Source organism: Dermabacter sp. HMSC06F07 (genome assembly GCF_001807345.1).
Classification (GTDB): Bacteria; Actinomycetota; Actinomycetes; order Actinomycetales; family Dermabacteraceae; genus Dermabacter; species Dermabacter hominis.
The window spans coordinates 1-54396 of the sequence record NZ_KV788570.1 but is presented as its reverse complement, the minus strand read 5'-3'; the positions used below and the strand labels follow the sequence as shown (position 1 = coordinate 54396).

Annotated in this window: 59 protein-coding genes and 1 pseudogene (1 of these 60 only partly in view); 27 read left to right on the top strand and 33 right to left on the bottom strand. The window is 63.0% G+C overall.

Annotated features, from left to right (window positions below; translation table 11 throughout):
* The 3 genes from HMPREF3157_RS00915 to HMPREF3157_RS00905 all read left to right on the top strand — a co-directional run.
* Nucleotides 1-486 carry the final stretch of a 6-phosphofructokinase gene (locus HMPREF3157_RS00915; RefSeq protein WP_016664171.1) on the top strand. The gene continues 549 nt to the left of window position 1, outside the view, so only the last 486 of its 1035 coding nucleotides appear in the window; the start codon falls outside the window, past its left edge; its stop codon occupies nucleotides 484-486.
* A 50-nt stretch (nucleotides 487-536) separates the two neighbouring features.
* On the top strand, nucleotides 537-1310 hold the full coding sequence (locus HMPREF3157_RS00910) for a ZIP family metal transporter (protein WP_065247494.1): 774 nt from the start codon (nucleotides 537-539) through the stop codon (nucleotides 1308-1310).
* 72 nt (nucleotides 1311-1382) lie between these two features.
* Nucleotides 1383-3617: an NADP-dependent isocitrate dehydrogenase gene (locus HMPREF3157_RS00905; RefSeq protein WP_070435250.1), complete on the top strand. Its 2235-nt coding sequence runs from the start codon at nucleotides 1383-1385 to the stop codon at nucleotides 3615-3617.
* Between the two features lie 20 nt (nucleotides 3618-3637).
* On the opposite strand, the gene HMPREF3157_RS00900 is transcribed toward HMPREF3157_RS00905, so the two are convergent.
* The 4 genes from HMPREF3157_RS00900 to HMPREF3157_RS00885 all read right to left on the bottom strand — a co-directional run bounded on the left by HMPREF3157_RS00900 (nucleotide 3638) and on the right by HMPREF3157_RS00885 (nucleotide 8617).
* Nucleotides 3638-5548: a potassium transporter Kup gene (locus HMPREF3157_RS00900; RefSeq protein ID WP_070435249.1), complete on the bottom strand. Its 1911-nt coding sequence runs from the start codon at nucleotides 5546-5548 to the stop codon at nucleotides 3638-3640.
* Between the two features lie 151 nt (nucleotides 5549-5699).
* Nucleotides 5700-6194: a thiol peroxidase gene (gene tpx, locus HMPREF3157_RS00895; RefSeq protein ID WP_034372490.1), complete on the bottom strand. Its 495-nt coding sequence runs from the start codon at nucleotides 6192-6194 to the stop codon at nucleotides 5700-5702.
* Nucleotides 6195-6305: 111 nt separating this feature from the next.
* Nucleotides 6306-7313 carry a PPK2 family polyphosphate kinase gene (locus tag HMPREF3157_RS00890; RefSeq protein ID WP_070435248.1) on the bottom strand — a complete coding sequence of 336 codons (1008 nt, stop codon included), beginning with the start codon at nucleotides 7311-7313 and terminating at the stop codon, nucleotides 6306-6308.
* 44 nt (nucleotides 7314-7357) lie between these two features.
* Nucleotides 7358-8617 carry an MFS transporter gene (locus HMPREF3157_RS00885; protein ID WP_016664165.1) on the bottom strand — a complete coding sequence of 420 codons (1260 nt, stop codon included), beginning with the start codon at nucleotides 8615-8617 and terminating at the stop codon, nucleotides 7358-7360.
* Nucleotides 8618-8803: 186 nt separating this feature from the next.
* On the opposite strand from HMPREF3157_RS00885, the gene HMPREF3157_RS00880 reads away from it, so the two are divergent.
* Nucleotides 8804-9739, top strand: coding sequence for a DUF808 domain-containing protein (locus tag HMPREF3157_RS00880; protein WP_016664164.1), 936 nt, complete (start codon nucleotides 8804-8806; stop codon nucleotides 9737-9739).
* A 19-nt stretch (nucleotides 9740-9758) separates the two neighbouring features.
* On the opposite strand, the gene HMPREF3157_RS00875 is transcribed toward HMPREF3157_RS00880, so the two are convergent.
* The gene (locus HMPREF3157_RS00875) at nucleotides 9759-10271 is read right to left on the bottom strand and encodes a phosphoribosyltransferase (protein WP_016664163.1); all 513 of its coding nucleotides are present in this window, start codon (nucleotides 10269-10271) and stop codon (nucleotides 9759-9761) included.
* 229 nt (nucleotides 10272-10500) lie between these two features.
* Here HMPREF3157_RS00875 and HMPREF3157_RS00870 point away from each other — a divergent pair, with 229 nt between their 5' ends.
* Together HMPREF3157_RS00870 and HMPREF3157_RS00865 are read left to right on the top strand one after the other, a co-directional pair.
* Nucleotides 10501-13128, top strand: coding sequence for an MMPL family transporter (locus HMPREF3157_RS00870; protein WP_070435247.1), 2628 nt, complete (start codon nucleotides 10501-10503; stop codon nucleotides 13126-13128).
* Nucleotides 13129-13187: 59 nt separating this feature from the next.
* Nucleotides 13188-13802, top strand: a complete 615-nt coding sequence (locus HMPREF3157_RS00865; protein WP_168161668.1) for a hypothetical protein — start codon at nucleotides 13188-13190, stop codon at nucleotides 13800-13802.
* Nucleotides 13803-13811: 9 nt separating this feature from the next.
* Here HMPREF3157_RS00865 and HMPREF3157_RS00860 read toward each other — a convergent pair whose 3' ends face one another.
* Nucleotides 13812-15047, bottom strand: coding sequence for a threonine/serine exporter family protein (locus HMPREF3157_RS00860; protein WP_016664160.1), 1236 nt, complete (start codon nucleotides 15045-15047; stop codon nucleotides 13812-13814).
* A 380-nt stretch (nucleotides 15048-15427) separates the two neighbouring features.
* Here HMPREF3157_RS00860 and HMPREF3157_RS00855 point away from each other — a divergent pair, with 380 nt between their 5' ends.
* Nucleotides 15428-17026 (top strand): inorganic phosphate transporter, encoded by a 1599-nt coding sequence (locus tag HMPREF3157_RS00855; protein ID WP_070435245.1) that lies wholly within the window; start codon nucleotides 15428-15430, stop codon nucleotides 17024-17026.
* Here the strand turns inward: HMPREF3157_RS00855 and HMPREF3157_RS00850 are convergent.
* On the bottom strand, nucleotides 17023-17568 hold the full coding sequence (locus tag HMPREF3157_RS00850) for a GNAT family N-acetyltransferase (protein WP_070435244.1): 546 nt from the start codon (nucleotides 17566-17568) through the stop codon (nucleotides 17023-17025). The genes HMPREF3157_RS00855 and HMPREF3157_RS00850 overlap by 4 nt on opposite strands.
* Nucleotides 17569-17823: 255 nt before the next feature.
* Here HMPREF3157_RS00850 and HMPREF3157_RS00845 point away from each other — a divergent pair, with 255 nt between their 5' ends.
* The gene (locus HMPREF3157_RS00845) at nucleotides 17824-18756 is read left to right on the top strand and encodes a DUF2382 domain-containing protein (RefSeq protein WP_070435243.1); all 933 of its coding nucleotides are present in this window, start codon (nucleotides 17824-17826) and stop codon (nucleotides 18754-18756) included.
* A 97-nt stretch (nucleotides 18757-18853) separates the two neighbouring features.
* The gene (locus HMPREF3157_RS00840) at nucleotides 18854-19282 is read left to right on the top strand and encodes a GNAT family N-acetyltransferase (protein WP_070435242.1); all 429 of its coding nucleotides are present in this window, start codon (nucleotides 18854-18856) and stop codon (nucleotides 19280-19282) included.
* Here HMPREF3157_RS00840 and HMPREF3157_RS00835 read toward each other — a convergent pair.
* Nucleotides 19275-19703: a tetratricopeptide repeat protein gene (locus HMPREF3157_RS00835; RefSeq protein WP_070435365.1), complete on the bottom strand. Its 429-nt coding sequence runs from the start codon at nucleotides 19701-19703 to the stop codon at nucleotides 19275-19277. The genes HMPREF3157_RS00840 and HMPREF3157_RS00835 overlap by 8 nt on opposite strands.
* A gap of 342 nt (nucleotides 19704-20045) precedes the next feature.
* On the opposite strand from HMPREF3157_RS00835, the gene HMPREF3157_RS00830 reads away from it, so the two are divergent.
* The 4 genes from HMPREF3157_RS00830 to HMPREF3157_RS00815 all read left to right on the top strand — a co-directional run bounded on the left by HMPREF3157_RS00830 (nucleotide 20046) and on the right by HMPREF3157_RS00815 (nucleotide 22975).
* Nucleotides 20046-20579 (top strand): hypothetical protein, encoded by a 534-nt coding sequence (locus HMPREF3157_RS00830; RefSeq protein ID WP_070435241.1) that lies wholly within the window; start codon nucleotides 20046-20048, stop codon nucleotides 20577-20579.
* A gap of 381 nt (nucleotides 20580-20960) precedes the next feature.
* Nucleotides 20961-21671: an ASCH domain-containing protein gene (locus HMPREF3157_RS00825; RefSeq protein WP_070435240.1), complete on the top strand. Its 711-nt coding sequence runs from the start codon at nucleotides 20961-20963 to the stop codon at nucleotides 21669-21671.
* A 61-nt stretch (nucleotides 21672-21732) separates the two neighbouring features.
* Nucleotides 21733-22521: a class I SAM-dependent methyltransferase gene (locus HMPREF3157_RS00820; RefSeq protein ID WP_070435239.1), complete on the top strand. Its 789-nt coding sequence runs from the start codon at nucleotides 21733-21735 to the stop codon at nucleotides 22519-22521.
* A gap of 100 nt (nucleotides 22522-22621) precedes the next feature.
* The gene (locus HMPREF3157_RS00815; protein WP_070435238.1) at nucleotides 22622-22975 is read left to right on the top strand and encodes a VOC family protein; all 354 of its coding nucleotides are present in this window, start codon (nucleotides 22622-22624) and stop codon (nucleotides 22973-22975) included.
* Nucleotides 22976-23107: 132 nt separating this feature from the next.
* Here HMPREF3157_RS00815 and HMPREF3157_RS00810 read toward each other — a convergent pair whose 3' ends face one another.
* The 6 genes from HMPREF3157_RS00810 to HMPREF3157_RS00785 all read right to left on the bottom strand — a co-directional run bounded on the left by HMPREF3157_RS00810 (nucleotide 23108) and on the right by HMPREF3157_RS00785 (nucleotide 29101).
* On the bottom strand, nucleotides 23108-23899 hold the full coding sequence (locus tag HMPREF3157_RS00810) for an ABC transporter ATP-binding protein (RefSeq protein ID WP_070435237.1): 792 nt from the start codon (nucleotides 23897-23899) through the stop codon (nucleotides 23108-23110).
* Nucleotides 23896-24930, bottom strand: coding sequence for a FecCD family ABC transporter permease (locus HMPREF3157_RS00805; RefSeq protein WP_070435236.1), 1035 nt, complete (start codon nucleotides 24928-24930; stop codon nucleotides 23896-23898). Before HMPREF3157_RS00805 ends, HMPREF3157_RS00810 begins: the two co-directional genes overlap by 4 nt.
* A complete protein-coding gene (locus HMPREF3157_RS00800; RefSeq protein ID WP_371440674.1) occupies nucleotides 24927-25865 on the bottom strand; it encodes a FecCD family ABC transporter permease in 939 nt (312 codons plus the stop codon). The genes HMPREF3157_RS00805 and HMPREF3157_RS00800 overlap by 4 nt, the downstream gene beginning before the upstream one ends.
* A 51-nt stretch (nucleotides 25866-25916) precedes the next feature.
* A complete protein-coding gene (locus HMPREF3157_RS00795) occupies nucleotides 25917-26969 on the bottom strand; it encodes an iron-siderophore ABC transporter substrate-binding protein (protein ID WP_083287993.1) in 1053 nt (350 codons plus the stop codon).
* Nucleotides 26970-27022: 53 nt separating this feature from the next.
* On the bottom strand, nucleotides 27023-27910 hold the full coding sequence (locus tag HMPREF3157_RS00790; protein WP_070435234.1) for a siderophore-interacting protein: 888 nt from the start codon (nucleotides 27908-27910) through the stop codon (nucleotides 27023-27025).
* A gap of 408 nt (nucleotides 27911-28318) precedes the next feature.
* Nucleotides 28319-29101, bottom strand: a complete 783-nt coding sequence (locus HMPREF3157_RS00785) for a GAP family protein (protein ID WP_016664145.1) — start codon at nucleotides 29099-29101, stop codon at nucleotides 28319-28321.
* A gap of 196 nt (nucleotides 29102-29297) precedes the next feature.
* On the opposite strand from HMPREF3157_RS00785, the gene HMPREF3157_RS00780 reads away from it, so the two are divergent.
* Both HMPREF3157_RS00780 and HMPREF3157_RS00775 read left to right on the top strand, forming a co-directional pair.
* On the top strand, nucleotides 29298-29909 hold the full coding sequence (locus tag HMPREF3157_RS00780) for a TetR/AcrR family transcriptional regulator (RefSeq protein WP_016664144.1): 612 nt from the start codon (nucleotides 29298-29300) through the stop codon (nucleotides 29907-29909).
* An 87-nt stretch (nucleotides 29910-29996) separates the two neighbouring features.
* Nucleotides 29997-32594, top strand: coding sequence for an excinuclease ABC subunit UvrA (locus HMPREF3157_RS00775; protein ID WP_070435233.1), 2598 nt, complete (start codon nucleotides 29997-29999; stop codon nucleotides 32592-32594).
* 293 nt (nucleotides 32595-32887) lie between these two features.
* On the opposite strand, the gene HMPREF3157_RS00770 is transcribed toward HMPREF3157_RS00775, so the two are convergent.
* From HMPREF3157_RS00770 to HMPREF3157_RS10670, 4 genes are all read right to left on the bottom strand, one after another.
* Nucleotides 32888-33880, bottom strand: coding sequence for a serine hydrolase domain-containing protein (locus HMPREF3157_RS00770; RefSeq protein ID WP_141740568.1), 993 nt, complete (start codon nucleotides 33878-33880; stop codon nucleotides 32888-32890).
* A gap of 74 nt (nucleotides 33881-33954) precedes the next feature.
* Entirely contained in the window at nucleotides 33955-34257 is a 303-nt protein-coding gene (locus HMPREF3157_RS00765) for a HigA family addiction module antitoxin (RefSeq protein WP_016664140.1), read from the bottom strand.
* The gene (locus tag HMPREF3157_RS00760; protein ID WP_070435232.1) at nucleotides 34244-34525 is read right to left on the bottom strand and encodes a type II toxin-antitoxin system RelE/ParE family toxin; all 282 of its coding nucleotides are present in this window, start codon (nucleotides 34523-34525) and stop codon (nucleotides 34244-34246) included. Before HMPREF3157_RS00760 ends, HMPREF3157_RS00765 begins: the two co-directional genes overlap by 14 nt.
* Before the next feature lie 120 nt (nucleotides 34526-34645).
* The gene (locus tag HMPREF3157_RS10670; protein ID WP_083287992.1) at nucleotides 34646-35620 is read right to left on the bottom strand and encodes a GNAT family N-acetyltransferase; all 975 of its coding nucleotides are present in this window, start codon (nucleotides 35618-35620) and stop codon (nucleotides 34646-34648) included.
* A 262-nt stretch (nucleotides 35621-35882) separates the two neighbouring features.
* Here HMPREF3157_RS10670 and HMPREF3157_RS00750 point away from each other — a divergent pair, with 262 nt between their 5' ends.
* Nucleotides 35883-36278, top strand: a complete 396-nt coding sequence (locus HMPREF3157_RS00750; protein WP_034372432.1) for a VOC family protein — start codon at nucleotides 35883-35885, stop codon at nucleotides 36276-36278.
* A gap of 305 nt (nucleotides 36279-36583) precedes the next feature.
* Here the strand turns inward: HMPREF3157_RS00750 and HMPREF3157_RS00745 are convergent, their stop codons facing one another.
* Nucleotides 36584-36937 carry a GNAT family N-acetyltransferase gene (locus HMPREF3157_RS00745; RefSeq protein ID WP_034372429.1) on the bottom strand — a complete coding sequence of 118 codons (354 nt, stop codon included), beginning with the start codon at nucleotides 36935-36937 and terminating at the stop codon, nucleotides 36584-36586.
* A gap of 497 nt (nucleotides 36938-37434) precedes the next feature.
* On the opposite strand from HMPREF3157_RS00745, the gene HMPREF3157_RS00740 reads away from it, so the two are divergent.
* Entirely contained in the window at nucleotides 37435-37977 is a 543-nt protein-coding gene (locus HMPREF3157_RS00740) for a DUF488 domain-containing protein (RefSeq protein ID WP_070435231.1), read from the top strand.
* Nucleotides 37978-38416: 439 nt separating this feature from the next.
* On the top strand, nucleotides 38417-38545 hold the full coding sequence (locus tag HMPREF3157_RS10665; protein ID WP_034372423.1) for a hypothetical protein: 129 nt from the start codon (nucleotides 38417-38419) through the stop codon (nucleotides 38543-38545).
* A 93-nt stretch (nucleotides 38546-38638) separates the two neighbouring features.
* Here the strand turns inward: HMPREF3157_RS10665 and HMPREF3157_RS00735 are convergent, their stop codons facing one another.
* Entirely contained in the window at nucleotides 38639-40162 is a 1524-nt protein-coding gene (locus tag HMPREF3157_RS00735) for a SulP family inorganic anion transporter (RefSeq protein ID WP_070435230.1), read from the bottom strand.
* A gap of 197 nt (nucleotides 40163-40359) precedes the next feature.
* On the opposite strand from HMPREF3157_RS00735, the gene HMPREF3157_RS00730 reads away from it, so the two are divergent.
* The 4 genes from HMPREF3157_RS00730 to HMPREF3157_RS00715 all read left to right on the top strand — a co-directional run bounded on the left by HMPREF3157_RS00730 (nucleotide 40360) and on the right by HMPREF3157_RS00715 (nucleotide 43769).
* Entirely contained in the window at nucleotides 40360-40743 is a 384-nt protein-coding gene (locus HMPREF3157_RS00730) for a MerR family transcriptional regulator (RefSeq protein WP_016664134.1), read from the top strand.
* A gap of 242 nt (nucleotides 40744-40985) precedes the next feature.
* Nucleotides 40986-41438, top strand: a complete 453-nt coding sequence (locus HMPREF3157_RS00725; RefSeq protein WP_016664133.1) for a hypothetical protein — start codon at nucleotides 40986-40988, stop codon at nucleotides 41436-41438.
* Between the two features lie 82 nt (nucleotides 41439-41520).
* A complete protein-coding gene (locus HMPREF3157_RS00720; RefSeq protein ID WP_016664132.1) occupies nucleotides 41521-41880 on the top strand; it encodes a Cd(II)/Pb(II)-sensing metalloregulatory transcriptional regulator CmtR in 360 nt (119 codons plus the stop codon).
* Entirely contained in the window at nucleotides 41877-43769 is a 1893-nt protein-coding gene (locus HMPREF3157_RS00715) for a heavy metal translocating P-type ATPase (RefSeq protein ID WP_016664131.1), read from the top strand. The genes HMPREF3157_RS00720 and HMPREF3157_RS00715 overlap by 4 nt, the downstream gene beginning before the upstream one ends.
* Nucleotides 43770-44123: 354 nt before the next feature.
* Here the strand turns inward: HMPREF3157_RS00715 and HMPREF3157_RS10900 are convergent.
* The 7 genes and pseudogenes from HMPREF3157_RS10900 to HMPREF3157_RS00685 form a co-directional block, all read right to left on the bottom strand.
* Nucleotides 44124-44447, bottom strand: a pseudogene (locus HMPREF3157_RS10900) (HIT family protein); the annotation flags it as partial.
* Nucleotides 44444-44767: a HigA family addiction module antitoxin gene (locus HMPREF3157_RS00705; protein ID WP_016664129.1), complete on the bottom strand. Its 324-nt coding sequence runs from the start codon at nucleotides 44765-44767 to the stop codon at nucleotides 44444-44446. The gene HMPREF3157_RS00705 and the pseudogene HMPREF3157_RS10900, both read right to left, overlap by 4 nt.
* Complete coding sequence (locus HMPREF3157_RS10135; protein ID WP_081976445.1) at nucleotides 44742-44993, bottom strand: type II toxin-antitoxin system RelE/ParE family toxin; 252 nt, start codon at nucleotides 44991-44993, stop codon at nucleotides 44742-44744. The genes HMPREF3157_RS00705 and HMPREF3157_RS10135 overlap by 26 nt, the downstream gene beginning before the upstream one ends.
* Before the next feature lie 9 nt (nucleotides 44994-45002).
* Nucleotides 45003-45308, bottom strand: a complete 306-nt coding sequence (locus tag HMPREF3157_RS00700) for a helix-turn-helix domain-containing protein (protein WP_016664128.1) — start codon at nucleotides 45306-45308, stop codon at nucleotides 45003-45005.
* Nucleotides 45309-45313: 5 nt separating this feature from the next.
* A complete protein-coding gene (locus HMPREF3157_RS00695) occupies nucleotides 45314-45664 on the bottom strand; it encodes a type II toxin-antitoxin system RelE/ParE family toxin (RefSeq protein WP_016664127.1) in 351 nt (116 codons plus the stop codon).
* A 172-nt stretch (nucleotides 45665-45836) separates the two neighbouring features.
* Complete coding sequence (locus HMPREF3157_RS00690) at nucleotides 45837-46196, bottom strand: DUF6176 family protein (protein ID WP_016664126.1); 360 nt, start codon at nucleotides 46194-46196, stop codon at nucleotides 45837-45839.
* A gap of 355 nt (nucleotides 46197-46551) precedes the next feature.
* Nucleotides 46552-47178, bottom strand: coding sequence for an MFS transporter (locus HMPREF3157_RS00685; protein WP_016664125.1), 627 nt, complete (start codon nucleotides 47176-47178; stop codon nucleotides 46552-46554).
* A gap of 332 nt (nucleotides 47179-47510) precedes the next feature.
* On the opposite strand from HMPREF3157_RS00685, the gene HMPREF3157_RS00680 reads away from it, so the two are divergent.
* Together HMPREF3157_RS00680 and HMPREF3157_RS00675 are read left to right on the top strand one after the other, a co-directional pair.
* Nucleotides 47511-47825: a helix-turn-helix domain-containing protein gene (locus tag HMPREF3157_RS00680; RefSeq protein ID WP_016664124.1), complete on the top strand. Its 315-nt coding sequence runs from the start codon at nucleotides 47511-47513 to the stop codon at nucleotides 47823-47825.
* Nucleotides 47825-48667 carry an IS3 family transposase gene (locus HMPREF3157_RS00675; RefSeq protein ID WP_016664123.1) on the top strand — a complete coding sequence of 281 codons (843 nt, stop codon included), beginning with the start codon at nucleotides 47825-47827 and terminating at the stop codon, nucleotides 48665-48667. Before HMPREF3157_RS00680 ends, HMPREF3157_RS00675 begins: the two co-directional genes overlap by 1 nt.
* A gap of 69 nt (nucleotides 48668-48736) precedes the next feature.
* On the opposite strand, the gene HMPREF3157_RS00670 is transcribed toward HMPREF3157_RS00675, so the two are convergent.
* The gene (locus tag HMPREF3157_RS00670) at nucleotides 48737-49570 is read right to left on the bottom strand and encodes an antirestriction protein ArdA (protein ID WP_255348421.1); all 834 of its coding nucleotides are present in this window, start codon (nucleotides 49568-49570) and stop codon (nucleotides 48737-48739) included.
* Between the two features lie 68 nt (nucleotides 49571-49638).
* Entirely contained in the window at nucleotides 49639-50463 is an 825-nt protein-coding gene (locus HMPREF3157_RS10325) for a BPL-N domain-containing protein (protein WP_016664121.1), read from the bottom strand.
* A 78-nt stretch (nucleotides 50464-50541) separates the two neighbouring features.
* Between HMPREF3157_RS10325 and HMPREF3157_RS10470 the strand changes: the two genes are divergently transcribed.
* Nucleotides 50542-50718 (top strand): putative glycolipid-binding domain-containing protein, encoded by a 177-nt coding sequence (locus HMPREF3157_RS10470; RefSeq protein WP_147594896.1) that lies wholly within the window; start codon nucleotides 50542-50544, stop codon nucleotides 50716-50718.
* Between the two features lie 41 nt (nucleotides 50719-50759).
* Here HMPREF3157_RS10470 and HMPREF3157_RS00660 read toward each other — a convergent pair whose 3' ends face one another.
* Nucleotides 50760-51227, bottom strand: coding sequence for a hypothetical protein (locus tag HMPREF3157_RS00660; RefSeq protein ID WP_016664120.1), 468 nt, complete (start codon nucleotides 51225-51227; stop codon nucleotides 50760-50762).
* A gap of 515 nt (nucleotides 51228-51742) precedes the next feature.
* Between HMPREF3157_RS00660 and HMPREF3157_RS00655 the strand changes: the two genes are divergently transcribed.
* Entirely contained in the window at nucleotides 51743-52159 is a 417-nt protein-coding gene (locus tag HMPREF3157_RS00655) for a CPBP family intramembrane glutamic endopeptidase (protein ID WP_016664119.1), read from the top strand.
* Between the two features lie 4 nt (nucleotides 52160-52163).
* Nucleotides 52164-52757, top strand: coding sequence for a TetR/AcrR family transcriptional regulator (locus HMPREF3157_RS00650; protein ID WP_016664118.1), 594 nt, complete (start codon nucleotides 52164-52166; stop codon nucleotides 52755-52757).
* Nucleotides 52758-52921: 164 nt separating this feature from the next.
* Here HMPREF3157_RS00650 and HMPREF3157_RS10660 read toward each other — a convergent pair whose 3' ends face one another.
* From HMPREF3157_RS10660 to HMPREF3157_RS00635, 3 genes are all read right to left on the bottom strand, one after another.
* Entirely contained in the window at nucleotides 52922-53209 is a 288-nt protein-coding gene (locus HMPREF3157_RS10660; RefSeq protein WP_232049727.1) for a GNAT family N-acetyltransferase, read from the bottom strand.
* A gap of 378 nt (nucleotides 53210-53587) precedes the next feature.
* On the bottom strand, nucleotides 53588-54025 hold the full coding sequence (locus HMPREF3157_RS00640; protein WP_016664116.1) for a type II toxin-antitoxin system VapC family toxin: 438 nt from the start codon (nucleotides 54023-54025) through the stop codon (nucleotides 53588-53590).
* Nucleotides 54022-54255 (bottom strand): FitA-like ribbon-helix-helix domain-containing protein, encoded by a 234-nt coding sequence (locus HMPREF3157_RS00635; protein WP_016664115.1) that lies wholly within the window; start codon nucleotides 54253-54255, stop codon nucleotides 54022-54024. Before HMPREF3157_RS00635 ends, HMPREF3157_RS00640 begins: the two co-directional genes overlap by 4 nt.
* Nucleotides 54256-54396: the final 141 nt, after the last annotated feature.

Here is a 54396-nt window from a genome sequence, read left to right as displayed (position 1 = left end):
GCTGCAGGCGCGCATGTCATCTGCATCCCCGAATTCCCGCTCACGATCGACGAAATCTGCGAGTACGTTGCGCAGCGCGCTGCACGCTCAAAGCGCCGCTCCCCACTCGTCGTCGTCGCCGAGGGGTTCGTTCCGAAAGACGCGCCGGCAGACTTCATGGACTACGAGATGGACGAATTCGGCCGACCGATCCTAGGCGGCGTCGCCCAGCGCCTCGCCCCCTATATCGAAGAAGCCACGGGTATCGAAACCCGCGCGACCGTACTCGGACACATCCAGCGCGGCGGCGAACCGAATGCGTACGACCGCGTGCTCGCGACTCGTTTCGGTATGGCCGCGATCGACCTCGTGCACGAAGGCGGTTTTGGTCGCATGGTCTCGCTACGCGGGACCGACATCGTGAACGAGCCGCTCACCGAGGCAATCGACTCGGTGAAGCGCGTGCCCAGGTCCAGATGGGACGAGGTTCGCGTCCTTTTTGGGTAGGACGCCGCGCATTTGCGCCCCAGTCCTGCTTTTTGATAATAATTCTTAACATGCTGACCGCGCTCGCCCTCACCACAATTGCCGGGCTCGCCACGATCCTCGGCTCTCTCATAGCCTTGAGTGAACGTGCCCGCGAACCGAAAGCCCTAGGCGCAGCTCTCGCGTTCGCCGCAGGTGCGATGCTCACCGTCAGCGCTCTCGAGCTCCTCCCCCACTCGATCGGTGTGCTCGGAGCGGGCACGACCACCCTTTACTGCGTCGCCGGCCTCGTCATTATTGGCGCCCTCGACCTTGCCTCGCGAGCGTGGGAGCGCCGTGCGGTCACGAGCGCTAGGGAGGCGACGCAACCGTCGGACTCCTCACGTGCACGAGCACTTTTGCGCACGGGCCTCATCACGGCTCTCGCACTCACCGCGCACAACATTCCCGAGGGGTTCGCGACGTTTTCGAGCGCACTCCAGGACACCGCGTTCGCACTCCCGCTCGCTGGCGCGATCGCGCTGCACAACATCCCCGAAGGGGTCGCCGTCGCCGCCCCCATCCTCCACGCGACGGGGTCACGAACGAAGGCCATCGCCGCGACAGCGCTCTCGGGGCTGTCCGAACCAGTCGGAGCCCTCGCGCTCTACGGGCTCCTCACCGCCACGGGGCACGCCGCGAACCTCGAATGGGCAAACCCCCTCATCGCAGGGGTGATGATCGCAATCAGCGCGGTCGAGCTCCTCCCCCTCGCCTACACGCACTCTCGGCTCACGCGAACCCTCACGTGGTGTGGCATCGGTGCGCTTGTCATGGCGGCGAGCCTATGGGCGCTCGGCGGCTGAGCACGAGGTTTGCACCCCGCCGCGGCCTGGTACGTTTGAGAAGTTCGTGACCGTCACCGCGAGGAGAAACTGATGTCCGCCATCATGTACACCATCACTGACGAAGCCCCCATGCTTGCGACCGCCTCGCTCCTGCCAATCGTGCGTGGCTTCGCCTCGAAGGCTGGCGTCGACATCGAAACCCGCGATATTTCACTCGCCGCTCGCATCCTCGCCGCATTCGCGGACCGCCTCCCCGAGGACCAACGCGAACGTGATGCACTCGCCGAGCTCGGCGCCCTCGCGCGCACCGCAGAGGCGAACATCATCAAGCTTCCCAACATTTCGGCCTCGGTTCCGCAGCTCAAAGCCGCAATCGCTGAACTTCAGGCACGCGGTTACGACCTCCCCGACTATCCGGATAGCCCCGAAACCGACGCCGAACTCGACATCCGCGCGCGATACGACGCCGTCAAAGGCTCCGCCGTCAATCCGGTGCTCCGCGAAGGCAATTCTGACCGCCGCGCGCCGCGCGCCGTCAAGAACTTCGCGAAGGCCCACCCGCATCGCATGGGCGAGTGGAGTACTGACTCGCGCACCGAGGTCGCCACCATGAGCGAGGGCGACTTCCGCTCGAGTGAACAAAGCTTCGTCGTTCACGGCGACAAAACCTTCCAGATCGTCCATGTCGCCACCGACGGCACCGAAACGATCCTCAAAGACGCCGTGGCCGCCGAGGACGGCGACATCATTGACGCGAGCGTCATGAGCATCGGTGCTCTCGAGCAATTCCTCACCGCTCAGATCGATAACGCCCGCGAGCGCGACGTTCTATTCTCGCTCCACCTCAAGGCCACGATGATGAAGGTCAGTGACCCCGTCATCTTCGGCCACGCGGTGCGCGCATTCTTCCCCGAGGTCTTCACGCGATTCGAAGCAGAACTCGAGGATGCGGGGCTCTCGGCAAACAATGGTCTCGGCGCGATTCTCTCGGGCCTCGATGCGCTCGATGCCGAAACCGCCGAGGCGATTCGCACGCTCGTAAATGACCGCCTCGCCGAGGGCCCCGAACTCGCGATGGTCGACTCGGATCGCGGCATCACGAATCTTCACGTGCCGAGCGACGTCATCGTGGATGCGAGCATGCCCGCGATGATCCGCACGGGCGGAAAAATGTGGGGGGCCGACGGTGCCCCGCACGGTACGCTTGCCGTCATTCCCGATAGCTCCTATGCCCCCATCTACCAGGTTGTGATTGAGGACTGTCGCCGCCACGGCGCCTTCGATCCGTCCCGCATGGGAACCGTTCCGAACGTCGGCCTCATGGCGCAGAAAGCCGAAGAATACGGCAGCCACGACAAAACTTTCATCGCCCCCGCAGACGGGCGAATCGAGATCCGCTCGACATGCGGGTGCCACGACGCGGCGCTGACATCGCACACCGTCCAGGCCGGCGATATTTTCCGCGCATGCCACACGAAGGACGCACCCGTGCGCGACTGGGTCGCGCTCGCTGTGCGTCGCGCGCGCCTTAGCGAAACGCCCGCCTTCTTCTGGCTTGACCCCGAGCGGGCACACGATCGCGAAATTGCGACGAAGGTCGAGCGCGTGCTCGCCGACGAGGACACCGACGGCCTGGACATCCGCGTGCTCAGCCCCGTCGAGGCCATGAGGGAGACTCTCGCGCGAACGCGCGATGGACTCGACACGATCTCGGTCACCGGCAACGTGCTGCGCGATTACCTGACCGACCTCTTCCCCATCATGGAGCTCGGCACCAGCGCCAAGATGCTCTCGGTTGTTCCCCTCATGGCGGGCGGCGGGCTTTTCGAGACGGGAGCAGGCGGCTCCGCTCCGAAACACGTCCAGCAGCTCGTGACGGAAAACTACCTGCGGTGGGATTCCCTCGGGGAATTCCTCGCGCTCGCCGAATCGCTGCGGCATCTTGCGCGTCGCGACGACAACCACGATGCCGAGGTCCTCGCGGATACCCTCGAGCGCGCAACCGAAACGTTACTCACCGAAGGCAAATCACCCGAACGCCGCCTCGGCGGCACCGACAATCGAGGCTCGCACTTCTTCCTCGCACTGTACTGGGCGCGTGAGCTCGCTTCACAAAGCGACAGCAGTGCGCTCGCGCGCACGTTTACGCCCGTCGCGAGCGAGCTTGATCAATCCGCCGCTGACATCGAGCGCGAGCTCCTCGCGGTTCAGGGCACGAAGGCTGAGATCGGTGGCTATTACCGGCCCGACCCTGAATCGACAGCAGCGGTCATGCGCCCCTCGGCCACGTTCAACGCGATCATCGACCAGCTCGCGGCGCGCTAACGCGCCCGCCTCCGGCTTCTCTAGAAGCGCAGGTCGGTCTCGACGCCCATCGAACGCGCGACCGGCAAGTGGAAGTGGTCGCTTGCGCGTGCCTGGTTCTTGAACATCACGCGGAACACTTTCTTCGCGACGAGCGTCAGGAACGTCGCAGGCGCAAGCACAAGGTTGGCGCGCGCTGTCACGAACCACGTGGACTTCAGACGCTGATTGCTCCAACGCTCGCTCGTGTCGGGGCATGAGGCGAGAAGACGCATCGCTTTCGGCACATCCAGGTGTTCCTTGAAGCCGAAGTGGACGTTCACGCATTCGACGCCGTCGGGCACGCCCGAGACGTCCAGAACCTTGATGCGATCTTCCGCGTTCACGCGTGGAACAGGCTCGGTCGTCACCTCGGCAATCACGACGCGCGAGTGGATGGCGCGATTCACGCGCGTTTGCGTGAGAAGCGCGAGCGGCGGCGTATGGACATCCTGGTGGAGGTACACGACGGTTCCCGGGAGCTTTTGGAGCTGCTTCTTTTCCGTGCGCGCCACGAATTCCTCCCACGTTCCACACAGGTCCCGGCGGCGTTCACGAAGGCGATCGGCGCCGAAGCGCCACACGTGCATCGTCGCGATACACAGCGCCGATACGACGAGGGGAATCCACCCTCCCGTGAACACTTTCGCCGCGTTGGCCGCAAACAGGAAGAGCTCGGCGCTCGCAAAGAACGCGGCCACGACGATCACCTTCCACAGCGCCCACTTTCGCACGTGGCGAAGGTAGAGGAACAGGAGGGCAGTCGAGAGGAGGAACGATCCCGAAACGGCGATGCCATACGCGCTCGAGAGCCCCTGCGAGGAGCGGAAGGCAAGGATGAGCACGAGTGCCCCCACGCACAATAGCCAGTTCACCCCGGGCACATACACCTGCCCCTTGTGTTCGCTCGTGTACGTATGCGTGAGGCGCGGAAGCAGCCCCAACCGCTGGGCCTGCATCGACACGCTGAACGCCCCCGCGATCACGGCCTGCGAGGCAATGATCGTCGCGAGGGTCGCAAGAATCACCACGGGGAACTGAAGGTTGTGCGGGACAAGATCGTAGAACGGGTGGCTCGCACTGCGTTCGCGCAGAACGAGCGCCCCCTGCCCCAGATAGTTAAGTGCGAGGCACGGGAAGACGAGCGCGAACCATGCCCTCGCGATCGGTCCTCGACCAAAGTGCCCCATATCCGCATACAGGGCCTCTGCTCCCGTCACCGTCAGCACAACAGCGCCGAGCGCGAAAAATGCCAAGAGCGGTTCCGTCACGATAAAGCCGAGAGCATGATGCGGGGAAAGCGCCCCGATGATTTCCGGAGTCTTGACGATCGACAGCACGCCGAAGGTCGCGATCACAAGGAACCACACGATCATGACGGGCCCGAACGCGCGGCCCACGACGCCCGTTCCCCACCGCTGAATGCTGAACAGGGCAAGCACAAGCGCGAGCGCGATTGGCACGACGAGCGGGCCGAGGGCGGGAGACGCCTCTTCGAGCCCCTCCACAGCCGACAGGATTGAGATGGCCGGGGTGATGAGCGAATCGCCGTAAAACAAGCCCGCCGCGCACATCCCGAGCACCATCACCACGCCGAGCAAACTTCGCGTGCGCGCGCTCGACAGGACGGATGTCAGAAGCGCCGTGAGCGAGAGCTCGCCTCCCTCACCGTCGTTATCGGCACGAAGGAGCACACCTACGTACTTAATGGAGACCGTGAAGGTGACTGCCCACAGCACGAGGGACAACGCACCAAAAATATGCTGGGGATCAGGGGGAAGCGGGTGGCCGTCGGCCTCTGTGAAAAGCGCTTGGAATGCGTAAATCGGCGAAGTGCCGATGTCTCCGAAAACAACGCCGAGGGCGGCGACGGACAGTGCAAAAATACCTTGTGAACGGGCGTGAGTTGTCATCACGACCGACGAGTCTAACCTGGCCCCATGAGTCAAGAAACCGTTAAGGCTGTCTCGTGGCTCACGAATCCGTAAGGCCGTACAGCGGCTATCAGCCCCACATACGGAAGCGCCCCGGCACACACCGGGGCGCTTTCGTACTGTCGCGGAATCAGAGAGCCGCGAGTGCAGCCTCGTAGTCGGGCTCGTCATCGACACTCGGCACGAGCTGCGAGTGCACAACCTTGCCGGTTTCGTCGGCAACAAGCACGGCACGAGCGAACAGGCCGGCGAACTCGCCGTCGGACAGCACGACGCCGTAGTCCTTGCCGAAGGTGGAGCGGAAAGCCGAGAACGTGTGGACGTCATCGAGGCCCTCCGCGCCGCAGAAACGCTCCTGCGCGAACGGAAGGTCCACCGACACACCGATCACGACGGTGTTGTCGAGCGAGGACGCCTGCTTGTTGAACGTGCGCAGCTGCGCCTGGCACGTGGGCGTGTCAACCGAAGGGAAAATGTTCAGCACAATGCGCTTGCCGGCGAAGTCGTCAAGAGTGACATCTTTCAGCTCGGCGTCTGCAAGGGTGAACGCGGGAAGCTGATCGCCAACCTTGGGGAGCTCCCCGTTCGTCGACACGGTCGCGCCTTCAATGGTGACTTCTGCCATTGTCAATCCTTCTTTCATCGCTATGTCCGGCCGCGACATGCGGCCCTGCTACGCCTCGTACAGTAGAGCCGCCATCTGACCGTTGCCAGAAAGCGGGATGCTCTCGCACGCCTACGCCTTCTCCGCTTTCATTCGCTCAATGGCCTTCTTCACATCAAAGTCAGCTTTCGGATAAGCGGGGGCGATGCGTTCGAGCGCATCGGTCAGAAGCTGCTGAACAGCCAGCCGCGCGTACCACTTTCGATCCGCGGGAACGACGTGCCACGGAGCCCACGCCTTGTGCGTCTCGCGGATCGCAGCGTCGTACGCATCCATGTATGCATCCCAATGCTCACGTTCGTCGAGGTCGCCCATGTTGAACTTCCAGTGCTTATCTTCGCGTTCGAGACGCTCGTAGAGCCTCTCCCACTGCTCCTCCTTAGAAATATGAAGCATGACCTTCACGACCTCGTAGCCTCGTTCTTCGACGAGTTGCTTTTCGAACCTGTTGATGTCGCTGTAGCGCTTCGCGAGAGTCTTGTCGTCTGCCCACCCGTGGACGCGGTGGATGAGCACGTCCTCGTAGTGCGATCGATCGAACACTCCGATGAAGCCCGGCTCGGGAAGCGCTCGGCGAATCCGCCACAGGAAGTGGCGATTCTTCTCCGTTGCCGTCGGAGCCTTGAAGCCCTTGATCCGCACGCCCTGCGGGTCAACAGCGCCCACCACGTGACGCACAATTCCGCCCTTGCCGGCCGTGTCCATGCCCTGGATCACGAGAAGGACGCGGCGGCCATTTTCTTGGTCGCGATGCTCGGCCCACAGTCGCTCCTGGAGCTCACTGAGGTACGCGCTGCGGGCGGCGAGGATTGCTTTGCCGTCCTGCTTGTCGCCGCCAAACTCGAGCCGCGCCTTCGTCGAGAGCTCGCGCACGGAAGTGAAGCCCTCGAGGTCGAGCGGGAGCTCGTGCCCGCGTGGGCGCGCGTCAACATAGGTACCGTCCTCGACGATGTCGAGTGCAGCATCACTTACCTTCAGGTGTTTCTTCGCCTGATCGAGAACGATCTGTTCGCGCTGTTCACGCACGGGCGCCTGAGCGTTCTCAGTGCTCTTTTTGCTCTTCTTGTCCTTTTTGGCCATACCTTCAGTCTAGGAAGCGGCGAGGGGCCCTCCCTGACTCATACTTACCTAGAGGCTCGCCTGTGCGTGAGTGCGATGAAGCGCGTCACGATGAGGGCACCGAGGGCGACGGCAGCCGTCGACACCCAGACCGCCGCGCGGAGCCCGGCGCTGTCCACGATGAGGCCGCCAATGATCGCACCCCCACCGATCGAAATGTTGAATGCCGCGCTATTGAGAGCGGTGCCCGCCTCAACGCGGTCCCCCGCCTCAGCGTTGACGAGCGACTGAATCGACACCGAGGCCATGCCGCCAAAAAAGCCCCACACAGCGATGATGACGAGAGCATTGACGGGGGCGGACATCACGGTCGCGACGAGGATGAGCGAAAGCGCCGTACCCACCGCAAGGACAAGAACCGCCAAGGCAGCAGAGCGTTTGATGAGCGGGCCGGCGGCGAAGTTCCCGATGAGGCCGAGCGCCCCGTAAAGCAGCAGGTACATGCTGATCTTTTCGAGATCGACGTGGGCGAAGTCTTGAAGGATCGGACTCACGTAGCTGTACGAGACGAACTGGCCCGTCACGATAATGAGCGTCAGCACAAATGCGTAGCGCACGCCGCGGATCTTCACAGCACCGAGGGTCGAGCGCACGGTTTCCACCGCGGCCGACTGCACGGGCCTGACCATTGCGACCATCATGAGGCCCACGACGAGGGCGAGAATACCCGTGGCAGCGAACGCGCCGCGCCACCCGAGCATCGTTCCGAGCCACGTTGCGAGAGGCAGTCCAAGCACGAGCGCGCTCCCGTTCCCGGCAAACGCAATGGTCAGCGCAGTCGTGCGGTCCTCTTTTTTTACCTGGCCAATCGCGACGAGCGGAAGCACGGGCCAGTTCATCCCGATTGCAATCCCGGTGAAAATGCGCGAGGCAAGAAAGAGCGGCCACGAGGTGGAGAAGAAGGAGATCGTACAACTCACGACTACCGAGAGAAGAGCGAGTAGCAGCACGGTCTTACGGTTCAAGGGGCGAGTCACGCTCGGCACGAGTAGGGCCACAACGCCCGCGATCACGCCGGGAAGTGTCACGGCGAGCCCGACGGTTCCTCGGCTCACACCGAGGTCGTTGGAGATAAGCGTGAGCACGCCGATGGGAAGCTCTTCGATGGTGATAAGCGTGAAGATCCCGAGAGCCAGCGCGACCACCGCGATCCAATTCGAGCTCTCCGGCTCGCTGTTCGGTGCTGCCTCGGGGAGGGTCGACGGATCGACCTCCGGGTTAATCGCGGGAATAGAGCCTGTCACGGTAGGAGGAACAGCCGACACGGCACACCCCTTCATCGTTATGCGGCAGACACGTCAGGTGCCTGGGCTCACGGATGTTGACCCGCGCAGCGCCCAACACTCTAGGAAAAGACGCGAGTCTCCTCCAAGTTGTGGTGGCGGGATTCACCGCGCGGATACCCATAAAATGGGAGCGCCCTCGACGCGCGCACCGGAAGGTTTTTCCTTATGGCCATTGGCTTTGCCGCACTGCTCGACGATATCGCCGCCCTCGCGCGCATGGCCGCGGCCAATGCCGACGATGTTGCCGCCGCGTCCATGAAGGTCAGCGCAAAGGCAGCGGGAGTCGTCGTTGACGACGCAGCCGTAGCTCCGCAATACGTACGCGGAGTCAATCCCAAGCGGGAGCTGCCGATCATTTGGAAAATCACGAAGGGTTCCTTGCTCAACAAGGCCATCATCCTCGTGTTCGCGCTCCTTCTTTCGCAGTTTGCGCCATGGGTCCTCACGCCGCTACTCATGCTGGGAGGCACCTACTTGTGCTTCGAAGGTGCCCATAAGATTTGGGAGCTTGTCACCGGCAACAAGGAAGCGAAAGAAGCCGAGCCTTCCGTTGTGCAGGGAGAGGATGCGGAAAAGAAGGTTGTATCGGGGGCCGTGCGCACCGATTTCATTCTCTCCGCAGAAATTATGGTGATCTCGCTCAACGAGGTCGCTGACCAGCCCCTCGTGGATCGCGCCCTCATCCTCGTGGTCGTCGCGATTGTCATCACGCTCGCCGTTTACGGGGTCGTGGGGCTGCTCGTCAAGATGGACGACGTTGGGCTCGCGCTCACGAAACGAGATTCAGGCGCCGCGAAGACGTTCGGCGCATGGCTCGTGCGGGCAATGCCTGTCGTCATGACCATCATCAGCTACGTCGGAATGTTCGCCATGCTGTGGGTTGGCGGTCACATCATGCTCACGGGGCTCGATGAGCTCGGGCTGCACGCACCGTACGCGCTCGTGCACCACCTCGCCGAGGGCGTCGAGGCGATCGCGGGCGTGGGCGGAGTGCTCGCCTGGCTCGTCGATACGCTGTGCGCCCTGGTGTTCGGGCTCGCGTGGGGCGCCGTCGTGGCCGGCGTGTGGGCACTGACCCCGTGGGGGAAGAAGGCCCACTAGCGCCAGCGGGGCCGGCCGCTTACTTTTCCGTGGGAGTGACGGGCGGTTCAGCCGACCAGGGGAACACGATCCAGTCGGCGGTATGTTTCCAGACGAAATGAGGCTCGACGACCGACGTCGGCTTCGAGTACAGGACCGCGGAGCGCGCCTCGGCGCCTTGAGCCTCGAGAAGCTCAAGGACAAGCGCGAGAGTACGGCCGGAATCGGCAACATCGTCGACGACGAGCAGGCGCTTGCCTTCAATGGCCTCGGTGTCAAGCAGCGGCGCGAGGAGAACCGGATCGGGGAGGGTCTCGTGAACGTCGGTGTAAAACTCGACGTTGATAGCGTCGGCAAGTTTGAGCCCCAGAGCGTATGCGAGGGACCCCGCAGGGAGCAGGCCTCCGCGTGCAACGGCGATGATGATCTCGGGCTCGAAGTCCGAATCAATGATGGTTTGTGCAAGTTCACGGCTTGCGGTGCCGAAGGTCTCCCACGTGAGGACCTCCTTCACCTGCAGATCGCTTGAATCGGCGTGGTAGGCCCCTGTCACGGCGTCCTCGTTTCCCCGGCTTTTCCGGATCGCACCGGTTGTTCCGGTGGTGTGTTCGTTGTCTTCTCCCCCGTCGGACCCTCGGGGCCAACCGGTCGTGGCTCCATTCTAGGGGCGAAAATCCGCGTCTTCGAAACGCTGCTGCCGGGTGCGTACACTAGTAACGATTTCGATACAGCCGCCCACCCTTTCGGTAGGCACCTCGCATGTGAAGACAGCAGGAGCCGCGATGCTTGATTATTGTGCGTCTCTCATCGTGCGTGCGCGGCACCTCATCGTCGCCCTTGCGGCGTTGTGCGCGGTGTTCTTTGGCGCGTTGATTCCTTTCGTCGGCGTGAATGCCGACATGGCGAAGTATCTGCCGTCCGCATCACCGATGCGCGCAGGCACCGAAGTCCTCACAGATCAGTTCGATGACCCCGATCTTTCAACGTTTCGAGTCATGGTGGATGGACTCGCTGACGACTCGGAGCGCAAAGAAACCCTCGCTGCCCTCGAGAAGCTCGATGGGGTTCACCACGTCACATCGTCAACCAATGCCACTCCTGCCGACGGCGACCCAGCCCGATACATCAACGGTGACCACACGCTCTTCGTCGTCTCCTCCGAATCCGACTATTCGGACCCGGCTGCGACGTCCCTTGCCGAGGAACTCGCCGAACTGAGCGAGTCCGGCCTGAACGGGCACCCCCTCACCTTCACGAGCGATAACCCCTCGACGAGCGGCGAGCTTCCCCTGTGGATCGCGACCATAGCCGTCGCGCTGCTCGCCGCGATCCTTATCGCGATGAGTGCATCGTGGATCGAGCCTTTGCTCTACCTCGCGACGATTGGCATCGCCGTGGTGCTCAACATGGGATCCAACGTTGTCCTTGGCGAAATCGCAGAAGTGACGTTTTCGATTGCCGCTATCCTCCAGCTCGTCTTGTCGATGGATTACTCGATCATCCTCGCCAATCGGTATCGGCAAGAACGCGCCGCGCAGAAAAGCCGCGGTCTGGACGCCGTACCGGACGCAAGCGCAATCGCCATGAGGCGAGCCCTGCCCAAGGCCTTCAGCGCAATCGCCTCGGCATCGATTACGACAATCGTCGGCCTCCTCGTGCTCGTCTTCATGAGCTTCAAGGTTGGCGCCGATCTCGGCATCGTCCTTGCCAAGGGCGTAGCGATCTCAATGCTGACCGTTTTCACGGTCCTTCCCGCATTCCTTGTCATGTGCGACTCCTTGATAGCGCGCACACCAAAACCGTTCCTCAGCCCCCGCTTGGGCGTGCTCGCTCGGCTCGAGCACGCTGCACGATGGGTCGTTCTCGCTCTGTTCGTCGCCGTCCTTGCGGGATCCGCGTTTCTCCAGTCCCGTACGGAGACGGCGTACACGCTTTCGACCCCCGACCGGGTCGCCGAGCATTTCACCCCCGATAACGACATCGTGCTCGTCTATCTCAATTCGAATGCTGAGCACATCCATGAGATTGCCGATGCTGTACAGCGCGATCCGCACGCGATAAGCGTGATGGGCTACCCCACGACCGTCGGGGAGCCGCTCACGAAGCGCGAGATGAAAAGCACCCTGGAAAAAATTGAGGGTTCGCACGACTCTGGGAACGCGATTGGGAACAAGGACGGGGCCGACGGCTCCTTGGCCCTCAACGACACGGCCCTCTCGATGGTGTATTTCGCGTACCACGACGGTCAGGCGGGAACCATGACGCTACGAGAATTCGTGGCTGCCGCTCGCGAGGCTAAAAACCTCAGCCAAAAGGGGGAACTCGGGTCTTTCACGTCGGGCGGCATCGGCCGGATTGAAGGAGTCGACGCCCTCGAGCGCGCACTCGATTCAGGTCAGGTGCCCGGTGACGTTCTCGGCCGCGAGTTCACCCCGAAGCAGCTAGCGTCGGCGCTTAAAAGCATGAAGGAGCGCGGGAGCGAGGGCGATTATTCAGGCGACGCGAGCGACGCGGCTCCTCTCAACGAGGACGATCTCACTCAGCTCTTCGTGCTGCACCGCGCGCTTCACGAATCGGATCCGTCCTGGACGATGTCACTCGATGACCTCGTGCACTTCATGCTCGAAAACTCCGGGCAGGACGGGCGATTTGAGGGGCAGTTGAGCACTGAGCAGGTTTCTCAACTCGAGAGCGCCGCCGCAGACATCGCTGATGTTCGCACGCGGTTCGTGGGAACCGAGTTCTCGCGTTTAATTATCCGTACTGACTACCCCAAGGAAAGCCCGGAAACACTCGCGTTCGTCGAGAATCTCGTCGATCTCGCAGACGCCAAGGTGCCCGGTGAGCATTTCTTCGTGGGAGATTCAGCCATGGTGTACGAAATGCGCGAGGGATTCGGCGCGGAAAATGTGAAGATCGCACTTTTCACGGCGGCCGCAATATTCATCATTGTGGCGCTCACGTTCCGCTCGATCGCCGTGCCTGCGATTCTTGTACTGCTTGTGCAGGTGGGCGTCTTTATTACGGTGAGCACCGTCGGGCTCCAGGGATACAGCATGTACTACCTCGCGATGCTCATCGTGCAGTGCATTTTGATGGGAGCCACGATCGATTACGCGATCGTCCTCACGACGTATTACCGGGAGGCACGGCAGGAACACGGGGTGCGAGAATCGCTCGCGCGCGCCTACGACGGTTCGATTCACACGATCCTCACCTCCGGTCTCATCATGGTGCTGGTGACGGGCGTGATCGGTTTTCTGTTCTCAAATCCGACGGTTGCCCAGATCTGTCGAACCATCGCGATCGGGGCGTTTGCGGCCATCATCCTGATCGTGGGGATCCTGCCTGCGCTGCTCGCCGTTCTCGACCGGGTGGTGGCTCCTAAAAACGCGGCGCCACGCGCATAGGGACACGGCAGCGAAAAGGCACGGCGCCGTTTGGGGCGGCCTAGAATTACCCTATGGTCATGCATGAGGTGAAGGTTCTCGTCCCCGAAGATCGGCTCGCCGATTTCTACACGCGTTTTGGCACGTGGCTCGCGGAAAGCGAGACGGCCCTGCCCAAAGCGAACGACGACGCGCACGAGAGGCCCGCGACGGAAGACGGGGGCCTTGCGGAAACTCGCCCCAGCGGCGAGCGCGCCGTCAACCGAGGCAAAGACGAGGCGCAACCGGCGTCGGACCGCACACCCCCTGAGCCGGAAAGCCCGCGCCGCAGCGCCGCTGCCGCTGCGCCCACCTCAAGCGATCACGACCTTCTCGACTGCGCCGTCGAGTGGTGGCGTTGCCTCAAACGAAACGAGCGCGATATTTTCACGCTTTTCATGGACGCTGCGCCGAACACGCTCGGAGCGCCCGAGATTGTGGCCGCGCTCGGACTCAAGAGTGAACGCGTCATCCCCGGTGTCCTCGCCTGGCCGCGCCGCAAGGCTGCCCGTGCGGGCTTTCCCCTCGCGTGGAAGTTCGAGCACGATGCCGACGGCAAGGCCCGCTACGGCCTTCGCAACATGCCGGAAGTGTCAATGAGCGCACACGAATATGCATCGCTATTGCGCGAGGCAAAGCGCAAGGTCGAGGGCTAGCGACCGCCCCTATCGCACGGCCGAGCGCCACCTCGTGATGAAGCCGTGAGAGAGGATGAGCCCGAACGTCATCGCGGCGAGAATCAGCAGGGCGGTGGAGAAGTCCTGTGCGATGCCGACCACGACAACCGTGCTGGGGCGCGCCGTCAGCTGCACCATCCCCGCCACTGCGCGGAACAGGTAAATGCCGGGCACGAGCGCGACGATGGCGGCGAACCCCACGCCTGCGAATGACAGGCGTTTGCGGTGCGCAACAGCGCTCAGCACAAGTCCCGCGACAATGCAGGCCGCGAGATCGGCGTTAATGACGTTCACTCCGCACGAAACCATGAGAATCCAGCGTCCAGCATGGATGAGCCCTCCCACGAGGATGGGCCACGCCGCCTGCGTAAGCGGCATCGAGAAGTAGACGCTGAACGCCATCGCGGCGAGCGCTGCCGCGAGCGCATCGACCCATAGCGAAGGCGTACGGGCACCAGCAGTAACGGGAAGGTCGCTCCCCACGAGGAGAAGCCCCACGACGAGCCCGCCGCTGATCGCAGCGAGGATGATCCCGCCATACACGAGGCGATGCCACCCCACCGTGACGTTCTTTCCCGTGACGTCGAGCGCGCCGTTGATGAGGTGTGGGCCCGGCACAAGAATCATGGCGGGGCACACCGCGACGAGTCTGGCTGCCGATGCGATACCAAGGTGATCGGCGACCCCACCAAGAATCCCCGCGAGCATGGCAGCCGCAAGCGCCTGGCCCGGCACGGCGATGCCGTGAGCCCCGAGCCATCGCCTCATACAACCGCCAATACCCGCTGCCAGCGCGATCAACAGGTACGACAGCGGGCTGCGGGCGCCGTAGATGAGAGCGAGACCCCACGCACCGGCGATACAGGCGAGGACGAAAAGCCATAGCGGGGCGTGCGAAATCGAGGCTGCTTCGTCGAGCCGAGAATTGAGCCGCGCGAGTTCACGATCACCGATGTCGCCACTGGCCGGAAGCGAGTCGATAGCTCGTAGCGTCGCGTTAACGCGCGCCATGTTGATCGCCTCGGGTCGCACGTGGACGGTCGTGTGCGCACGACCGTCGATGTCGACGAGGACGACGCGGTTCCATTCAACAATGCACCGTACCGGCAAGCCGAGTCGAGCGCTCAGGGATTCGACCGCGGAGATTGCCTCCGACGTGAGGTGGCCGTACCCCACGAGGGTTCGTGCCGCGGTTGCGAGAGCCCGCATCCGCTCGTCTCGCATGGGTCCTTCTCTCTCTTCGCTGCGTCTCGTATGTGAACGGCCCCGCACCAGAAACAGCCGGGCGTGCGCCCGTCTAACCCTAGCGCTCCCAGTACATGAAGGTTTCTTCATTTTCGCCTCATGGCAGTTTCATGCAGCACAGGCACCGTGATGGCTAACAGCACAACCGAGAAGGAGAAAAACCGTGCCCCCTCGCCGCCATCGCCCCTTCCTCGGCTTTCGCCCGCGCAGAATCCAGCCGTCTACCCCACGTACTTTGTGAAATTCATGGCCAACAGACTGGGAATATCCACCCAAAGGCAAAGTGCGCGTAACCTTTCAGTTGCTCTGCCGATGCATCATGATGCGGTCCACTCCCCGCCCTCGAAGGATTGTTCCTCATGTCTCACGACGTCCTCGAACCAAAGCGCCAGTTCCTTGGCCCCGATCGCAATTGGCACCTCGCCTTCGGTGTCCTCACACTCGGCACGCTCATTTTGTGCATTTACTGGGCGCTTGGCTACACCGACACTGGATCGTGGGGCATCCTCATCACGACCATCGTCGTGGGCCTGTTCATGGCGTTCAACATCGGCGGTAACGACGTCGCCAACTCGTTCGGCACGTCCGTGGGCGCGGGAACGCTCAGCATGAAGCAGGCGCTCATGGTTGCCGCGATCTTCGAAGTGAGCGGCGCCGTGATCGCTGGTGGCGATGTCACCGAGACTGTGCGAAGCGGAATCGTCGATCTCGATGCCTTCTCCGTTCAACCACTCGACTTCGCCTTCATCATGATGTCGGCACTCCTTGGCGCAGCCCTGTGGCTGCTTGTAGCGACAAAGATGGGTTGGCCCGTCTCGACGACCCATTCAATCGTTGGTGGCATCGTTGGCGCGGCCGTGACGCTCGGACTCGTCACGGGCACCGGTGGTTTCGAGATGGTGCAGTGGGGCGAGATTGGCAAGATCGCGCTGTCCTGGGTCGCGTCGCCTCTCCTCGGCGGGATCGTCGCCTACATTCTCTTCGGGGCCATCAAACGCTACATCCTCGTGTACAACGAAGAAGCCGATGAAAAGCTCCGCCAGCTCAAGATCGACCGCGCCGCGCACCGTGAAAAGCACAAGAAGGCATTCGAACGCCTCACGGAGATCCAGCAGATCGCCTACACGAATGCCATGGCGCGCGATGCTTCAACGATTCAGTCGGATCCCGATTACGACGTTGAGGATCTCGACTCGGATTACTATCGCGAGCTCCACGACATCGAAGAACGCGCCGAGCACATCAATGCCCACCGCGCACTCGATACCTGGGTTCCTCTCCTTGCGGCCGCCGGCTCGATCGTGATCTCCTCAATGCTCCTCTTCAAGGGCCTCAAGAACCTCCACCTCGACATCAACGGTGCGGGCAACATCCTCATCATGGCGATGGTGGGTGCTGCCGTGTGGATGGCCGTGTTTATTTTCGCGAAGACGCTCAAAAACGAGGACCTCTCCCGTTCGACCTTCCTCCTGTTCTCATGGATGCAGGTGTTTACCGCTTCGGCGTTTGCTTTCAGCCATGGTTCCAACGACATCGCGAATGCGGTCGGCCCGTTCGCCGCAGTCCTCGATGTTCTCAAGACCGGGTCGATCTCCGCTAATGCAACAGTGCCCGCTGCTCTCATGCTGAGCGCCGGCGTGGCCTTGGTTTGCGGTCTTTGGTTCATCGGCCGCAACGTCATCAAGACCGTAGGTACGGGCCTCACGAAGATGCACCCGGCCTCCGGCTTTGCCGCGGAACTGTCCGCTGCGGGCGTCGTGATGGGAGCCTCGATGATCGGTATTCCGGTCTCCTCGACTCACATCCTGATCGGCGCGATTCTCGGTATCGGGCTCATGAACAAGGCGGCGAATTGGAATCTCATGAAGCCGATCGCCCTCGCGTGGGTCATCACGCTTCCCGCCGCGGCTGCGATCGGGGCCCTCGGCATCGTGATCCTGCGCGCCGTATTCGGCTAAACGTCCGTTTGAAATACGGGCTTTTGAAAAACCGGGTCGTGGTGCACAACCTCACCCACCACGAAATCGATATCGCCTACGCGCTCCCACCCGTGCTTAGTGTAAAAGCGCTGCGCCCGGTTGTTGTCGGCATTCGCGTTGAGCCATAAACCCTCCACACCGCGTTCACAAGCGCGTTCTTCGGCCGCTTCGAGGAGTGCCGTCGCGACTCCTTTGCCGTGCACCTCGGGAACGGTGTAGCACTTGGAGAGGAGCCCCGCGCGCTGGAGCGTCACGCCTAGATTCGGTGCGGGGGCGCCATCTGGACCAAACAACAAAAGTGCGTAGCCAACAAGCTCAGTTCCGACGGTTGCCACGAGCACATCGTGCTCCGGGTGATCGATGTGCTCAGCAAAATGTTCGGGAGTGAGGTGCTCGCGAATGTAGGCGTCGATGTGGGTCCGAGCGAGCGTCGGAGGAGACGCCAAGGGGAAGGTGCGGGCTGCAAGTTCGCTAACAGCGAACGCATCGTGAGGGTGTGCATCTCGAACGATGAAGTCCATTTCTCCATTGTTTCTCACTCGAGCCTGAAAACCACACGCATAGCTCTTTCAGGCTCACAGCGCTTTGTCCAGCACACAGCAAGGTTCCTCTCGCGCGCCGGTCAGACTACGTGGAAATAACCCTAAGGAACCCATGGAAAGTTGGATCTCGCTTGGGGCGCAAGGGCTCCGAGCGCTCCACAAGAGATGCTCACGAGCTTCCCAAAGTGTCTCGAAAGTCTGAACAGGACAAAGCACGAGGAAAGGACAAAAGCCATGAACCTCCGCGACCAGATTGACACTCTCCAGAAAGCCACCGTTATCGACCGCGACGGCAACAAGATCGGCTCGGTCGGCCAGGTCTACCTCCACAACAGCACCGGCGAGCCCTCGTGGGTCACCGTCAACACGGGCCTCTTCGGCTCGAACGAGACTTTCATTCCCCTCGACGAAGCTCAGCTCAGCGGCGACGAGATCACCGTCCCCTACGAGAAGGACTTCGTGAAGGACGCTCCGAACATCAGCGAGGACGGCGAGATCACCCCCGAGCAGGAAAACGAGCTCTACCGCTACTACGGTGTGAAGGATCCGGGCTACGGCACCGAAACCACCGCCAACACGGGCGAGGTCCGCGAGGATCGCGACCTCAACCAGCAGGGCCTCGCGAATAATGCCGAGGGCAACGAAAGCGCAGAAGGCGTCGGCACCGCCGGCGTTGCCGGCACCGCGGGCGTTGTTGGCGCTGCTGGCGAGCGCGATGCCGCTAGCGACGTAAACCGTGAGGACTACGCCGCTGATGCGGATCGCCGCGAGGCTGCCGACGTCAACGGCGAGCAGAAGATCACCCTCCACGAGGAGCAGGTCAACGTTGGCACCGAGAAGGTCGAGACCGGCCGCGTGCGCCTTCGCAAGCACGTCGTGACCGACACCAAGACCGTTGAGGTTCCCGTTGAGCGCGAAGAGTTCGTTGTCGAGCGCACCCCCGCGACCGGTACCGCAACCGACGCTCCCCTCGGCGAGGACGAGGTCGAGGTGTCGATCTCCGAAGAGCGCCCCGTCGTGAACAAGGAGACCGTTGCGACCGAGGACGTCCGCGTGGGCACCCGCACCGTTCAGGACACCGAGAAGGTTGCGACCGACGTTTCGCGCGAAGAGGTTGCCGTCGACGGCGTTGACGCCGAGGGCAACCGCAAGGGCGACACCGTCTGAGAAGCTTTGAGGCACTAAAGCTCGAAGAAGCCCCCGCCTGCTCGCGTATCTACGAGAAGGCGGGGGCTTCACCATTTCCGACGGTAGGCTAGCGCCCATGGATTTCGTGACCTACGCGATCGATGACGCGCCCACGCGAGAAGAGCTTGTTTCGCTTTACGATTCCGTTGGTTGGTCGGTCTACACTCGCACCCCCGACCGGCTCGAAGCGGCGATCGGCGCCTCACTTCGCGTCGTCACCGCGAGAGTTGATGATGAGCTCGTGGGGCTCGCTCGCATCGTTGGCGATGGGCTCACGATCGTCTATCTCCAAGACATTCTCGTGAGGCCAAATCACCACCGCCACGGGATTGGCCGCGAGCTCTTTTCGAGAGCGTTCGAGCCCTACAGCGACGTACGACAAAAAGTGCTCATGACCGACTGCGGGCAAGCCACACGCTCGTTTTACGAAGCCATGGGCTTCACTGAGACCCGCGACCTCGGCGACCTCAGCGAACAGGTGCGTGTTTTCGTGAGCTTCAGCTGAGCGGTCGCTCGATATGCGTGGCTTTGCTCGCTAAGAAATCGATGTACTTCGGGTCTTCGTCGGAAAAAATCTCCGGTCCCGCGCCCATGTAGGCGCGCATGAGCTCATCCGCCGCGCGCGGTTCGTTACCGAGCTCGAATTGCGCCTGGCCGAGCCGCAAGTGAATGAACGGATTGCCGAGAGCATCAGGGCAGTGCATGCATGTCGTGAGCGCCGCGTGTGCCGTCTCGAAATCCCCGCGAAGCACGTGCGCATCTCCGATACTCGCAAGAAGCCACGTTGCTTGCGGCCACTGCGTTTTCGGCTCAGGGAGCAGTAGCCACGCGCGATCGAAGAATTCCACCGCGCCGAGGTAGTCCTCAGCATCCATGCGGTCGTTGCCCTGTTCGGCGAGTGCGTCGATCTCTTCTTCCCAACTCATGATTTCCCCTTCCGTGTGGAGTTGCGCGGCCAGCGTTGCAAGAAAGGCTGGGCGTAGTTCGGGGTTGTGGAAGCTCCGGCCGAGATCTCGTGGGGCGAGGAAAAGTCGGGGCGTGTCGCCCACGTTTGGCGCCTCAGCGAGCCATCGGCCGTCATGCCTTCGTGGCGGAGCCGGCCGCGCGTCTTCGCGAAGACGCTCTCACTACCAAAGCCTTCTTCACTAGTCGACGCCACAAGATACGCCCCGCTACGCAATGCTCATTCACAAGGGGCCGTTTTAGTATCAAGGCACGGCGTATTCATAAGGCCGATCGGGTGCTGACACAACCAAGAAGGGCATGCCATGACCACGATCAAATACTTCGACAACGACGGGTTTCTGGCACTGTGTGAGCCCGCAACCTACGAGGGATTCATCGGCGCGGACTGGACTCTCGAGCAGATCATCACGCTTTTCAATGAGCGCATGCGCGAGGGGAAACTCGTTGTGGCGTATGTGGGCCAGGATGATGCTTTCGGCCGCTTCAAGCTGCGGGAGACCGCCAGCAAGCGGCCCGCAGTGTGGGAACACACCATGCCACTGAAGGTGGAGCAGGGACCGGTGTCATTCGTGACCTATGGCGGCCTCACGATGGTGGCACAGTTCAGTGACGAACGACTCGACACGCAGACTCGCGACCTCGAGCCGTTGACCGAGCTGGCGCCAGGTAACTACACCGTCACGATTCGACGGCTGTCTAGGCGGAGGTCGAACATTTGGAGCAAATTCGGCCTTCTTGCCTACCCGCTACATGAACTCGTGGTCACTCCGGGGCGTATGGCGGAACCCCCGGCCTACTTCCCCGGCGCCAAGCAGCTGGTGCCGGGCCTCGAATGAAGGTAGATACCGCCACCTAACTGCCCGGTATCGATCACGAACGAGCCACACCTCAACGCGCACCTTCGAAGCGCGTGCGCCTCGCTGATCCTCGCGAGCAGCCACCGCGCTTACGACCACTGTACTTTTGGTTCCGGAAACAGGTCCCCTCGCGATCGAAGAATTCCACCGCTTCGAGGTAGTCCTCTTCGTCCATGCGGTCGTTGCCCTGTTCGGCGAGTACGTCGATTTATTCTTCCCAACCCATTGTGTTCCCCTTCCGTGCGGAGTTGCGGGGACAGCGTTGCAGGAAAGGCTGGGCGTAGTTCGGAGTTGGGGAAGCTCCGGCCGAGACCTTCTAGATGAGGAAATGCTCCGCCACGGCGTTGATACAGTGAGGGCATGATTACGTCCTCGCTCAGAAAGCTCGTCAGCGCTGCAACCGACCATGCCAAGCGGTGCAATGACAACGGCGATCACACCGTGGCTGCCGCTCTCCTCACCAAGTCTGGCGGCACGGTCCTTGGGCTCAATGCGTTCCACTTTCTTGGCGGTCCGTGCGGCGAAATCTCGGCACTTGCGAACCACGCCGCAGAATGCGCCAACGATCCCGTAGTCGCCATCGTTGCCGTCTACGGTCCGACCGGGCAAGTGATCTCGCCGTGTGGCAAGTGCCGCCAGGTGCTTTTCGACCGTGATCCCGCGATCCAGTGCGTGGTTCGAGGGTCCAACGGACTTGAGGCCGCGAGTGTTGCCGAGCTGCTCCCCTACGCCTATGACTGGCGTGCCATGGAACGCCCGCAAAAGCTCTACATGTGGGAAGGCTACGAGCGCGCGATTAGGGAGGGAGATAAGCGGCAGACCATCCGAGTCGACGACCCGTTCCGGCCAGGCCCCGCGCAGCTCGTTTTCGAAAAAGAGAGCGGTGAGGTCACGACGATCGATGCCTCCGTGATCTCCGTGAAGCCCACTCGCCGCAACGACCTCACCGAGGAGCATGCAAAGCGTGACGGTTTTGCGTCCCTAACGGAGTTGCACGAAGCCCTCGATAGGCATTACCCGGGCCTCGCAATGGACGACAGTGTCGACATCGTGACTTTCGACTTAAACTGAACGGTTCTGCTCAGCCCTTCGCAAAAGATACTTGATAACGCTTCTCATGTAATGTGGGCGTATGAGCTCTCCCACCGATATTTGGTCCGCAAGCGACTACGCCCCGACCGCCGCACGCCTGCAACCCGTCTCCGCCCTCGTTGCCACCCAACTGGCTCAATTCGTGGAAAGCCCCGCGATCGTCGCTGACATCGGCTCTGGGCACGGGGAAGGTGTCGCGGCACTCCTTGCCCAGGGCTACACCGTGACCGCCATCGAGCCAACCGGCCGGATCCGTGAGAGCGGCCAGAAGCACGCACCTGAGGCGACGTGGATTGATACCTTTGGCGAAGCTACAGGCTTAGAGACGGCATCTGTCGATGCGGTCACAAGCACCTTTGGGACAATGTTTTGCGACCCCGCGAAAGGACCAGCGGAGTGGGCTCGCATCCTTCGCCCCGGCGGCACGCTCATGATGACCGCGTGGAATCACGAAGGCTTTCTCGCAACAATGACCGACGCAATGTCGGAAGCCGTGAGCCCCGGCTCCTCGACGCAAACCCCACCCCACATGGCCTGGGGCGTCGACGATGTGGCACACCAGCGTTTGTCGCCGTGGTTCGACCACATCAGCATCGACCACCTCGACCTGGATTGGTCATTCGAAAGCGTCGAAGAGGGTATGCAGCTTTACCGAGAAGGAAGCCCGACGCACGCTTGGATGGCCGACAATGCCGGTGCCCGCCGAGAGGCTCTTTGGACCGCGCTGCACGATCACCTCGAGGCCCACGCCGATGATTCTGGGCGGATCAACTCCACGACCGGTTACGCGCTTGTCACTGCCCAGCGTCGGCGTGGCACGGGCCGATAACGACTGAGGCGTTAAAGCAGAATCCCACGGCGCACCGTTGGACATTTACCTACCTGCGATTAACAGGTAGAAACAACGACACACACGTACGATGCGGACTATGCGTGAGGAAACTTTTGCTATCCGCCAGGTAACCTTCGACTGCGACGATCCCCCTAAACTCGCTGAATTCTGGTCGTCCGCCACAGGATGCACTATCGCCGCCGACTACGGAGACTTCGTTTTGCTCGACTCCACTCCGGCACTAGGCTTTCAGCGCGTTGAAGATCCCACTCCCGGTAAAAACCGCGTGCATCTCGACGGCGGCGGGGTTGAACGCGAAGCTTTAGTAGAGCGCCTCAAGAAGCTAGGCGCCACCGAACTCGGCAGTCATGAAGCACCGGGACTCGTGTGGACCGTTATGCAGGATCCAGAAGGCAACGAGTTCTGCGTGGGCGCCCCTACCCCTGGTTAGCCCCAGATCGGATCTGTTCAGCATCTCCTTGTTTCAGACCGCAGTCCACTGCGTGCATACCGAACCTGGGATCAGCATTTCACCGCCTTGAGCCGTCGGATTCGAACGGCCCCCGGGGCTGCGCCAGCTGGTTCACAGTCGATGTTTGCGAGCAAGCGGAAGAACCACCGGCCCGCGCGGATCCTCCAGGTCCACGCGGCATTTGATTCGGTAGGTCTCCTCCACATTCTCCTCGGTGATCACCTCGGCAGGGGATCCCGCGGCAACCAATCGCCCTTGGTTCAACATAAGCACGTGATCGGCATAGGCAGCTGCCTGGGGCAGATCGTGCAGAACGGCCATGACCGTACGACCTTCATCGACCAGGTCGGAGCAGAGGTCGAGAAGTAGGTACTGCGCCGAGAGGTCCAAAAATGTGGTCGGCTCATCCAGCAGGATGACTGGAGTGTCCTGGGCAAGAACCATCGCTAACCAGACGCGCTGCCGTTGGCCACCAGACAGCTCGTGCACGTATCGGTCGACGAGGTCGGCAACCCCGGCGCGTTCAACCGCCCGGTGGATGGCCTCACTGTCACCGGGGGCACTGCTACTGAGGAACGAGTGGTAGGGGTGGCGGCCACGCGCCACGAGTTCGCCCACGCGCAGACCTCGTGGGGCCACCGTGGTCTGCGGCAGAAGGCTGCAGGTACGAGCCAGCTGTCGACGTCCCATGCGGGCAACATCGTGGCCGAGCATCGTCACGCTACCCTCGTCGGCCGGCCGCACCTGGGCCACGGCGCGCAACAAGGTCGACTTGCCACACCCGTTAGGGCCGATGACAACGCTGAAGCTTCCCTTCGGCACCATGGCACTAAGGCGGTCAACAGCGGTCAGGCCACCGAAGCGAATGGTGAGCTCATTCATGTCGATCGCCGAACTGGTCATAGTGAGCCCTCCCGGATTTGTGAGATGAGAACCGCGCCAAGGAAAAGACCGCCGATCAGGGCTGTGAGTACACCCACGGGAAGCCCGGCCAGGAACGCCACGTGTCGAACAGCGAGATCGGCCAGGCACACCGTCGTCGCACCGACTAACGCCGCGGATCCCATCGCCGGCCGCCCGGTCAATCCACGAGCCAAATGAGGGGCAGTGAGCGCCACAAAGGCGAGCGGGCCGGCCGCTGCCACCGCGCCCACGGTCAGCAGGATTCCCACCAACAGCGCGAACGAACGCGTCTTGGCCGGGCGCGATCCGAGACCGTGAGCCACATCGTCGCCAAGGCTGATGAGATCGAGGTCAACACGCAGCGCCAAAGCCACCGGACCCAGCGGGAGGAGCACTGACCAGACGACCAGAGCATCACCCCAGGTTCGCGCGGTCAGCGACCCGGTGAGTGCGGCCGCGAGAGCCATGGCCTCCGACTGGCGTGAGAAAACCAAGACAAACTGCGTCAACGCGGTGGAGGCCGCTGCAACACCGATCCCTGCGACGATCACCGCGCCGGGATTACGGAAGCCTGTTGTCGTGGCCCACGGGATGATGAGGCCGGCCGCAATGGCACCGCCCAGCGCGCCGAGACTGGTCGGAACATTGAGCGCACTCGCCACCGCCATTCCAGCTCCAGCTGCGGTGGTAATCCCAATGACATCGGGGGTGACAAGTGGATTCGCAGTAGCGCGCTGGAATAATGCTCCTGCCAGTCCCAGCGCCGCACCCGCCCCGACCGCCACGGCAAGGCGCGGCCCGCGCAGTGTCGTCAGAGCGAGGCTCCCGCGTCCAGTGAGCAGATCGAGCAAAGCTTGCGGTTGACGTGTAATGGGAGTGCCGAGCCTGCCAACGGCCAGCGTCCACGCGCAGGATGCCACTAGAGCCACCACCAGAATCACCACCGCGAGGACATGCCGGGTACGGCTGCGCTGGGCGAGACGGGCGGCGCGGTCCTGATTCGCGGCGAGGGAGGTAGGGGCCGCGTTCACAGCACGCCTCGTGAGCGGCGGACTACTGCGAGCAGCAAAGGCGCACCCAAGAGTGCGGTCACGACTCCAACAGGTACCTCAGCAGGACGCAGGACCAGGCGTCCAATCACATCAGCCAGCAGCATGAGCACCGGCCCAATCAGACAACACAAACCGATGAGCGCACGCGCCGAGCCGCGGGCTAATCGTCGTGCCAAGTGCGGCGCAGCGAGACCGACGAAGACGATAGGGCCAGTAATCGCTGTCGCGGCCGCGGTCATCAGAGCCACCGCGGTAAGAGTGAGAGCGCGCACACGTGCGGGATGGTGTCCCAGGCCCGCGGCAACTTCGTCGCCAAGAGCCACGGCATCCAGCCCACGTCCCACGGCGAAGAGCCCCGCGCCCGCGACTGCGATCACCACCACGGGCCACCAATCGAGGAAGTCGCCTACCGCCAGCGATCCCGCTGACCAATAGCGCAACGCGTCAAAGGCTGCCTTGTGGCGTAGGCTCACGGCCTGCGAGTAGGCAACGGCGACGGCTGTCGTCACGGCCCCGGAGAGTACCAACCTGGTGGCATCGGTGCCACGCCCGAAACTGCCAAGTACCATCACTGCAACCGTGGCCACCGCCGCTCCGGCGAAGGCTCCCCCGACGAGCTGAAGGCCAGCGAGCCCGGGGATCGACGTGACGGTAACGATTCCAGCTGCTGCACCACTTGTCAGCCCCAGAACCCCCGGATCCCCGAGGGGATTACGAGTGACTGTCTGGATCGCGGCGCCAGAACTGGCGAGGGCAGCGCCCGCAACCAGCCCGCACAAGGTGCGTGGGACACGTGCTGCCAGCACCTCCCGCACGTGGAGATCGCCGCCACTGTGGATGGCTTCCACCAGATCGGAAAGCCCGATAGCTTTACTGCCCAGAGCAAGACTGAGCACACAGGTGATACCGAGCACCACCGCCACGAGAGCGGTGGCGACCAGAGTACGTCGACGAGCCAGCAAGAGTTAGTCCGTCACCTTCGCGACGGCCTGGTCGATGAGATCAGTGAGACGCGGAAGGCTCCACGGCACGGTGAGCGGGTTGATCATGCTGATCGCTGTGACGAGCTGCGGGTCAGTCGGGGCCACCACGCTGTCACGCTTGATGGCAGGGATCGACGAGTAAAGCTTCTGCGAAGTGACCTGTTTCTTGGTCGCGGCATCCAGATGAAAGGTGAAGATGAGGTCAGAATCCTTGAGCTTATCGGCATTCTCGAGGCTGATGAGCGCCCAATCGGACCCATCGTTGGCCGTGATGGTATCGACAATTGGGTCGACCGTCAGGCCGAGCATGCTGATCAAGGCCACGCGTTGTTCCGTGGGACGAAAAATGCCAAGCGTTCCCTGGCCTTCAGTGTAGATGTAACTGAAGGTCGTGCCCTCCCAATGTGGGTGCTGAGCAACAGTGTCGGCGAGGGTTTTCTTGAGGTCGCTAATGACTTTGTCGCCGTCGCTGGGGCGCCCCAGCGCCTTGGCCACCATGCGGATCTCGCCGTCCCAAGTAGTGGTCCAGGCGGATTTCTCGTAGGCGACAGTCTGGCAGAACGCGGTCAGTTGGTCATACTGTTTCTGGGTGAGCCCTGACCATGGAGCGAGGATCAGGTCGGGCTCGAGCTCCGCAATGGCCTCGACGTCGAGTTGCTCACCGCCGGCGAATAGAGCTGGAAGGGGCCGTCCCGCCTTCTCGAAGGCTTCTCGGTTCCAGGGTAGATGTCCATCCTTGTCAGCTCCCCAGGCATAGGTTTCAACGCCAACCGGGTAGACCCCCATACTGATGAGGGCCTCAGTGGCGCCCTGCCCGATGGTGACAATTCGCTGAGGCGCCTGCTTGATGGTCGTGGATCCCAAGGCATGGCGAATCACAACGGGGAAACTGCCTGCCGACGCAGTTTCGGTGGTTGTTGACCCGGTACTCGAGCGGTCACTGCCGCAACCGGTGACGGCAAGCAGCGAGAAGGCTCCGGCCAGGGTGAGCAGCCCGCGACGAGGCATGCTGAGACGCAGATCTGAGGGGTACATTTCTGATGCTCCTTTAGTGGTTATGCGGGACCGACGCGGTCGCGCCGGGATGGCTAGGATTCGGCGTGCCCTTGACGCCAGTAGCTCATGAAGGCCACCCGATCGCGGGGGCAGCCGCGTTCGCGTACGAGGAAGCGGCGCATACGTTGCACAGCTCCTTTTTCGCCTGCCAACCAGGCAAAATGCTCGCCGTCGGCATCTCCTGCGGGTTCGTCCCACAGGATTCCAGCGTCATCGTCAAGGTCATCGACCGCTTCGCTTTCGGCCGGTTCGGGCGGCCACGTCAGCGTGTGAAGTTCGCGTTCGAGCAGGCTTCCGGGAGCCTCACCTTCGCGGCACAACACTTTAACGTCAACCCCGGGCGGGGCCGTGAGAGGCCAGGAGTCCTCGGGGGCCGGCATCTCGACCAGAATGGTGCCGACGGCATCTGGGGCCAGTGAGGCGGCGATGTTGGCTATAGCCGGTGCCGCGGTTTCGTCGCCAGCCACCAGGATCTGCTTGGCACTACCCGGATGCCAGGCCAGGCCAATGGTGTCAATGTCCTTGAAATCGGCGCGGGGGACAGCTACGACGAGCCGATCGCCAGCAGCCACGGTTTCGATCCACCGGCCCGCGGGGCCGCTGGTGCCGTGGCGAACCACATCGACGTCGAGCTCGGCCATGTCTGGACGCATTGCCCGGGCCGTGTATGTCCTCACGGACGGCTGATCACTTGGCGGTAAAGACACGAGGGCGTCATACCAACCTGGGATACGCGGGATGTCCTCCAGTGCGTCACCGTGGTATCGGGGCAGCACGAGCTTGATCCGACGGTCAAGGCAAAGCGGAGCAGCCTTCTTAAGTCCTTCTCCGCTTAGAGTGACTCGACGCATCGAGGGGCACAGGTCGCGCACTGCGTCGACGCGGACCTCAACCGCGGTATACGAGAGCTTTGATCTCATGCCGCACAACGTACCATAATTAGGAAAGGCTCGCCTTACTTAATTCGTTCACGCCGGCACTTCCGTGGCGATCATCATTGCGTCAGGCGTCGGAAACCGGACTCGATACCCCCCGGCGGCTTGATCCAGACGGCTCGCCTCAATCGCGCGAGGTGCATGGGAGACGTTAAGCCAAAATCGCAGCGCGACATGTTTGGGAGTTACTGAATTACGCACCGTTCACCTGGGGCGGTTAGCTGACTCACCGGCAACAAGATCCGCGAACTCAACAGCTACCTGACACCCCCTACCGCGTAGCGCTGTACGCAGTCATCTACGGCACGCTCTCACGTCTCACGGGCTCCCATACCCCGTTCCCTAGAAGGAGACACCGACGAAGGCGGACCGTGTTGCACTACTACCTGTTGCTCAGCCCATCAGCCCGAGCCGCACCGCACTCCTGTACGCCATATACAAACCAACGATTGCCGCGATCCACAGCAGTGTCACCTTGGCTTCGTACTCCAGCCGGCCAATGGCACGCTCCAGCCGCGGAAAAATAGCGGGCCCCGCGACGCCCGCGATGACGCTCATCAGAATCGCTGGCAAGATCATGACGGCGCAGTAACCCACAATCAGCGCAATCTTGCTGGACATCCCCACTGACATGGACTGGATAATCCCCATCGCACCCAAATAGGGCAACATCGTGGCTGCCTCTACAACGGCGGCTCCCAACGCCAACGCCACCATACCGCTCACACTCAGCGAAACACCCCGGGCGAGGCGAAATGCCCGACCCTCCCGGACATCGGCGTCAGGAAGCGCAGCGGCAGAGGTAATAGTTGCGGCAGCGGCGTCGACACTCGCCACAGACGGCTGCTCCACCGAATCAGACCCCTTGGCTGCTTGCTTTTTAGGGTTTGGGGCGGCCACCCCAAAAAGGAAAAGCCCCACACCTAGAACAAGAGTCACCCATCGGAACCAATCGGCCTCGGCGACTCCAGAAAAACGCTGCACTACCGCTTCAAAACCGAACAGCAAAGCAATGCCGAGACCACAGTAGGCCCCACCAATCGTCGTGAGATATGCACCCAACAGGCCGAAACAGACTCGACGCCACACAAAAATGAGAGCAATAGGAATGACAAGAGTTCCTACGCTCAAGCTATCGACGAGCGCGAGACCAGCGAGGGCTAGAAAGTCTGACATGACGTTCTCCAATGGTCAGGTACGGAAATCGCGGCCATGGGAATGCTCTCCTCAGCTTGCGGAACGATGAAGGAGATTCCACATCCATACATTTGTACGAACTTTTCGATTGATACGATCGTATGGAACGTTTCAGTGAGATGCAACCAGGCAACGAACGGCTGGCAGCACTTGGGTCACGCAAGATTGGAGACTCATGCCCGTTGACCCCAACATCCCCTTCACCGGCACAGCGGCACTGATCGCCGACGCTGCTATTCGAGTGATGGTCAACCAGGGCCTCGATGCCTTGAGTGTTCGCAATGTCGCGGCAGAGGCGGGGGTCGCACCCGGGACTGTCCAGTATCAGATGGGAACGCGGGACGACATCATCGCGAAAGCATTCATGCGGTCTATTCAGCGGCAGGAGTCGCGGGCGCTCCGAGAGACCGACGCGACAGACTTTCACGCGGTCATCCGCAGCCGCCTAGCCGAGCTCCTGCCGATTGGTCCTGTCCAGCGTGAAGACGCTGCAGTGTGGGTTATCGTGGGCGCCGCCGCTTCCACACGCGAATGGCTAGCCGACTTATACGACGCCGAAGTGGAACGCTTCCGAGCACGTGTAAGCAACGGGCTTGCGGCAGCTGAACGGCATGAGAGCTTGAGCAGCCGACTATCGCCTGAACAAGGAGCTCGCTTGGTCACGGCACTCGTCAACGGGCTCACGATCGACTACCTCAACGGCCCGAAAAACTCGACTCAGCAGTTGCTGGCAGACCTCGATGCGGGACTCGCGCTGATCGTGGAGCCTTCCCGGTCTCAGGTCTAGAACGACAGGAAGGCCACGCGCCGCCCGCGACTGCCATTGGCAAGGCGCCGCCGAGCAGGGCGCAGCTTGCTAGGTAGAGTAGCGACCATGACCCACTCCACGTCCGAGCCCCCGGCACCACGCACTACGGCACCTGCGGGTCACGATCCCATGATCCGGGTGCGCGATGCGCACCTTCACAACCTGAAACACATCGACGTCGACCTGCCCCGGGATACGCTCGTGGCGATCACCGGCGTATCGGGTTCGGGCAAGTCGAGCCTGGCCTTCGGCACCATCCATGGGGAGGCGCAGCGCCGCTACCTGGAGTCCGTCTCCCCCTTCGCGCGCCGCCTCATCGGTGGCGCGGTCAACCCGCGCGTCGGGTCAGTCACGGGCCTGCCGCCGACGGTGGCACTGCAGCAGTCCACCACCCTCGGTGGGGCACGCTCCTCCGTCGGCACGGTCTCGAATGTCTCGAATAGTGTTCGGCTGCTCTTTTCTCGCTCCGGCAGCTACCCGGACGGTATGCGCGAGCGGCTGGAATACGGCAGGCTCCATTCCGACGCCTTCTCCCCCAACACCACTGCCGGCATGTGCCCCGAGTGCCAGGGAACCGGAACCGTGCACCGGCCGACGGAAGACTCAATGGTGCCCGATCCCAGCCTGTCTATCTGGGACGGCGCGATCGCCGCGTGGCCGGGAGCGTGGCTCGGAAAGAACTTCCGGGACATCCTTGGCGCCCTCGGCTACCCGCTGGACATCCCTTGGCGGGAAATTCCGCAAGAGGACCGCGACTGGATCCTGTTCACGGACGAGCGACCTGTGGTGACGGTCCACCCGGAGCGGGATGAAAACGCCGTGCACTTGTCGTATAAAGGCAAATGGCGCTCGGTAGCCACCTACCTCACCGAAACTCTGGCGGAGACGGGATCGGATAAGACCCGCCGCCGGGTGCTCTCCTTCTTGCATTCATCGACATGCCCGACGTGCCAGGGCCGTGGTTTTCAACCGGATACCTTGCAAGTGAGCTACGCCGGTCACGCCATCGACGAATTCAACGACTTGGCGTTGAAGGACCTGCTGACTGTGTTGGAGGACCGCCTCGAGCGCTTGGCGGCGATCGAGAAGCAGCAGTGGAACGAACACGACGAGGCCGAAGAACTGCTGCTGGATCAGGTGCTGCCCACGGTGCGCGCGGCGATCGAGCTGGGGCTGGGGCACTTGAGCCTCTCTCGCCCGGCGCGGAGCTTGTCTGCGGGTGAGCACCAGCGCTTGCGACTGGCCTCCCAGTTGAACTCGAATCTGTTCGGCACAACCTATGTGCTGGATGAGCCCTCGGCCGGCCTGCACGTCGTGGAGCGAAAGGCGGTCTCCGAGCTGCTCAAGCGCTTCGTCGACGCGGGGAATTCGGTGCTTCTGGTGGAGCACGATATGTCCCTCGTCGCGGGATGCGATTGGATCGTGGATATCGGCCCGCGCGCCGGTGAGCGCGGCGGGGAGCTGGTGTTCTCCGGCCCCACTGACCAGTTCCGCGCCAACGCCGAGCAGCTGGACTCGCCCACCGCTACCGCCTTAAACGCGGACTTCCCCGAGCTGACGGACACCCCGGCCGGAAGTAGTGAATCCATCGGCCTTCGCGGCGTGCACGCGCGCGCCTTCGATGGGGTCGACGTGGACTTCCCGCTAGGGGCGCTCACCGCGGTCACGGGAGTGTCCGGTTCCGGCAAATCCACCCTGGTCACCGGGGTACTGGCCGACGTGGCATCCCGCGCGGCTAAGCAGGTTGTCGGCGCCGATGAGGTCTCGGTCGAGGATCCGGATGCTGACTTCACGGCAGGCTCCGACCCGACCTGGGATTTCCGGGTGGAGAGCGCAATGGGGATCGATAGCATCCGTCGGTTGGTTCACATCACCCAGAAGCCGATTGGACGCACGGTGCGTTCCACCGTCGCGACCTACACGGGTCTTTTCGATTATGTCCGCAGGCTGTTTGCCGACACCCCGGAGGCGAAGCGGCGGGGCATGTCGGTGTCGGACTTTTCCTATAACACGAAAAAGGGTCGCTGCCCGGAGTGCGATGGGGCGGGCAGTATCGAGGTCGAGCTGGTGTTCCTACCCGGCACGTACACCACCTGCCCGGCCTGCCACGGCAAGCGCTATAAACCGGAGATTCTCGAGGTGCAGTGGAGCGGCCGCAGCATCGCGGATATCTTGGCGCTCACCGTGGACGAGGCGCTCGAGGTCTTCGCCGAGGAGCCGAGGATTCTGCGCTCAGTCGAATTCCTGCACGCACTCGGCCTGGGCTACTTGCGGCTAGGGCAGGGTTCCCCGGAACTCTCGGGCGGGGAGGCGCAGCGCATCAAGCTGGCCTCCGAAATGCAACGCGGCTCCAGCCGTAAGCACAGCCTGTACCTCCTGGACGAGCCTACGACGGGGCTGCACCCGGCGGACGTTGATCTATTGCTGAGCCAGCTGCGTCGCCTGGTCGATGACGGCGCGACGGTGGTCGTTGTCGAGCACGACCTCCGGGTGATCGCCCAGGCCGACCACATCATCGACGTCGGCCCGGGAGCCGGAGATGAGGGTGGCCAGATCCTCGCCACCGGAACACCGGCGGCGGTCGCTCAGCATGCTCTGCATCCGGATTCGCGCTCGGTGACGGCCCAGGTGTTGGCCGATCGAGCCGGCATAAGCCGTGCCTAAGAATCTCAACGCCAAAGGCCCAGTCGCCAGACTATTACGGCCCAGGCGATCTCCATCTTTCTCGGGGGCCAAAGTCGACTAACCCGCGTACCTGCCACGGCTAAGCAGTCGCGCTGCCGGTAATGGCTTCGCGGTCCTCACGCTGCCGCTCGATGACTAGACCATCCTTAGCAGCATCCAGTGAGACACGGAGAAAAATAACGCGACTCAACAGCGCTACACGTCAAAACTGAACACGGTCGAGTTCCGCTGGGGAGAAACATACGGCGAACGCTTCCTACCTCACTGGTGCTTCAAGGCAGCGAGCGGGCCAGTGCCATCCCAAGGTCATCAACCGAGTTCATCGTGTTGCTAAGTACGATCACGCCCTGCCCACGGCCGGGTTGAAGACTTATCCAGCTGCTGAAGCCACCGGTCATGCCGTTGTGCCACACCAGTGAGTTCTGGTCGATATGCCAGCCGTAGCCGATGCGCAGACCGTCTCTGGCAACGACTGCCTGATCCATCGCAGCCGTGCCCGGCGCGGTGGCGTCCAGCAGGGACTGAAGATATCGAGTCATGTCAGCAAGGGTCGATCGGACACTGCCACTGGGCGCTTCAGCACCCAACGTCCATGGCGCGGATCGCCGCCCCCACATGACCGAGTAACCGCGGGGCGCATCTACTCCAAGCGACGTCGGATCTGTTGGAACGAAGGTGTCGTCCATCCCCAATGGTGCGAACAGCCGTTCTTGAAGCAGTCGCGGAAAACTCGTTCCCGCTCGGCGAGCCAGCGCCTGCCCAAGCAAGGAGTAGCCGAGGTTTGAGTATGCGTATTCCCTTGGCCCCAGGCGAGACCGGCTCGCATCCGCAATCAGACGCTCGAGAGTCACTGACGAACTTGGGTCATGCACGAGCAACGGCCAAAGAGCAAGATCAGCGACGTTGCAGCATGTGCTCGCCATATTAGGCAGGCCGCTGGTGTGAGTAGCAAGCTCTTCAAGCTCGATGGCAGCCACCTCGCTGCTCGCCAGATCAAAGAAGGTTCCCAGAGGAGTCCGTCGGCTTATTTCACCGCGCTCCAGCATGTCAGCAAAGACCGCAGCCGTCATCGTCTTGGTGATCGAACCGATCTCGTACTGCGTATGACGACCCGCACCGAAATGAGCCTCACGGAGTACACCGTTGTCGATAACTGCGATACTGGCCCGGTCTCGAGGCCCGCGCGAACGTCGAAGAATCGTCTCGGCTTCACGAACGAGCCAAGGATCCCCCGACGACTCGCGGCACAGGCTCGGAGTTCTCATTCGGGCGAAGATTTCAACAGCCGCTACTCCTGCGACCACCAGACCGGACCCGACGGCCAGCCGTCTGCGAGAGCTCACGCGACCTGCAGGGGCGTGATCGCCGCGATCTGCTCCTCCGCGAGGTCCTCCGCACGGTCCAGCTCGTAGTGGCTCTGCAGGTTGATCCAGAACTCCGCCGACGTGCCGAAGTACTTCGCGAGCCGCAGCGCGGTGTCGGCAGTGATGCCCCGCTTGCCGTGCACGATCTCATTGATCCGCCGCGGCGGAACCCCGATCGAGACGGCGAGCTTGTTCTGCGTGATGCCGAAGCCCTCGATGAAGTCCTCCATGAGGACCTCACCCGGGTGGATCGGCTCGATCCTGTCAGTGGTAGTCAACGATCTGCAACTCCTCCGGTCCGGCGTCGCTCCACACGAAGCAGATACGCCACTGGTCGTTGATTCTGATGCTGTACTGCCCGGCCCGATCACCCTTGAGGGCCTCGAGCCGGTTGCCGGGCGGGACCCGGAGGTCCTCGAGAGACTCCGCGGACCCCACCTGACGCAGCTTGCGCAGTGCGACGCGATGGATCCTCGGATCGATGGACCGCACGCGCTCACGACGCCACAGCCGTTCGGTCGCCTTGTCGCCGAACGATCTGATCATGAAGCCAGTCTATAACGGAGGCCGTCATTAACGCTAGACGTTAAACCTGAACTCAATCGAGTTACGGCGCCGAAGAACATGACGGATCACCACAGCCCAGGTCGTGAAGCTCAGCGATCCTTACAAGGGCATGACCATGAACAAGCAGGGGTTGTCATCACCCCACAGATCAGTCTCCTCCAGCGGCAGGAAACCGCACTTCTCGTAGAAGTGGCGGGTGTGGGCGTATCCAGTGTCGGGATGCGATGGCCCCAAGGTCTTCACTTGGAGCAGTCGGACACCATCGACACGGGAGGCGGACGCCACGGCCCTGAGCATGGCCGATCCAACGCCCCGACCATGCCAGGCTCGGTCCACGACCATGAAGTGGATGTCGGCGGATACCGGGAAGTCGCGGTCGACCAAGGTCACGCCGATGACCCTTCCATGTTCGTCGCGCACAGACCACGTCTCCATGTGCCGGGCTGCGTCGATGTACTCCTGATTCGCTTCTTCCAGGCCGAACCACTCCGGGACTGTCGCCAGAAGCCGTGCGACGTCATCCGGGAGCTGCGTGTCTCTGCGGCACTCCCAGAGTGATGGATGAGGACGCAATGCGCACATCTTCACGCTGTCCCAGCGTCGGCCGTTCCACGACCGCGCCTCGGGAATCCGGCCACACTCGACGAAACCGCATCGTCTCGCTGAGGCGATCATCCTCTCGTTGCCTGACCATGTCTGAAGGGTGACGACGTGAGCGTCAGTCTCGTCGAAGATCAGGTCGAGCCACTGGGTGAGTGCCGCTCGGCCGATACCCCTCCCCCACCAACGTGGGTCGAAGACCACGATGCCAAGCTCCCACCAGCCGCCGCCTGCGGGCTCCTCCTCAAAGCGCGAAACAAAACCAACAGGTTCTCCATCGACCTCGATGATCCGGCGATCATGACTGCCTAATCCTGCACGCTGCCGCTGATCAAACTCCTCACGGCTGGGGTTCACAGGGGCCTCGAAGTAGGGCCCATCCCACAGCTTCCACTCGGCATCCGGCGTCGCGTGCCGCCAGGTCCACAAGAAGTCGAAATCATCGGCACTCACCGGCCGGAGAGTCACATTCACTCCACCAGCCTACAGTGGCCGAGACTGGAAACATCAGGCGTTTTCGTCTCTCACCCAGAGGGTGAAAGCACTACCGCTCGACGGCTCGACCGACCGGAACTACACGTTGAACCGGAGCTCAATCGCGTCCCGTAGCCGATCTCAGTCGGCCTAACGCCTCGCCAGCGGCTCTGTGAACCCGAGCGGGCACCCGCATCAAGTGGAACCGGTCGGCTCAACGCCGTCCCTCGCGAATGGGGTAAGCCGACGTACTATATGCGTCATGCTCAATCCAGTGCAGCACATCGAGTTGTGGACCGTCGACGTAAACGCGTCCGCGCCATCCTTCGACTGGCTTCTGCCTCAACTTGGGTGGGCAGCTGACCACTCGCTCGACTGGCAGCAGGGTCGAACCTGGCGGCACCCCACTGGCGCCTACATCGTGCTTGAGCAGTCTCCCGCTGTCGCGGGCCCGTATGACCGGATGCGCGCAGGGCTCAATCACCTCGCACTGCGTATCCACGACCGCTCGTTACTCGATCGGTTGCGGCGCGAGTGCACCGAACACGGATGGAGCGAACTCTTCGCAGACCGCTACCCCCATGCGGGAGGACCCCAGCACACTGCACTGTTCATCGAGAATGCCGAGGGATTCGAGATCGAAGTCGTCACGGGCTAACGAGCCCTAACAAGGCTCCAACATGCTCGGTCAGACCTAGAAACGACGCTCGCTATTGATGCGGAACTCGACCGCGCTCTAAAACCGTTCACCGCTATGAATCAGAGATCATTAAGGCGCTTCGTGCGCTGGAACCGCTATCACCAGTACCAGAATCAGCTCACTCAATCAGTGCGTTCCATGATCAGCGCCTCGTGTGCAGCCTCGTTGGAGCTGGTCCACTGGCGGGTCTCGCCGGTCAGCGCGTAGCCCATCCGTTCCCAGAAACCTACAACACTACTGTTCGTGTCGACCACGCTCAGCCGTCACACGCGAGCATCGGGGAACAGCTCCATTAGCTTGCGATCGAACTGGGCCGCTAAGCCCCGCCCCTGGTGATCCGCGCGAATCTGCAATAGCCCCAGATGGGCAATCCTCACCTCGGGATAGTCGACGAGCAGGTCAGCAACACCGACCAGAGTCCTGCTAACCCAGAGTCCCATCGTGTGCTTTTGCTCGGGCACAGACGCCGCAGGCCGAGCATTGAATTGGTCGTCTATGTCCTCTGGTGCGGCCCCCGCCCCGTGAACGCGCTCAGCATAGCCCCCGTCGTCGACAAACAACTCCGCCACGCATGGTCGGTCTGACAGGGTGAGAGGCAAGACCTGAAAATCGATCACGGTATCGGCTTGTCCGAATACGCCTGGTCGGAGCCAGGCAGGGTCTCAGCGTGCGCAAGGGTGTTCCCAAATACAAGACGGGAGCTACACATTGAACCTAAATTCGACGACGTATCGTTGCAAAAACACCTTCTCATTCGTGAATAGCAGCTAAAAACCACCACACCCCGCTATGTGCGGCAAAGATAGAGTGCACACCAGGTAGCCTCAGCCCCGCTCCTCGTGCAGCGGCATCCTTAAACAAGACATACATGGGATTCGCCCCACATACGATTAACTCAGGCTTCCGATGTCGCCCAAGCGATCCGTTGAAACTTAACCGAACGGTCCGTGCGGAATACTCGGCCATAAATGGGATTTATACGGCGGAAAGGTGGGCGCGAATGCATCAAACGTCCTGTCTGCTACCTCCGCGTTCTACCGGTCCGACCACCTGCCGATGCACGATACCTGGACGCCAATGTTGGTGTAACCGCTTGACGCGTAGCATTGGCGACATGCGCATTTTCACCGTGGGCCACTCCAACCTCGAGTTCGAGGACTTCGCTGAAATGATCAAGGCTGCCGGTGTGGCATCCATCGTGGATGTGCGCAAGCTGCCCGGGTCCAGGAAGTACCCGTGGTTCAACGGCGACCCCCTTGCCGAACACCTTCCTACATGTGGCATCACTTACAGCAGAAGTGAGGGCCTCACCGGGCGGCGCAACGTGTCCCACTCGGTGCCTTTTGAGGTTAACGGCAACTGGCGTAACCGCAGTTTCCACAATTACGCCGACCATGCGCTGGGCGGGGAGTTCTCGGACGCGCTCTCGCAGCTACGGGTGAACGCCGCCGAAACCCCCACCGCGATCATGTGCTCCGAGGCGGTGTGGTGGCGCTGCCACCGGCGTATCATCGCCAACCACCTCATCGCCCGCGGTGACGAGGTTGGCCACATTATGGGCCTGGGGGCAGCCGGGGCGACGGTGAACGAGGCAACGCTCAACGACGGCGCAGTCATCGGCAACGATCTCCTCGTGCGCTACGCCGAGCGGGACTAGCGCGTACCCCAGAGGCCAGGGGTGCGGAAACTCGGACTATGCCTCAGGCGCGACCTACGCCTTGTATTCATGGAGCGCCCGCCCCTTATGAGCAGCAGCATCGGAGGCACACCAGTGGATAGCACGCTCAAACGAGCTTTAGGTTAGGAAATCTGCACCCCTCAATCTAAGAAGACCACCGGGAACCCCGATAGTGCCCCGAAGCATCGAATCGAAAAACGTGCTACCGACTTGCCACGGACCTAGACGTTGAACTTGAAGTCCACGATATCTCGTTACAAAGTCACTCTCTCGTTAACACCACCAAAAGGAGCGTTATCCAATGAAGCGTTCCGATTCTTAAGCTTCGGGCATTACGCCTTCGGTGGCCAGCGCGGGTCATCCGCGGAAAAGATCGCCAAGACTCATCTGGATCGCCCAGGCTGCGAACGAAATCGGCGTGAACGACGCGTCCTTCCGAGTCCACTACTTCGTGCCGCAGGCCTCCGCCCCGATGCCGCTGCTCGGTGCTGTCGCGGCCACCACCAAACACATCGAGGTGGCCAACGGTGTCATCGACATGCGCTAGCGCATCTCATGGTTGTGACGTTGGATAGCGGCTGCCGCCCGCGGCTGCGCCGCGGTTGCCCCCGACGTGACCGACTGGCCCACCTGAGCCCTGTCAGTGACCGTTGCCGAGTCCTCCCGTGAGTCGGGCGTGGAACCCAGTCGTGAACTCGTTCATCCCGACGAGCTCGACCGTCTTGCCGTGCTGTTCGTATTTGGTCTCGATTACGTCGAGCGCCGCGACGGTGGAGGCATCCCAGATGTGGGATCTCGTGAGGTCGATGATGACTCGGTCAGGGTCGTCGGCGTACTCGAACATGGTGGTGAGGTCGTTGCTGGAGGCGAACAGGAGCTGACCCTCGACTGTGTAATGCGCGATCCGAGCGCCATCCTGTTCAGTGATCTCACGCCTGACGTCGATGAGGTGGGCGACGCGGCGCACGAACATCACAGAGGCGACGAACACGCCGACGACGACACCGACGGCGAGGTTGTGGGTGGCGACGACGACGGCGACGGTGATGACCATGACGGTCGTCTCACTTTTAGGCATCCGGCGCAGGGTGGAGGGCTTGATGGAGTGCCAGTCGAAGGTACCTACGGAGACCATGATCATCACCGCGACCAGCGCCGCCATGGGGATGATCGCAACGATGTCGCCGAGGACGACGATGAGGGCCAAGAGGAACACACCTGCGAGGAACGTCGAGATGCGGGTGCGGGCCCCGGACGCCTTCACGTTGATCATGGTCTGCCCGATCATCGCGCAGCCACCCATGCCGCCAAACAGGCCGGAGAGCAGGTTCGCGACGCCCTGCCCCCAGCTCTCCCGGGTCTTGTTCGAGTGGGTGTCGGTCACATCGTCCACGAGCTTCGCCGTCATGAGCGATTCCATCAGGCCTACCAGCGCCATCGCGAGGGCAAACGGCGCGATGATCGTGAAAGTCCCCCATGTCAGCGGCACATTCGGTATGAACAGCTCGGGAAGGCTGCGCGGCAGCTCACCCTTGTCGCCGACTGCGGGTACGTTGATCGAGAAGACGACCGCGGCGGCGGTCACCAGAGCGATCGAGACCAGTGGGGCCGGTATGACCTTAGTGATCTTCGGTATGAAGACCATGATCAGCAGCCCGACCGCGACGAGGGGGTAGACCATCCAGGGCACGCCGATGAGTTCGGGCACCTGTGCCATGAAGATGAGGATCGCCAGCGCGTTGACAAAGCCGACCATGACGCTGCGCGGGATGAATCGCATGAGTCTGGCGACTCCGAAGACGGCGAGGAGGATCTGGAAGACCCCAGCCAGAAGCACCGTTGCGATGAAGTAGTCCAAGCCGTAGTCGCGGGCGACGGGGGCGATAACGAGAGCGATAGCGCCCGTCGCCGCGGTGATCATGGCGGGTCTGCCACCGAGGAACGCGATGGACACTGCCATCACGAATGAGGAGAACAAGCCCGCACGTGGATCGACGCCCGCGATGATCGAGAACGAGATCGCCTCGGGAATGAGCGCCAGCGCCACGACCAGGCCTGCGAGAACTTCGCGAGTGAGGATGCGCGGGGTCTTCAGTGCGGTGAGCACCGACGGTTCGGGCCGGTACCGACCCTTGTCTTCTTTGGTCGCAGTGGGCAAGGCCATGCGGTACCTCCATCTGTTCAGGGCGGCGCTCTCAGGCCAGGAGCGGAGAATGTCTGGTGGTGCGCGACAACGTGCGGCTTCGCCTGGCGATAGATCGCCACGGCGGAGGCATGTCCAGTCTCATGTGGACACGAGAGTCAACACTAACGTAACGTGAGAGTTGTGTCGAACTGAGACGATGAGATGAGGAGGCCCCCGTGCCCGAAGCGGGAATGATGCACATCGGAGAGCTGGCTGAGCGGACAGCTCTGTCGCAGCGCACCATCCGCCACTACGACGAGATCGGACTCTTGACACCCTCCGGACGCTCCGAGGGCGGGTTCCGGCTCTACACTGAGGGCGATCTCGGCAGACTCCTGCTGATCCGGCGCATGAAGCCACTGGGATACTCGCTCGATCAGATGGGCGACCTACTCCGGGCGCTCGACGGCGCAGATGGCGTCGGTGCTGCCGCCGAGAGCGCCCGGCGGGCGCTGAACGATTTCCGCACCGACGCGGAGGAACGCCGCGCGAAGCTTGCCAAGCAGCTTGACGCCGCTGACGAGTTCATCGGCCTGCTCGCCGCGCACTCCTCGGACTGAGTCGAAACAGACACACGATGCGCTATCTGTGCCAGCGAGGCCACTTCGAAGCGTTCATGGCTGCAGTGGACGGCAACGGATTCGCCACCGCCGCACCGCTGGACCGGCAGTAGCCCAACATATTCCAGCCCGGCTCCGCCCTGCCGGTCGTCCCCATGGTGCCCGAGCTGCGTTAGCACATTTCCTACGGCTCCGGCACCCACGCTTCTGTCGAGCAAACCGCCGAGGACGGACTCAACCTGATGTCGTCCACTCTGGTCTCCGAGACCAACGCCGAGCCCCTGAGCGAAATCCAGGCAGACCAGATCAGTCGCTACCGCGCCGCATGGAAGACGGCGGGCCATGCTTGGACGCCGCGCGCGTCGGTTTCGCGCTCCGTCTTCCCCATCGCTGACGGCGCGGACATGCAGATGTTCGGCATGCAGGCCACCGGCTCCGATCAGCTGGGCATGCTTCCCGACGTCGGCGCCTCCACCTTCGGTCGCACCTTCGCCGCTGAGCCCGACAAGCTCATTGAGCAGCTCAAAGCCGATCCCGCCGTCATGTCCGCCGACGCCCTGCTCATCATCATCCCCACCGGGATGGGCGTGGACGTCAACGTGAAGATCTTGGACAACTTCGCCACGCATGTCGCCCCCGCTTTCGGTTGGCAGCCGAACCGCGAAGGCCCAGTTACCGGCTATCCCATCGAGTAATTCCTGCAGGTCGCAAGCTCTTCGCTTCAATGTCAGTTCAGTGCATTTTGAATAGTTCGGCACACGTTGTATTGTTCAGTACATGCTGACTATTGCTTCACGCCTCGACGTCATGAACCGGCTCGGCCGGGCCATGGCTGATCCGACGCGCTCCCGAATCCTGATGACCCTACTCGACGGTCCGGGCTACCCGGCCGAGATTTCGCAAAGCTTGGATCTGACCCGCTCGAACGTCTCGAACCACCTGTCCTGCCTACGCGATTGCGGCATCGTCGTCGCCAAGCCGGAGGGCCGCAAGACTCGCTACGAAATCGCCGATCCGCACCTCGCGGCAGCGCTCGACGCGCTAGTTAACGCGACGTTGGCTATCGACGAAAACGCCCCGTGCATCGCCCCTGAGTGCTCGGTGCCCGGCTGCGGCGAGAAAGGAGCGGACGCATGAGTTCAGCATGTGGATGCGAACACGAACCCGCCACGGAGATCGAAGAGCTCGATCGGCCATGGTGGAAGGACCCCGAGCTACTGCTACCGATCTTCTCCGGCGTAGCCCTCATTACAGGGCTGGCGCTGGACTGGTCCGACTTGGAGACGCCCGCGACGGTACTGTATTGGCTTGGTCTGCTGTTGGGCGCTTACACGTTCGCACCTGGAGCGATCCGGAACCTTGTCACGAAGCGAAAGCTCGGCATTGGTTTGCTGATGACGATCAGCGCGGTAGGCGCGGTGATCCTCGGCTTCGTTGGAGAGGCCGCAGCGCTAGCGTTCCTGTACTCGATCGCCGAGGCGCTGGAGGACAAGGCAATGGATCGGGCCCAGGGCGGACTGCGGGCACTGTTGAAGTTGGTGCCGCAGACCGCAGCGGTACTGCGCGACGGCACGGCAGTCGAGGTCGTAGCAAAGGACCTCGTGGTTGGCGAGCTCATGGTCATACGCCCCGGGGAGCGGATCGCCACGGACGGCATCATTCGGTCTGGGCGCTCCAGCCTTGACACTTCAGCGATCACCGGAGAATCCATTCCGGAGGAGGTTGCGCCCGGCGACGAGGTGCCCGCGGGAGCAATCAACTCCGCCGGCGTGCTGGAGGTCGAAACGACCGCAGCTGGAACGGACAACTCACTGACCACACTCGTGGACCTGGTCGAGCAAGCGCAGGCGGAAAAGGGCGACCGCGCCCGGATCGCCGACCGGATTGCCCGACCCCTAGTGCCCGGGGTGATGATCCTGGCGGTGCTGGTCGGCGTGATCGGCTCGGTGCTGGGCGACCCCGAGACGTGGATCACCCGCGCGCTGGTGGTCCTGGTCGCAGCATCGCCGTGCGCGCTGGCAATCTCCGTGCCGCTGACGGTCGTGGCCGCGATCGGCGCAGCCAGCCAGTTCGGAGTGGTCATCAAGTCTGGCGCGGCGTTCGAGAGACTCGGCGGCATCCGTCACCTGGCAGTGGACAAAACCGGAACCCTTACCCGCAACCAGCCTGAGGTTACCGGAGTGGTCCCGGCAGACGGATTCGATCGGACGCAGGTGCTCTCCTTCGCGGCGGCCGTTGAGCAGCAATCGACGCACCCTCTCGCCGCGGCGATCGCGGCAGCGGGGCCCGAAGCGCCCACCGCCTCGGACATCAGCGAGGAAGCTGGGCATGGCATCGGCGGCACCGTCGAAGGTCGACGGGTACTTGTGGGCAGCCCCCGATGGATCGACGCCGGGCCACTGAAAGCGGACGTTGAGCGCATGGAGTCCGAGGGCCAGACCTGCGTCCTGGTCACCGTCGATGACGCTCTCGCCGGGGCGATCGGGGTCCGCGACGAGTTGCGGCCCGAGGTGCCCGAAGCCGTGCAGGCCCTGCACGCCAACGACGTGGAAGTAAGCATGCTCACCGGCGACAACACTCGCACCGCCCGGGCGCTGGCTCAAATCGCCGGAATCGACGACGTGCGCGCCGAGCTGCGCCCGGAGGACAAGGCAAGCATCGTCGCCGAGCTCTCCTCTAAGACGCCGACAGCGATGATCGGCGACGGCATCAACGACGCGCCGGCATTGGCGGGCGCTACGGTGGGCATCGCGATGGGAGCGACCGGCTCTGACGCCGCGATCGAGTCCGCTGACGTCGCCTTCACAGGCCACGACCTCCGGCTAATCCCGAAGGCACTACAGCACGCCCGCCGAGGCAGCAGGATCATCAACCAAAACATCGTGCTGTCTCTGGCCATCATCATCGTGTTGATGCCGCTGGCGATCAGCGGCGTGCTGGGCCTGGCCGCCGTCGTGTTGGTACACGAGGTCGCCGAAGTCATCGTGATTTTGAACGGCCTGCGGGCTGCGCAAGCGAAGCGCTGAGGCTTTGATCGGCAAGTCTGATAGGGATTCAACCACACGCCGCGCGGACGCACCTTGGACCAGGCGCGTCATTCGAGTTCACGGTCTGCCTCCGTGGAATCGGGATCGTACTCGGCCACCTGGCCCTTCTCGATGCATGCGGGCACGGGAGCTGTGGGCGAGCCGCCGCCCGGCACGTTCCCCCAGCCGACCAAGGGCCTCCGAGCGCTCCGGGTCTCCAACGCGGACCGTGGAAGCTCAGACGGCAGCCGCTAGCGTCGCACTGAGACGAGCACCAGCCGCCGCTTGATCGATCGCCGTGACAGCAGAGTTCGTCACGGGCCACGTATCCACGCCGTCTCCGTTACGACGCGGCACCACATGGACGTGCCAGTGAGCAACCGACTGGTCACTCCCCGGACCACAGGCGCTCAGCAGATTAACCCCCGTACCGAGCCTCGCCTCCACCATCGCTGAACCAATAACGCTGCAAAGCTCAACCACCGCCGCGCGAGATTCGGACGTCGCCTCGAGGACCCCAAGGCAGTGTTGCTTCGGCACGACAAGCGTGTGCCCGGCTGACAGCGCAGAATCAGTCAACGTCAAGAAGGCAACTGCCTGCGAACTCTCCGCAATGATGGTCGCAGGGCTGGAACCAGCTACGATGTCGCAGAAGATGCACTGATCGCTGGATTTCACGACGCCAGCTCCCAGGGCGTAGTCTCGTCCACCTGTTCGGCGGTGCGGACTGCAGCCAGTGCCAGCTCATGCCGCAACTGCAGATTCAGCCAGAACTGCGGCTCGATCGCGAAGTAGCGCCCCAGCCGTAGTGCCGTGTCCGCGGTGACCGCGCGCTTACCGTGCACAATCTCATTGACCCGACGCGGCGGCACACCGATCGAGGCCGCCAGCTTGTGCTGCGTAATGCCGAACCCCTCGATGAAGTCATCCATGAGGATCTCTCTCGGACGGATCGGCTCGATCAGGTCACTCTCAGCGGTCGTCGACGAGTTCGACATCGTCTGCACCTCCATCTCTCCAGACGAAGCAGAGACGCCATTGTGCGTTGACGCGGATGCTGTGCTGTCCCACGCGGTCCTCGTTTAGTGGCTCTAACCGGTTGCCAGGCGGTATGCACCGCGAGTCGACGAATCGAGCAGTGCGGGTCTGCGTCAGCTTTCGTGTGGTTGCGTTCTGGACACGGGAATCGACCGAGTTCAGGCACGCATGGCCATGGCGTCGCACGGGAGCCTGTCAGGCCACTTGGACGCGATGATCGCCCAGAACATACTCGATCGACAGACCGCCGCCAACCGCCTCAAGGTAATTGCGGATCGTACCGACCTTCGCATTATCAAGGTCGCCATGCTCGATCTTGGAGACCTGACGCTGACCCACGCCGATGCGTGCAGCGAGCTGCGCCTGCGTTAGACCAGCATCTTCACGAAGCTCACGGAGTCGGTATGCGCGCGTCTCGGCGAGCATCCTCTCCTTATGCGCGTCGACGCGCTCGCGGTCCACGGGATGCTCGGCGACAAAGTCCTTCAGTGACAGGGCCATTTCGGTCACTCTCCTCTCAATTTGCGCAGGTGTTCATCGAAAATGTCGTCGGCCAGTGGAACGTTCGTCTTGTACCAGCGCGTCCAGTTGCCAGCCTTGTCGCCAGCGATCAACATGATCGCTGAGCGCTCCGGATCGAATGCGAACAAGACGCGCAGCTCAGATCGTCCAGCCGAACCCGGCCGCAGCTCCTTCATGTTGCGATGTTGTGACGACGACACAGTGTCAACGATTGGCCGCCCGAGCTGTGGGCCACGTTCTTCGAGTAGCTCGATCGCAGCTATCACCTGCACCCGCGAATCATCGTCCAGCGAAGCGAGCCATTCGGCGATCAGCTCGATGTCCACGTTCCACATAACGCAAGCTTAGACCATATATGGTCTAAGCTCAACAGGGTGTAACAGCGTCTTCTCGGGCCGGCCAGCGCAGGCCCACAAGAACCCTGGAGGTCAGCGCGTCGTGCGCGATGATATTGATCACAATATCCGACACGCGCCAAACAGCGCGCAACTGGATGATCGCCGCGATCTATTCGCACACGAGAGGCACCATCGCTGCCTCCACACGCTGTGGCACCATGTGCACCCGCGGTGTGAGGTCCTCACCCGGATAGGTGTCATCGATGCACTCTTTCCAGAATGCGACGTGATGCTTGTCGAGCCAGTGTTCAGAATGATTGACAGACTGCCCACTCTCACCCTGCACGCTGTACCAGTAGAGGTAATCAACGTTGTCCACGACTTCGTGGAAGATCGTCTCGACGTACATCTCCTCGGGTTCGAGAGTCTCGCGTACTGCATCCTCATTCTCGTTCAGGAACGCCATCCACTCGTCAACTTTGGCTCGCGCGCCTTCCCGCACCCGAAACCTGGTGAGCTCAATTCGCATGCGACCAGCCAACCATGTAACGAGCGCTTCCGACGACAAAACGAAGGCGAACCGAGTCACACATTGAAGCGGAACTCCACCACGTTCCGTAGCCGAATAACCTCAGCTTGCGAACTCGGCAAAGCAGCGCGATGAGCACGCCGCAGAGAGCCAGCGGCGCACCGAGCCGGTCGAGCCCGTCGTCCAGGAAGACCGCCATGTCGTGGGAGAGCAGGACGATTGGAGTGACCGTGACCAGCAGGAGGAGGATCCGCGCGATGACGTCGGCGCGGTGCTCGCGCAGGATTGCGCCGATGCCCGGCTGCCCTTCGTCTGCTGCGGTGCCCGCGGCTCGTCGGGGAGCGGTGACCGCGGGTCAGGTTCGATCCCTACTCCGCTCGACCAGACAGACCGCTGCCGCAGCAGTTGAGAGGGCGGCGACGATTGCGACCGGCAGCCAGGCGGTGCCGCCGATGAGCGCTCCGGCGACGGCGGTGCCGGCCGAGCCGGCGGCGATCTTCAGCGCGCCGACCCAGATGAAGATCTGCCCGCGCGCCTCGGGCGGGGCGTACTCGCTCCGAGCCGCGAGCGTAGCCGCGAAGAACAGTGAGTTCGCAATCCCTGCTGCGCCGAACGCGACGAGGGCAGCAGTGAAGTTCGTCGTCGCGATGACCAGGAGCAGTGCCGCAGCGACGACTGCCGCGAGGACGCCGGTGAGCTTGTCGGCGTCCCCGTGCAGCGGCCGGACCATGAGCAGCCCGGAGCCGGCGAGGGTGCCGATTCCGTAGCTTGCGACCAGGCTCCCGGCCAGCGCCGCCTCGCCCAGGGACTGCGCGACCGCGACGGCATAGATCGGCAGCGCCGCGACGGAGAATGCGACGACGACGGTCAGGACGAGAGTGCGCCGCAGCGGGCCGGATCGCCGGATCGTGACGAGGGTGCGTCCTGGGGACGGGACCGCGCCGGGGTCGTCGAGCGGGGACTGGCGCGGCAGGGCGAGCACGGCTCCGGCCCCGACGACCTCAGCGGCCGCCAGTGCCAGGGTCGCGACGAGCGGGCTCGCGGCTGCGGCGAGCCAGGCGACCGCGGCCGGTCCCAGGGTGCCGCTGAGCCTGAAGTGCTCCCCGGAAGTTGGACTGAGAATTCAGTTTCTTCTTCCGGGGAGTCTTCATGTATGCGAGTAGTTCTCTGACCCAAGCCCAGCAGCGGGCGGCTGTAGGGTTGTTCGAGGCGGGCTGGGGCGACACGGCCGTGGCGTCTGAGCTTGGTGTGAGTCGTTGGCCGGTGCGAAAGTTGTTCCAGCGTTGGCGTGTTCGAGGCAGAGGAGCGCTGGTCATGGCATCGGGCAAGAAGGTCTATCCGTTCGAAACGAAGGTGGCCGTCGCGCAGCGTTTCCTGGCTGGGGAGCCGAAGACGGACCTGGCGATCGAATTCGGTCTGTCCTCTCCCCAGATCGTCCAGAGATGGGGAAGGATCCTGCGCGAGCAGGGCGAAGACGGTCTCAGACCCAGACCACGAGGTCGGAAGACGGCCACGGGGCCGTCCGACGAGATCGAAACTCTGCGGCGCGAGGTTGAGCGGCTGAGGGCGGAGAACGCCTACCTGGGAAAATTGCGGGCCTTGATGGAGCCACAAAGTCGGTCAAGGTGATGGCCGTCGTTTCCCTCAAGGCAGACCACAGGCTCACCGATCTGCTCGCCGCGGCCGGGCTGGCGAGATCCACGTTCTTCTATCACCAAGCCCGCCTCACCGCCCCGGACCCGCAGGCTGGGTTGAAGGCGGCGATCAGGGAGGTCTTCGAGGCCTCGCGTCGCCGGTTCGGGCATCGACGGGTCTGGGCCAAACTGCGGGCCCAGGGCTGGATCGTCGCGAAGAAGACCGTCCTGAAGTTCATGCGCGACCTCGGGCTGCGTTGCGAGATTCGCCGCAAGCGGTTCCGGTCCTTCAAGGGCGAGGTCGGCAAGACCTTCCCGAACCTTCTCCAGCGTGACTTCACCACCACTGGCCCGAACCAGAAGTGGGTCACCGACGTCACCGAGTTCCACCTCGACGGCGAGAAGGTGTATCTGTCGGCGGTCATGGACCTGTTCGACCGCCAGATCATAGGCGCGACCATCGGCCCGTCACCGAACCTGGCCCTGACCAACACCTCCCTGGAACAGGCCGTCGGCCGGCTGCGAGAGGGAGACCACCCGATCGTCCACTCGGACCAGGGATTCCAATATCAGCACTGGCAATGGCGCAGGATCCTCGGCCAGGCCGGCGCGAGAGGATCGATGTCCCGGCGCGGGAACTGCCTCGACAATGCCGTAATCGAGAGCTTCTTCGGCCACCTCAAGGACGAACTGTTCTGCTCGACCACGATCACCACCGTCGAGCAACTCACCACCGAGTTCACCGACTACATCGACTGGTTCAACCACCACCGCCCCCACAACAGCAACAAGGGCCTGCCCCCGGTCCAATACCGGGAACAGACCCTTGCCGCCTAGGCCCTAGGCTTTCAAACCAGTCCGACAATCGGGGACCAGTTCACCAAATCTGGCTGCGGGGCTCTTATGTCACAGGTCTCGGAATACGAACACCCCACCGTCGGGTGCGGGTATGACGGTGTGGTCGAACAGCAGGTCGCGGGTCCATGATTCCCAGTTGAAGTACCGCTGAGCCTCCTCGGGCCATCCGTCCATTAGACCGGTGTCCTCAGCGAGCTGGGCGGCGAAGTCGTCGAAGCGCTCCCACTGCCCGCAGTAGCGCTCCTCGAAGTCGGAAGTGCTGGGCAGGCAGCGCCCCACGGAGGTGTAGTTACCCGACTCCACCCAGGCGCACAGCGCAGGCCACAGAGTCTCACCGACCTCCTCGTGGACCTCACCCCACTCGGCGACCTCGGCAAGGCCCATCTCGCAGGGCACCGGGATGTTCTCGTGGTCGAGGCACCAGACCTCCTCACAGCCCGTGTACGGGCCGTCAGCGTCCCCGTGGAGCTGGGCGAGGGTGACGTCGGCGGCGTCGGTGCCGGCGGGATGGAACTCGACAGGGCTCGCGAGGATCTCGTCGAAGCCCATCGGCGTGACCGTCTCGTACACGACGTCGACGATGTGCTCCCCGTCGACCACCGGCTGGCCCCGCCAGAGGTTGCCCGGCTTCATGATGGCGCCCATCGACTCCGAGATCCACCAGCCGTGGACGTTGGCGCGGGCCCGCTCGCACACGAGCCATGCGCCGTTGAGGGCTCCTGCCGACGAGCCGTACACCGCGTCGAAGGCCGCCAGCAGGCCGCGTTCCTCCAGCTCACAGATCATGCTGCCGCCGTGGGCTGCTCGCGAGCTGCCGCCCTCGAGCACCACGGCGAGGCGGGCGTCGTCGTCCCGGTGCAGCGGACGGGAGCCCGCGGCCATGCGGGTGCGGATGAGGTTGAGGACGGGGTGCACGGCCCCATCCTGCCGCGCCGAACCGGCGCCCGGGTTCATGGCACGAGCTGGCGCACCAGGGGCAGGGCGTAGGCCCAGTCGTCGCCGTCCTCGTCGATGAGTCCGCTGCCCTTCAGCCAGGTGCTGTCGGCCTCGGGGTGCGGGCCGATCAGGCCGATGCGGCCCTGCCCGAGGACGTAGCGCGCCGCGGCGATGTCGCCGGTCTCGTAGCGGGCATGCACGACGGCGCCACGTTCGGGCAGTCGGGCACCTTCCTGGAAGTACGTCCACCGTCGGGTGCCGTCCCAGGTGACCGCGACCAGGTGGTCGGCACTGTCCACCACGGGAAACCCCGGCGCCCCGACCTCACCGTCGATCTGCCTTGGGATGAGTCCGAACCCGTCGTTGCCAGCCAGGTAGGCCCCCATGCAGACGCCCAGATAGCGGCCCCCGCCGCGCACCCACTCCTGCAGCGCCTCGACGAACGGTGCGGGGAACTCGGCGGCGGCTGCCGGGATGTCGTCGCCGCCGCCCGGCTGGACGTACAGGTCGATCCCGTCGAGGGCCCCCGCGTCCAGCGCAACCTCCTCGTCGGGGCCGACGAAGGTCACCTCCATGTGCAGCGGCGCGCCCGCGAGTCGTTCCGCGAGCGTCTCGGCGCAACCGTCGCATCCGGCTGAGCCGCGATACACGGCAGCGACGGTCGGTCGCGGCGTCGGTTGCTGGGCCGGAGGCGTCGGCGAGGCGCACGACGTCAGCCCCGCGGCGACCGGCACCAGTGCGGCTCCGGTGAGGAACCCGCGACGGGTGGCGCAGGCGGGCGGACGGCAGGACGACGCGCCGGCAGCGGGGCTGCGCTGGTCAGTCGTCGCGTGGTCCATGGGCCACATGGTTATTGGTCGCTGGCGTCGTCACCAGTGACTACTCGACATCCAACCTGAACAACGGCTGGTGATGGCGTGGATCGATCTGCCTTCGCTGGAGGTCAGCGCCTCGGAGCAGTACTACGCCAGCATCGATCGCGGCTCGGTTCGCTTCATCAACGGGACGAGGACTTCGACGCTGTGCTCGACGTCGACGGCGACGGCGTGATCACCGACTACCCCTTCGCCCGAAGGATCGAAACTGGCGCCTGACAAGGGCAACCGGCGAGCATCCCCGCCAGCCGGGACGGTGATCACTCGAACCGGCGCAAGGTACACCAGTCGGGGACGCTGTCCGTCCGGTAGTAGTGGACGAAGATGTCGCCGGCCTGTTGCGCAGTGAAGACCTCAAGCTTCGGAACCGTCTCCGCCCGACCTCGCCAACGAACCTCCAGCTGCGCGGCTCCTTGTTCGTCGGAGCCCCTGCACCCGAGCTTGTACAGACCCAGCTCGCCCGAGGCATCGAACTGGCTCACTTCGACCATCATTGCCGTCGCTGCCCCCGCCGCCTGCAGGAAGCACAGTGGCCACCCGGAGGCCCGGGGATCCCACAACCGCGTCCCCTCGGGGAACCGTGCCAGGGAGACGGCGAACTCCTGCTGACCATCCATGCCCGACAGGACGCGCCGCAGCATCGCCTCCGGATCGAGCAGCTTGCACACTTCCGTCACGGACGCGCCGCCGTTGAGCGTCAGTGCATGCGTGGGATCCCAGGAACCCATACAACCCTCTTTCGAGCAATCAGCGGTGCAGCGAGCACCAAGTATAGCCAGACCAATGACCCGCGAGCGGAGCACGCCCGCAGGCACGGCGTCGCTCATCGAGCCGCAGGACCAGCGGCCCTGCGGCGACGGGCGGGGATTGTAAGAGGTAGCCCGTACGGTCGGCGACACGGGTGAGGTCAAGGAGAATCCCGGGCATGCACCACGATGGATACGGCCAGTCAGGAAAAGGCTGGAAGAGCTGGCAACCGCCGGCGGCAGAGCCGAGCGAGGCAATCACAAGCGTAGAGAGATTCGCTCCTACTGGTGCCGAGACTGCCACGCCTACCACCTCACCGGCAAGCTCCTGAGGTGATGCTTGGAGCGACGAAACCAGGTTCCGACACCGGGGACACGCTGGGCGTTGAGCGAGGCCGCGTCGCAGCTGCACCGCTTGGCTCCCCGAGGTGCCGTCACAGCCCGTTCAGAGCACGGGGACAACTCCGACGAGATCGCTTGACAGGGGGTCCCCCCTGATGGCAGCGGCGTACCTGTCGCTGTGGATCGCCGTGGGCTTCAACGAGGAGATCTGGTTCCGGGGTCTGTTGCTCGCCGCCCTGCGGGGGCGCGGCGACCGGTTCGCGATCGTCGCAGGCGCAGTGATCTTTGCACTCCTCCACCTCGGCAACATCTTCACCGGCCAGCCAGTCGTCTACATCGTCGGCCAGCAAGCGCTCGCCCTGCTCGTGGGGATCGTCCTCGCGGGAATGGTGATCGCATGCCGGAGCCTGTGGATCGGGATCATCTGGCACGCGGTCTATGACTACGCGGCCTGGCTGACCGGGGATTCGGTCGACACTGCAGGGCTGATCAGCCTGTTCGGCACCCTGGCCCTGCTGGCAGTGCAGGCGGTGTGGTGGTGGCCCCGCACCACCCAGGCCGAGGCAGAATGAACCCATGGAACTGACCTCACGGCAGCAGGCCTATGCCGACGCGGGCCTGGCCGTCATGGCTCGCGACGGCATGGGAGCGGTATCCTATCGCAGCGTGGCCGCAGAGGCGGGAATGTCGCTCGGGGCGGTCCAGAAGTCCTTCGCCACCAAGGACGAGCTGCTCCAGGCGATGCTCGCCCGCTTCCGTGCAGCCGCGGCGGCACCGGCTGTCGCCGTGCCGAGTCAGCCGACGCTCGTGGACTGGCTCGTCGCCCTGACGCTGCAGATCCTGCCACTCAACGAACGGAGCCGCCGCCAGGAAATCGTCGCGACGGGATTCGGAAACCTGGCGCACACCAATCAGGCCTTTTCCCTCGCACTGCGCACGGAGGATGCCGAATTGGTGGGGCGCATCGCGTCACTCATCGGACGCGCCATCGCGGAGGGCGAGATCCAGCCCGTCGATCCAACCCGCGCGGCACGCATCTGGCTCGCCCTGGTGCAGGGATATGGCTCGCAACTGCTCTATGACCCACGCACGGCTGACGCCGTCGAGGAAGAGCTCCACATCGCCTTATCGGCGCTGTTCAGACGCGCCGATCGCGTCGAGTCGGCGTAGCCACCTGCACAATGCCCCTGCGGCCCCTTGCTCCAAGTCGCAGCAGCCAACTACACACAAACCGGAACTCGACCGGGTCGCCACGATTAGGGGCAGTCAGGTGGATCTTGGAAGGCTCGCCACAGGGCAGCTGACCTCAGGCCTTACATGCCGCTGCCACAGGGTCAGACGCCTGTGCTCACCCACCGTCTCTCACCGTCGACCACATCGGTCGGGACCATGCCCAGCTTCGCAGCTACCGCCTGCGAGGCCAGATGATCGGGATTGATATGCGCAGCCACACTGTGAACTCCACGTTGAACGAGCCGATCGACCAGCAGCTGCGCGGCCCGCGACGCATAACCGTGGCCCTGCCACGGCTTACCGACCACCCAGGCAATCTCGGCGGGTCCGCCATTCTTGGGAACAGTGGCTTGCACATATCCGATGGGCTGGGCGTCAAGCAGCACCACCAAGTTGATCCAGTCCTTCGAGCCATCGAGGGAGCAGCCCCGAGTCTGGATCGCGTACGGCCGCTCGAGCTCCGTAGCGCTCGGCGGACCCACCGGTGAACTCGTACAGCGATGGGTCCGCCAGCACTTCGGCCATCACCTCCGCGTCATGGACCGACAGCTCACGAAGGTGCACAGCGTTGACCATCAGGAGCATTCCAGCACCAGGATTCACCCCCAAGCAAAGCATTCCCCACGCTTCTGGGGCGGCGAAGCATTCTGGGTGCCGAGGGGTCGTGGCAAGCGAGCCTTAGGCGGCCCGCAAGGGCTTGATCGCAGCGATCTCATCGATTGCCCGATCCTGCGCAAGCTCTAACCAAGGCCCGCGACGATCCCGAGTCACGAAGCGGGGTGCGAAGTTCCTGTCCACGGATCAAACAAGGAGACACCGGTCCTCAGGAAGTCCTTGATGTTGCGCGTCGCACAGACCGCTCCCCGGGCTCGACAGATCGCCGCTATCTGCGCATCCCCAGTCGAGACCGGAAGACCAGCCGCTTCTCGCTGGGCCAGGGTGTCGGCATAGTGCGGAGCCGCCACGGCATCGAAGGCAAGAATCGCACCGGTGTCGCGATACGGACGCAGAGCACCCTCAACCGCCCCAGTGAGCTCGGTCTTTCGCCTACCATCAGGCAACCTGCGCAGGCCCGCCAAGAGCTCAGCCAGAGTGATTGCGGTGATGGCAACGTCATCAGTGACCGATTCCAGCCATTCCACGACGTTCACTTCCGGACGCGGCCTGAGCACCTCGGAGACGACGTTCGTGTCGAGAACGATCACGAGAAGTCCACTACGCGGGCGCGGTCAGAACGTTCGGGAATCGGCAAGTCTTCGACCCCACCGGCCAGCTGTCCCGCACGCAACAGCGCGAGCCCAATGTTTGGACGGGTCGCCGCCCGCGTCAGGATGTCACGAACTTCCGCCTCCATCGAGCGACCATGCTCCCTGGCCTGAGCAGCCAAGCGAGCCTTGACCGACTCATCAAGCCCACGGACGACAATGGACGACATCACGATCACCTCCCGAAGGTGCTTGCACTCATGCTATCACCCCAACATCAGCTCCAATCGGACTGGCCCCGGAGCCGCCGGCGACCGCCTCACACGTTGAAGCGGAACTCCACCACATTGCGCTTAACCGTAAGACTGTGG

What these genes read in the sequence shown, in the direction of transcription:
- HMPREF3157_RS00830 (WP_070435241.1), top strand. Translation starts at nt 20,046, where the DNA reads ATGACCACGATCAAATACTTCGACAACGACGGGTTTCTGGCACTGTGT.
- HMPREF3157_RS00655 (WP_016664119.1), top strand. Translation starts at nt 51,743, where the DNA reads ATGGCAGCGGCGTACCTGTCGCTGTGGATCGCCGTGGGCTTCAACGAG.
- HMPREF3157_RS00695 (WP_016664127.1), bottom strand. Translation starts at nt 45,664, where the DNA reads ATGTGGAACGTGGACATCGAGCTGATCGCCGAATGGCTCGCTTCGCTG.
- HMPREF3157_RS00725 (WP_016664133.1), top strand. Translation starts at nt 40,986, where the DNA reads ATGTCGTCCACTCTGGTCTCCGAGACCAACGCCGAGCCCCTGAGCGAA.
- HMPREF3157_RS00775 (WP_070435233.1), top strand. Translation starts at nt 29,997, where the DNA reads ATGACCCACTCCACGTCCGAGCCCCCGGCACCACGCACTACGGCACCT.
- HMPREF3157_RS00880 (WP_016664164.1), top strand. Translation starts at nt 8,804, where the DNA reads ATGGCCATTGGCTTTGCCGCACTGCTCGACGATATCGCCGCCCTCGCG.
- HMPREF3157_RS00750 (WP_034372432.1), top strand. Translation starts at nt 35,883, where the DNA reads ATGCTCAATCCAGTGCAGCACATCGAGTTGTGGACCGTCGACGTAAAC.
- HMPREF3157_RS00840 (WP_070435242.1), top strand. Translation starts at nt 18,854, where the DNA reads ATGGATTTCGTGACCTACGCGATCGATGACGCGCCCACGCGAGAAGAG.
- HMPREF3157_RS00825 (WP_070435240.1), top strand. Translation starts at nt 20,961, where the DNA reads ATGATTACGTCCTCGCTCAGAAAGCTCGTCAGCGCTGCAACCGACCAT.
- HMPREF3157_RS00870 (WP_070435247.1), top strand. Translation starts at nt 10,501, where the DNA reads ATGCTTGATTATTGTGCGTCTCTCATCGTGCGTGCGCGGCACCTCATC.
- HMPREF3157_RS00860 (WP_016664160.1), bottom strand. Translation starts at nt 15,047, where the DNA reads ATGCGAGACGAGCGGATGCGGGCTCTCGCAACCGCGGCACGAACCCTC.
- HMPREF3157_RS00670 (WP_255348421.1), bottom strand. Translation starts at nt 49,570, where the DNA reads ATGGCCGCGGGCTCCCGTCCGCTGCACCGGGACGACGACGCCCGCCTC.
- HMPREF3157_RS00890 (WP_070435248.1), bottom strand. Translation starts at nt 7,313, where the DNA reads ATGGCCAAAAAGGACAAGAAGAGCAAAAAGAGCACTGAGAACGCTCAG.
- HMPREF3157_RS00850 (WP_070435244.1), bottom strand. Translation starts at nt 17,568, where the DNA reads ATGGACTTCATCGTTCGAGATGCACACCCTCACGATGCGTTCGCTGTT.
- HMPREF3157_RS00760 (WP_070435232.1), bottom strand. Translation starts at nt 34,525, where the DNA reads ATGATCAGATCGTTCGGCGACAAGGCGACCGAACGGCTGTGGCGTCGT.
- HMPREF3157_RS00705 (WP_016664129.1), bottom strand. Translation starts at nt 44,767, where the DNA reads ATGTCGAACTCGTCGACGACCGCTGAGAGTGACCTGATCGAGCCGATC.
- HMPREF3157_RS00835 (WP_070435365.1), bottom strand. Translation starts at nt 19,703, where the DNA reads ATGAGTTGGGAAGAAGAGATCGACGCACTCGCCGAACAGGGCAACGAC.
- HMPREF3157_RS00865 (WP_168161668.1), top strand. Translation starts at nt 13,188, where the DNA reads ATGCATGAGGTGAAGGTTCTCGTCCCCGAAGATCGGCTCGCCGATTTC.
- HMPREF3157_RS00715 (WP_016664131.1), top strand. Translation starts at nt 41,877, where the DNA reads ATGAGTTCAGCATGTGGATGCGAACACGAACCCGCCACGGAGATCGAA.
- HMPREF3157_RS00900 (WP_070435249.1), bottom strand. Translation starts at nt 5,548, where the DNA reads ATGACAACTCACGCCCGTTCACAAGGTATTTTTGCACTGTCCGTCGCC.
- HMPREF3157_RS00770 (WP_141740568.1), bottom strand. Translation starts at nt 33,880, where the DNA reads ATGAGAACTCCGAGCCTGTGCCGCGAGTCGTCGGGGGATCCTTGGCTC.
- tpx (WP_034372490.1), bottom strand. Translation starts at nt 6,194, where the DNA reads ATGGCAGAAGTCACCATTGAAGGCGCGACCGTGTCGACGAACGGGGAG.
- HMPREF3157_RS10325 (WP_016664121.1), bottom strand. Translation starts at nt 50,463, where the DNA reads ATGGACCACGCGACGACTGACCAGCGCAGCCCCGCTGCCGGCGCGTCG.
- HMPREF3157_RS00845 (WP_070435243.1), top strand. Translation starts at nt 17,824, where the DNA reads ATGAACCTCCGCGACCAGATTGACACTCTCCAGAAAGCCACCGTTATC.
- HMPREF3157_RS00680 (WP_016664124.1), top strand. Translation starts at nt 47,511, where the DNA reads ATGGCATCGGGCAAGAAGGTCTATCCGTTCGAAACGAAGGTGGCCGTC.
- HMPREF3157_RS00650 (WP_016664118.1), top strand. Translation starts at nt 52,164, where the DNA reads ATGGAACTGACCTCACGGCAGCAGGCCTATGCCGACGCGGGCCTGGCC.
- HMPREF3157_RS00635 (WP_016664115.1), bottom strand. Translation starts at nt 54,255, where the DNA reads ATGTCGTCCATTGTCGTCCGTGGGCTTGATGAGTCGGTCAAGGCTCGC.
- HMPREF3157_RS00690 (WP_016664126.1), bottom strand. Translation starts at nt 46,196, where the DNA reads ATGCGAATTGAGCTCACCAGGTTTCGGGTGCGGGAAGGCGCGCGAGCC.
- HMPREF3157_RS00855 (WP_070435245.1), top strand. Translation starts at nt 15,428, where the DNA reads ATGTCTCACGACGTCCTCGAACCAAAGCGCCAGTTCCTTGGCCCCGAT.
- HMPREF3157_RS00795 (WP_083287993.1), bottom strand. Translation starts at nt 26,969, where the DNA reads ATGTACCCCTCAGATCTGCGTCTCAGCATGCCTCGTCGCGGGCTGCTC.
- HMPREF3157_RS00815 (WP_070435238.1), top strand. Translation starts at nt 22,622, where the DNA reads ATGCGTGAGGAAACTTTTGCTATCCGCCAGGTAACCTTCGACTGCGAC.
- HMPREF3157_RS00740 (WP_070435231.1), top strand. Translation starts at nt 37,435, where the DNA reads ATGCGCATTTTCACCGTGGGCCACTCCAACCTCGAGTTCGAGGACTTC.
- HMPREF3157_RS00675 (WP_016664123.1), top strand. Translation starts at nt 47,825, where the DNA reads ATGGCCGTCGTTTCCCTCAAGGCAGACCACAGGCTCACCGATCTGCTC.
- HMPREF3157_RS00720 (WP_016664132.1), top strand. Translation starts at nt 41,521, where the DNA reads ATGCTGACTATTGCTTCACGCCTCGACGTCATGAACCGGCTCGGCCGG.
- HMPREF3157_RS00660 (WP_016664120.1), bottom strand. Translation starts at nt 51,227, where the DNA reads ATGGGTTCCTGGGATCCCACGCATGCACTGACGCTCAACGGCGGCGCG.
- HMPREF3157_RS00910 (WP_065247494.1), top strand. Translation starts at nt 537, where the DNA reads ATGCTGACCGCGCTCGCCCTCACCACAATTGCCGGGCTCGCCACGATC.
- HMPREF3157_RS00905 (WP_070435250.1), top strand. Translation starts at nt 1,383, where the DNA reads ATGTCCGCCATCATGTACACCATCACTGACGAAGCCCCCATGCTTGCG.
- HMPREF3157_RS00790 (WP_070435234.1), bottom strand. Translation starts at nt 27,910, where the DNA reads ATGAGATCAAAGCTCTCGTATACCGCGGTTGAGGTCCGCGTCGACGCA.
- HMPREF3157_RS00735 (WP_070435230.1), bottom strand. Translation starts at nt 40,162, where the DNA reads ATGGCCTTGCCCACTGCGACCAAAGAAGACAAGGGTCGGTACCGGCCC.
- HMPREF3157_RS00820 (WP_070435239.1), top strand. Translation starts at nt 21,733, where the DNA reads ATGAGCTCTCCCACCGATATTTGGTCCGCAAGCGACTACGCCCCGACC.
- HMPREF3157_RS00700 (WP_016664128.1), bottom strand. Translation starts at nt 45,308, where the DNA reads ATGGCCCTGTCACTGAAGGACTTTGTCGCCGAGCATCCCGTGGACCGC.
- HMPREF3157_RS00810 (WP_070435237.1), bottom strand. Translation starts at nt 23,899, where the DNA reads ATGACCAGTTCGGCGATCGACATGAATGAGCTCACCATTCGCTTCGGT.
- HMPREF3157_RS00780 (WP_016664144.1), top strand. Translation starts at nt 29,298, where the DNA reads ATGCCCGTTGACCCCAACATCCCCTTCACCGGCACAGCGGCACTGATC.
- HMPREF3157_RS00785 (WP_016664145.1), bottom strand. Translation starts at nt 29,101, where the DNA reads ATGTCAGACTTTCTAGCCCTCGCTGGTCTCGCGCTCGTCGATAGCTTG.